Genomic DNA, 57671 nt, shown 5'->3' with positions numbered 1-57671 from the left:
CATCGCACGGTATTTTGCGTCCGATTGGGTGGAACGAAAGCTGGAAAAGTACAGTTTTATATCGGAATTCAACAAAAAGCTGGAGCGGAGCGGGTTTGTTTACATCGCGATCAGCCGAATCATTCCGGTGCTGCCTTCATTCGCGATCAATTTGGGCGCGGGAGTCATGAAGGTGTCGGCAAGAAACTTCATTTTGGGTACGATTGTCGGCAAGTTTCCGATGATTTTGCTGGAGTCTTACATCGGCCACGACCTGCTTCATTTTCGGCAAAACAAAGACCGTCTGCTCATTTTGCTTGCAGTTCTTATCGCGCTTGTCTACATCGGCAGCTTTTTCAAGAAAAAGTTATTCGGGAAAAAATAACCGCAGAAGGAGGCGGAAAATTTGAGGGATCCGCGATTGCAGCAGCTGGCCCGGGGGATCGTCGGCTACTCGCTCGACGTGCAGCCGGGGGAAAACGTGCTGATCGAAATGATCGGCTCGGAACGGGAGATCGTCCGTTGTTTGGTGGAGGAGGTTTACGCCCGCGGAGGACGTCCGTATGTGGAACTGGTCGACCGCACCGTGCTCGGCAGCATTTTGACATCCGCGACCGCCGAGCATATTCAGGAGTGGGCCGAGACGGATATGCAGCGGATGAAAAAGATGCACTGTTACGTCGCTATCCGTGCCGGCGAAAACGCCAGCGACATGTCCGACGTGCCGGAAGCCCAGATGAAGCTGTACAATAAATATTACCGCCAGCCGGTTCATTTGGAGCAAAGGGTGAAACATACGCGCTGGGTCGTTCTGCGTTATCCGAACGCTTCGATGGCGCAGCTGGCGAACATGAGCACGGACAAGTTCGAAAACTTTTACTTTGACGTATGCAATCTCGATTATGCGAAAATGTCCCGGGCGATGGACCCGCTGCAGCAGTTGATGAATCGGACGGACAAGGTGCGCATCGTCTCTCCCGGCACGGACCTTACGTTTTCGATCAAAGGGATCGGATCGGTCAAATGCTGCGGCCGCCGCAACATTCCGGACGGAGAGGTGTACTCGGCGCCGGTCCGCGACTCCGTGAACGGCACGATCACGTACAATACGCCTTCGATGCAGTCCGGGTTTACGTTCGAGAATATCAAGTTCCGCTTCGAGAACGGCAAAATCGTCGAGGCGACGAGCAACGATACGGCGCGACTCAACGAGGTGCTGGATGCCGACGAAGGGGCCCGTTATATCGGAGAATTCAGCATCGGGTTCAACCCGTATATTTTATACCCGATGAAGGACACGCTGTTCGACGAAAAAATCGACGGCAGCCTGCATTTTACGCCGGGGCAAGCTTATGAAGCGGCGGATAACGGCAACCGTTCGTCCGTGCATTGGGACCTTGTGCTCATCCAACGCCCGGAGTTCGGGGGCGGGGAAATTTACTTCGACGACGTGCTGATCCGTAAAGACGGCCGTTTCGTCATTCCGGAGCTGCTTGGGCTGAACCCGGAAAATTTAAAATAACCGCTCATTTTGCAAGAATCGGGGAAGTGGATCATTTTCTAAAATGTTATTGCATGTTAACGCTTTCCAAGGTATCATATTACCAAAAGGCATTTTTGCCTGATTGGAAAATGTTGGAGGGACGTATATGGCTAATGCTAATAATGCCGCAATCGTAGAGATTTCCCAAACCGCGAATAAGTTCAGATCTTCCATCGTACTTCAATACGATAACAAGTATATCGACGTGAAAAGCATCTTGGGCTTGTTCACGACGCTGCTGACGACAGGCCAATACGATCTGCATGTGCACGGTCCTGATGCCGAAGAGGCGAAGAAAGCGATGGCTGAAGTATTCGCCAAGCATAACCTGAAAATCAACAGCATTCAAGATTAATCGCGATTTGGCAAGCATCCTCGGATAATGGGGATGCTTTTCTCTTGTGAATTGAATGAATTTCGTCTAATATAGTGGGTAGAAGATAGACGATTCTTTTTTACATAGGGGGGAAGTTTGATGTCGTCATCCGATCTGATGCTCACGTTATCTCAAAAAGCGTTAAATCTTCTCCAGGAAGATGCCAATAAAATAGAAAAGCTGATCGAAGTGCAAATGGAAAACTTGACGACCCGCAAATGTCCTCTTTATGAGGAAGTGCTCGATACACAAATGTACGGATTGTCCAGGGAAATTGATTTTGCGATTCGGGCGGAGCTGATATCGGAACCGGCCGGCAAGCAAATATTGATGAAGCTGGAGCGTAATTTGGCCCAGCTGTATGAAGCTATGAATACAAAAAAAGAGTAACCTTTCTTCGCGAAGGTTACTCAGCCTGTTGAAAAACCCAACAGGCTACTTTTTCGTTCAATATCTTTAACAAATTACCGCGTTAATATGTTATAATGTAAATATACTCTTAAGGCGGTGGATCCTATGCTTCGCTCTAATCCGAATGTCCAAAATGAATATGAATTGGTGTGTATCGAGGAACTGGTTCATCCAGATCATCCTCTTCGTAAAGTACATAAGCATATCGACTTTTCCTTTATTCTCGACTTAGTCCGTCCTTATTACTGCGAGGATAATGGACGTCCCTCGGCAGATCCCATCATGCTTTTCAAGATGCTATTGATCGGGTATCTTGACGGCATTCGCTCCGAACGACGGTTGGAAAGAGAGGTTTTCTCTAATAATGCTTATCGATGGTTTCTGGGGCTTGGGCTCAAGGATCGCGTGCCGGATCATAGCACCCTTAGCTACTTTCGTGAACGTCTTCAAGAAGGCGATGTACTTCAACAAATCTTCGACCGGGTCGTTCTGCTTGCTATTCAACATCGTCTCGTTGCCGGTCGGGTACTTATCACCGACTCAACTCATCTTAAGGCCAATGCGAATAAACGAAAGTTTGTTCAAGAGGAAGTAACCAAGAGTACGAAGGCCTACATGGAAGAACTGGACGAAGCAATTCGTGCCGATCGCGAGGCTCATGGAAAAAAGCTTTAAAGCCACGAGAGGAGGTGGAAGAAACCAAACTAACGAAGGTAAGCACAACCGATCCGGAGAGCGGTTATATGGTGCGGGACGGTAAGCCGGAAGGCTTTTTCTATCTCGATCATCGGACCGTCGACCACAAATACAACATCATCATGGATGTCCACGTCACTGCCGGCAATGTTCACGATTCTGTCCCTTACATAGAGCGTTTGGAACATATCATCAAGAAGTTTAAATTCGAAAAAACACTGGAAGCCGTCGCACTGGATGCAGGTTACTTCACGTCGCACATTTGCAAAAAGCTTCAAGACAAGAAAATATACGCGGTCATCGGAGGTAGAGCCTTTACCCCAGTTAAAGGATTAATGGCTAAGTGGCGATTTAAGTATGATGCGGAGAACAATGTGTATATATGTCCACAAAAACACGAATTGAAATATACGACAACGGATCGCGAAGGCTACAGACAGTATAAGTCGGATCCGAATCATTGTGCGAACTGCCCCATGCTCAAAGAATGTACCCGGTCCCGGAATCACCAAAAAGTCATCACCAGGCATGTATGGCAGGATAGTAAAGAGTGGGTAAAACAAAACGGTAGAAGCAAGTCCGGCAAATATCTCTACCGCTTACGATACCAGACGATTGAGCGAAGCTTCGCGGATGCCAAAGAGCTCCATGGGCTTCGCTACTGCCGGTTCCGCGGCCGAAACAAAGTGCAGCAGCAAGCATTACTGACTGCACTATGTCAAAACATTAAAAAGATCGCCAATATCCTGGCTAAAAGGGCCGGATAAGAGGCGATCTTCTATTTTTAGGGCTAAATTCAAAAAATGATCCTACAAAAGCCCCGAAAAACCGGGGCTTTGTCAACAATCTGAGTAACCTTTCTTCGCGAAGGTTACTCTTTTTTTCCGATTCGGATGCGAGGTCAATTACACGACTACACCAAATAAAAAGCGACGCCTAAAATGACGTAGACCACAAGCAGCAAAAGACCTTCGTACCAGTTGGTCCGACCGTCCTGCGAGATCGATTTCGCGATCACGACCGCGACACCGATCGCCGCGACTTCGAAGGTCGAGAAGACGAGATTCATCGGGTTGCCGAACAGGAAGCTGACGAGGACGAGCACGGGTGCGACGAACAGCGAGATTTGCAGGCTGCTGCCGACCGCGATTTCGACGGCGGCACCGATACGGTTTTTCCGCGCCATCAGGATCGCGGCGCTGTGCTCGGCGGCGTTGCCGATGATCGCGATCAGGAAGGCGCCCATGAACAGCTCCGACAGCCCGAACTGATGGCTGAACGATTCCACGGTGCTGACGAGCCATTCGCTTTCGAAGGCGACCATCGCCGTAGCGAGCACCAGAAACAGCACGGATGTGCTTTTGGACCAGGCGGCTTCGCCATGCTCGATCACTTCGTCCGCCAGTTCGTTTTTGTGCGTGACCATGGAGAAATACAGCCACAGCAAATAAGCGGCGATCAGCAGGATGGAAACGACCATGCTGAAGTTGCCTTTTTCGCCTGTGGTCAGGCTGCCTGCGAAGATGGCGGGGACGAACAGGGCGATGCAGCCGAGCAGCATGAGCGACGCGTTGTAGCTGGCCAAGTTTTGATTAAACTTCTGTTCCTTGTATTTCAAGCCGCCAAGAAACAAGCTGAGTCCGAGCACAAGCAGCAGGTTGCCGATGATTGCGCCGGTCAAGCTGGCTTTGACGATCGTAAACAGCCCGTCCTTGACGAGAAATATCGCGATAATCAGCTCGGCGGCGTTGCCGAAGGTGGCGTTGAGAAATCCGCCCAAGCGTTCCCCTGCATAGTGGGCCACGCTTTCGGTCGCTTTGCCGAGGAAACCGGCAACGAAAACGATAGCTACGCAGGAAATGACGAATTGCAAAGTAGTCGAAAATACGGGACTCCCCACATAATGGGCAACCGCGCTCAAAATAAAGCTGGCGGCAAGTCCGATGGTAAAGCCGTTCAGTTTCAATGCAAACACCTCTTGTGATATAGTATATCTTACCATTTCCATTTGGCATGATAATAAACCCTTTTTAATATACAGGGAAATGCTGGCAAAGTAAACGAAAGGATGACGAGTATGGATTTAAAGCTGAAAGGAAAACATGCGGTCGTTACCGCATCAAGCAAAGGACTGGGCCGGGCTGTCGCCGAGCAGCTTGCGGAGGAGGGGGCAAACCTGCTCCTGTGCAGCAGAGAGCTGAGCCGCATCGAAGAAGTGGCCGAGCTCATCCGCAGCAAGCACCGCGTCGAAGTGATCGCCGTCGCCGCCGATGTGAGCGACAAAGATCATATTTCGCGTCTTGTGGATACGGCCTCCGAAGCTTTCGGCCGCGTAGATGCGCTCGTTTGCAACGCAGGGGGACCTCCGGCCGGCAGCTTCCTGTCGTTCGATGACGAGGCGTGGGAAAAGGCGTTCCAAACGACGCTGATGAGCGTCGTAAGGCTTGTGAGAGGGTTTTATCCGCTGATGAAGGAAAACGGAGGCAATGTCGTGACAATCGCCTCGACTTCGGTAAAAACGCCTCTTCCCGGGCTCGTCTTGTCCAACGTATTTCGAACCGGCGTTTTGGGTCTCATGAAGACGCTGGCCGGTGAACTTGCGGAAGACCGCATACTGCTGAACACGGTATGTCCGGGGCGAATCATGACGGATCGGCTGGACGAGCTCGATTCCGCACGCGCGGCCAGGGAAGGCATATCGGTCGAGCAGCTTCGCGAACATCTGCGCAAGGATATCCCGCTCGGCCGGTATGGAGAACCTGCGGAGCTTGCCGCAATATCGGCTTTTCTGCTTTCTCCGCTGAACAGCTATATGACCGGTTCCGTATTTTATGTCGACGGCGGCGCGGTGAAAGCTTTATAAGGAAGTAATCATGAGCGTCCTTGCGTTCCGTTTGCCAACACATTACAATAGGGGTATAACCCATGAAGGAGTTGATCCCATGTCCGAACAATTAGAACCAGGACTTATCCGCATTTCCGATGATGTCGTATCTACAATCGCTGGTCTGGCAGCGCTGGAGACTCCCGGGGTGGCTGCAATGTCGGGCGGTATTTCGGAAGGTCTTGCCAAACGACTGAGCGGCAAAAACGTGCAAAAAGGTGTTTCTGTCGAAGTGGGACAGGTGGAAGCGGCTATTGACCTGAGGGTCATTGTCAATTACGGAAGCAAGATACAGGAAGTTTGCCGTCATTTGCAGGAAAACGTCCGTGAAGCGGTGGAGAATATGACCGGATTGACGGTGGTGGAAGTAAACGTGAAGGTGGAAGGCGTGGCCTTTAAAGAAGAGGAGCTTGCACTGGAAGACCCGCAGCGCGTTAAATAATAGCTTCAATGAAAATGAAAGAGAGCCTTGATCGAAATCAGGCTCTTTTTGTTGTTTCTTTTTCAGGTTTGTTATGATCCCGTGAAATGCTCAGCAGGACGCCGAGGCTGACGAGCGTGATGATCATCGACGAGCCGCCATAGCTGATGAGCGGAAGTGTGACGCCTGTCAGCGGAATGCTGCCGGTAACCCCGCCGATATTGATGATCGCCTGGATGCCGATCATCCCTACGATACCTACGCCGGTCAGCGTGCCGAACGTTTCTTTGCAGCGCAGTGCAATGAGAAGCCCTCTCCACAGAAAAAGCAGGTAGACGAGGAGAAACAGGGAGCTTCCGATAAAGCCAAGCTCTTCCCCTATAATGGAAAAAATAAAATCGTTGTGCGCCGCGGGCAAGTAGTGCAGCTTTTGGATGCTTTGTCCGAACCCTGCTCCGGTAATGCCGCCGTGGCCGAAGGCATATAGAGATTGTATCAGATGATAACCTTTATCAAGCGGATCGGCCCACGGATCCAGAAACGACGTAAACCGGTCGACCCGGTAGCTGTGTTCTTTGGAAGTAAGCAGGTAAATGGTTACGAATAAGCTGAGAAAAGCGCCGCCGGCGGCGCTGAGCATGAAAATATGTTTCAAATTCGCTCCGCCGACGATAATAACGATTCCCGCCCCCATCAGCAAAATCATCGTCGATCCGAGGTCCGGCTGCATCATAATCAGCCCGGCGACAAATGCCAAAATTATCAGGGCCGGCATAAGGCCCTTTTGAAAGTCGCGGATTTTCTCTTCTTTTTTGCTGATGAGCGATGCGAGATAAACGATCACCGCCAGCTTGGCGAATTCGGACGGCTGGATGCCGAAGGAGCCAATGTAAAACCAGCTCTTCGCGCCGTTGACTTCCTTTCCGACGACCGGAACCGCCAGCAGCATGATGACGACGGCGACAAAAAAAGGGACAACCCATTTTTTAAACTTGGTATAATGGACATTCATGCAAAAAAACATGCCGACCGTGCCGATCGCGATGAACATGGCTTGTCTGACCGTAAGGTACCATGGATCGTTTTTTTCGTATGCCATGCTGGCGCTGAACACCATCGCGAGACCGAAACAAACCAACGTAAAGGCTAAAAACAACAGCAGGAAATCGGGTGTTCCTCTGCGCGGAGGGCTCATGCGAAATCCCCGTTTATTCGGTTAACGCTTTTTTCAGTTCAGCCAGCTTGTGCTGCGCCGTTTTCATGACTTGATCCGGAATAGGAGATGCGTAATCGAGTCCGTGCGGGAACGTAGCGCGTCCGATGTATACGTCTTCGACATAGAGAATGGCGTACGGCGACTCCAGTTTTCCCGATTCGACACGAACGTTTACTCTTAAAAAATAATCGTTGGAAGTCGTTTTATCTTCAATTTTCAAGTCGTAAGTAGCGCGGTAATATTCCCACTGCCAACGGACGAAGCCGAGTTTTTCGGTCGCTTTGTCCAGATGGGCCAGGTCGCTTTTGATTCCTTTTAAACCGCTATTTTCAATAATCACGGAAAGACCTCCTAATGTTTTCAGTCGTTATGTACCCCATATCTTTATTCATGATAGTATGTTTCCCTAACTTGTGCAACCCTCATGCAAAGCTTTGCGCCGCACGAAAATATGAAATATATGTGACACCGGGATGAAACGGTCAGCCCATTTTGCTAAAATAAGAGAAATTAGCATTCTTGATGTCAGGAAGGCTCCGGAGGTTGAAAGCGATGGACGAACTCGTTCAAGCGATACAAAAAAATTTTCCGCAAATGGTGGAATGGCGCCGGTATTTGCACGAGCATCCCGAGCTTTCGTTTCAGGAAGCGGAGACGGCCGGGTTTATCGCAGCCAGGCTTGGGCAATGGGGAATCGATGTGAAAACAGGGATAGGCGGCCACGGCGTCGTCGGCTTCCTTCAGGGGGGCAGGCCCGGTCCGACCGTAGCTTTGCGAGCCGACATTGACGCGCTGCCGATTCAGGATGAAAAGTCGTGCGAATACGCCTCGAAAAATCCGGGGGTTATGCATGCCTGCGGTCATGACGCGCATACGTCAACACTGCTCGGAGTAGCCCGGACATTGTCGCAGATCAGGGAGCAAATCCCGGGCAACGTGGTGTTTTTGTTCCAACCTGCCGAAGAGGTCAGTCCCGGAGGTGCGCTTCCGATGATTCGCGACGGGGCGCTGGACGGTGTCGACGCCGTTTACGGCGTTCATCTGTGGACCCCGTTTCCCGTCGGAACCGCAGCGACGAGGCCGGGACCGTTTATGGCCGCGGCGGATGAGTTCGTGATCGATATTAAAGGAAAGGGAGGCCACGGCGGTTTGCCGCATCAAACGATCGACAGCATCGTCATCGCCTCCCATCTTGTCGTAAACCTGCAGACGATCGTCAGCCGTACGGCAGATCCTACCGAGGCTTGCGTTGTATCGGTCGGATCGTTTCACGGGGGGACCAGCTTTAACGTCATCGCCGAAACGACAAGGCTGATCGGCACGGTCAGGACGTTTAACCCCGATCTTAGAGAAGCTGTCAAGGAACGGATGGAGCGGATCGTAGCGTCAACATGTTCGATGTTCGGCGCCTCTTATGAGCTCGACTATAAGTACGGGTATCCGCCGCTCATCAACCACGACGCGGAGGCGCGCCGCTTTTTCAAGGTCGGAACGCAGCTGCTCGGCAAGGACGCCATCTCGGAAAGCCCGCTGATTATGGCCGGAGAAGATTTTTCTTATTATTTGCAGCATAAACCCGGGTGCTTTATGTTCGTAGGTGCGGGGAACGCCGGCAAGCAAGCGGAATACCCGCATCACCATCCGCGCTTCGATATCGATGAGGAAGCGATGAGCCATGCGGCCAAGCTGCTGATCGGCATGGCGCTTGATTATATGAACGAATCCGATATGTGCTAAACGTATGTCCGCATGCGGCCGTCCTTCTCGGGGAAATCTAGAAGAAGCGCGGGGATAGCCTCTGCCGCTTTTTAAAACTCGAGAAGGAGGATTTCCAATGTCCAAAATGTTAAAGGAAATCATGACGACGGACTGCGCCACAGTAACGCTCAAGGATAACGTATACGAAATTGCCGTAAAGATGAAGCAGGAAGACACCGGCTTTATACCTGTCGTCGACGACAACAACAAATTGATCGGCTGTGTCACGGACCGTGACCTTGTACTGCGCGGTTACGCCGAGAAAAGGGAAGGTTCCGCTTCGGTAGAGCAGGTGATGAGCCACGAAACGGTTTGCGCCTCTCCGGAAACGACGGTGGACGAAGCCGCTAAAATGATGGCCCAGCACCAAATCCGTCGTCTGCCGGTTTGCGAAAACGGAAAACTCGTCGGCGTCGTGTCGATCGGCGATTTGGCCGTTCGCAACATTTTCGAAGACGAAGCCGGTGAAGCGCTCAGCAAAATTTCCGAGCAGGACAAAAGCGACAAGCAAGCCGTTACCATGAAATAATCCGGTTTCATCCAGTCAAGCCGTTCTCCACCTAGGGGGGCGGTTTTTTTGATGTGCTATGTTGCTTTCCGCTGGTAGCGAAGCGTATCCGGTACAATTTTGGCGACAGCCGAATACGTACCGGACAAACGCGGGCCTAAGGCACGTATGAACTTCCAACGTCTGCACTCCGAAAGATATGCGTGTCGGGGAGTAGGCGTTTTACCCGAAGGTAAAAAGCCTACTCCCCGACAAACGCGAATTAGAAGCGAGCAGTCACTCCCTGCGGGCGGGTCCAGGGTGGCCGAGCGCCTTGAGGGCTTTGCGGAGCAAAGCCAGCTTCGGAAGCCTGGGGTCCCCCCGGTGGGGGGATTTGATGGGAAAATAACGTTTAGCTCGAGGTCACTTCGAAGAGAAAATGGATTGAAATGAGGTCAAAAGCCGAAAAAAGGCAATAGGATGCCCGGTCCCCATAATGAATATTTTTTAAAAGAGCCTAACTGGTTGAGGGAAGTTCGTCTACTTTTTGTATCGAGTAACCTAATTTTTGTAGCCTACGAATCATTAGCTCTTCCTTGGAAATGCTTCGTCGTTTCTCTAAATAGTCCGCACCAAGTTCTTTGTACGGTTCGTTCTTCAATAGGATGTGGTACGCAATGACTAGAATCTTATGGGCGATCGCAATGACAGCCTTGTTTTTCCCGCGCCGACTTGTAATGGACCAGAACTTTGCACCTAAGTAGGATTTCGTGTTGCTGGCGGCCCAGGCTGCTTCTGTGAGAGCAGACTTAAGAATTTTATCGCCTTTGGTTATGGTAGTACTTTTTTTTTACCGGCACTCTCATTATTGCCCGGACTAAGCCCTGCCCAAGAAGATAGGTGCATCTCCGTGGGAAATACAGACATATCCGTTCCCAGTTCAGCCAAGATGATCTTGGCGGTATGCTCGCCAACACCAGGAATACTATCCAATAGCTCTAATTGCCGCTGATACGGTGCGAAGTATACTTCCATGTCGGCCTCTAACTCAGCGATGGATTGTTCGAGAAATTCGAGATGTTTGAGCGATCTAGCGATCATGGAACGATGGTGTTTGGTGACGCGACCATTGAGAGCAGAAACGAGTTGCGGAATCTTGGAGCGCAGAGAGGCTTTGGCAAGATCGGCGATTTGCGCGGGTTCAATAACTTCGCCATTCACAAGAGCTTGAAGCATGAGACGGCCGGAAACGCCAAAAACATCGCTCATAAAGGTGGAGAGCTTAATGTTAGCCATCTCGAGAACCTTCAAGATGCGGTTTCTTTCGGCGGTAGCGTGCCCAACGAGTTTTTTGCGGTATCTCGTCAAATCTCGCAATTCGCGGATTTCCACAGGAGGCACAAAGCTGCCGCGGATTAAATCGCACCGATGAAGTTCTGCGATCCATTGGGCATCTTTCATATCGGTTTTACGGCCTTTGATGGCTTTAATATGGGCAGCGTTGGCCAGAGTGATGGTGCAAGAAGCTTCAAGTACATTGTAAACAGGTTGCCAGAAGATGCCGGTGCTTTCCATGGCGATCTCTGTGCATCCTTCTTCAGTGAGCCAGTCGGCTAGTTCGAGCAGGCCGGAGAGTACCGTAGAAAACTCCCGAATCACTTTCGTCGGCTTTTGATGAAGAGGGCCTTTTAACAAGCAAACAACAACGTTGGCCTGATGAACATCGAGGCCGGCGCAGCAAGTACGAATCGCATCCAAATAGATCATCCTTTCTACACAGGCTACCAACACCCTCCCAGACCGAAATTTGATGGGTGTGCTCGTGGCGACAAAGATTTGTTCTCAGGGTGTGGTAAGTCAGTTTAGGGGGCGAGGTCGTACACTCAAAATCCCGGCGACTTACCTGCACTGTGTAGTAAAAAGAATTCACGGTTTAAACAGAGTTTAAACCGTGAACCGCTCGAACATTTTCATATCTTATTGTGACGCTCTGTCATCTTGTTTAGGGGGGCGCCGTATGGGGGATGACTTCACATCAAAATTCCTATATGATGATATGTAGAATGCCCGGTAAATTTAAAGGAGATGGATTCATGGAACTCGCAACGCTTCCGACCAATCCGTTTCATATGTCGTACAGCAACCGCAAACCGATTCAAGGCGTATTTCATTCTCATAACGTTTATGAGATTTATTATTTTCATGGCGGCAGATGCAACTATTTGATCGGTGATAAAATTTACGTTCTTTCACCGGGCGACTTGATCATCATGAACGGCATGACGCTGCATTGCGCGAATGTCGACACGGAAACCGAATATCACCGATCGATCATTCATTTTGATCCGGCTTACGTGCAGCCGTTTTTGGAAATGTCCCACACCGTAAACATTTTAAAACCTTTTCAGGATTTGCGGAATTACCGCATTCAGCTGAGGGGTGAAGATAAAACGGAGCTGGAAGAGATACTTGCGCGAATGGACCGGTGGAATCCGCCGAAGGAGACGATCGAATTTAATCGTTTTCGGCTCGCTTTCATCGATTTGCTTTATTTCATCTATCAATACTGCCAAAAGCCTTTGGAAGAACGGCCGGAATTTCCGTCCGACAAAGAAAAACACGTGCAAAATATCATTTCTTTTGTCGAAAGCCACTATAATGAAGATTTGCACATGGAGCAACTCGAGCGGCATATGCACTTAAGCAAATATTATTTGTCGAAAATTTTCAAGGATGTAACAGGCGTAACGATTTTCGATTACCTGTATCAGCTGCGGATCAACCAAGCGAAAATCTTGTTTTTAATGAACAAGGAGATGTCCGTAACGGAGGCGTGTTACCAGGTCGGATTCAAGCATTTGGCCCACTTCAGCCGTATGTTCAAAGCTCAGGTTGGGTGTACGCCCGAGCAGTTTCGCAAACAAATGAAAAAACAACAATGATAGTCAAATACGCGGACCGATTGGTTAATGAAAATAAAGAGCCGCGGTAATCGCTGTGATAAGATTAGATTGTCTTGAACACGTGTGCATCATATAATGGATTAGGAAGCGTTTTCTAAGGGACAAATTTGTTAGAATCCAGCTTTAGGGAGGATGGTACAAAACATGAGCCAGGTAAGAATCGGTATTATCGGTATCGGCAACATGGGCAAAGGCCATACGAAGTATTTGATGAACAATGAAGTTAAAGGCGGCGTGTTGACGGCGATTTGCGACACAGACGCTTCCCGTTTGGAGTGGGTTAAGGAAAATTACGGCGATCAAATTCAGCTTTTCGATAATCTGGAAAAGTTTTGGGCGTCGCGCGCGTTTGATGCCGTTCTTATCGCAACTCCGCACTACGATCATCCTCCGCTTGCGATCGAAGGTTTCCAGCATGGCTATCATGTGCTTGTGGAAAAACCGGCCGGGGTTTACACGAAGCAGGTGCGCGAAATGAACGAAGCGGCCGCCAAGTCGGATAAAGTGTTCGGCATCATGTATAACCAGCGCACAAATCCGCTGTATCAGAAGCTGCGCGATCTGATTTCCTCCGGCGAGCTCGGGGAAATTCGCCGCACGAACTGGATCATTACGAACTGGTATCGCTCGCAAAGCTACTACGATTCCGGCGGCTGGCGCGCAACGTGGGCTGGAGAAGGCGGCGGCGTGCTGATCAACCAGGACCCGCATCAGCTCGACTTGTGGCAGTGGACGACCGGTCTTATGCCGAAGCGTGTCCGGGCGTTCTGCCATTTCGGCAAATGGCGCAACATCGAGGTGGAAGACGACGTGACCGCTTATGTCGAATACGAAAACGGCGCCACGGGCGTGTTCATCACGACAACCGGCGAAGCTCCGGGAACGAACCGCTTCGAGGTGTCGGGAGACCGCGGCAAAATTACGATCGAAGAAGGCCAAATGACGTTTTACCGTCTGCGCGTGCCGGAATCCGAGTTCAACGCGACTTACAAAGGCGGCTTCGGATCTCCGGAATGCTGGAAATGTGAAATTCCGATTGCCAAATCGGAAGGGTCCCAGCATCTCGGCATTACGCAAAACTTCGTCGACGCGATCCTGAAAGGCGCCAAGCTGCTCGCTCCGGGAGAAGAAGGCATCAAGGGGCTGACGATCTCCAACGCAATTCATCTGTCCACATGGATTGACAACTGGGTCGACCTGCCGATCAACGAAGACCTGTACTACGAAAAGCTGCAGGAGCGCATCAAAAATTCGACCTTCCAAAAAGAAGTGAAAAAAGTAGACATGGATGTCGCAGGTACTCACTAAACGATTCAAAAAAGCCTTGGTTCCCAAAGGGATCCAAGGCTTTTGACCGTATTAGGGAAATTGTCGATAGGAGAACCGACCACCCGTCGTATGCGTGTCGGGCACAAATTCGGCGTCAGCCGAAACTTGCCGGACAAACGCGGGCAAGAGGCACGTACCGACTCCTGCATCCGCTCAAAAGTACAGCGTGTCAGGCAGAGGATGTTTATCCGAAAGGTAAAAAAATCCTTGTCAGATATACACCATTCGGGCAGTCCAGGGCCAGTTAACGCATTCCGCACGGATCGTGAGCCCAAACCTGACATACCTAACGACATAGGAACTTTTATCTCGCTATTCGCTAAATAATAGCGGAACTTACGTTCGCTATTTTCGGATAAATGGGCACATTGAAAAAATAGAGGAACTGAGATGCGCTAAATCGGTGAAAAATGACTTGAGTAGTGGGGAAACAGATAAATAGAGCATCTGAGTTCCGCTAATTCTCGAAAATATCCAAAATTGACACACTTAGCGAACCACAGGTCCGCTATGGCCCGGCTTGACCTGACAACATTGTGCCCGAGCGCCTTAAGGGCTTTGCGGAGCAAAGCCGGCTACGGAAGTCCGGAGTCCCCCTCCGTTGGTGGGATTGCCGACGCTCGTATGTTTCATCCCCCCATTGGGACGCTTTATCATCCTGTTAAGGGGCAATGATTCTACGGTGTAGCCCCCCAAAGCCCTTTTTTGCCGCTTCGCGCCTCGCGCTCGAGCTTGACGAATTTGTCCTGAAACATCACGTTCGGCGGAACGGACATCGTATTCGCGTAGCCTTCCCTGACCAGCACTTCGTTAAACATCGTCGTTTCTCCTTGGAGGAACACGTAACGCAGCAATCTGCCGTATTTATCCGTATCGCCCGTATCCTTGAACATATAGACGGTTTTGCCGGTCAACTGCTTCTTGGTGAAGTCACTCGCTTCTTTGCCGAATTTTTCGACAGGGCTGTTCGGCTTTACCGTTTCCGGTGTGTTCACTCCGATCAACCTCACCTTTTCCCCGTTTTTGGTCTCAAACGTATCACCGTCCACCACTCGCTTGACTTCCGCAGTCGTATACTTGTGGTTTTTTAACTCGGGGTAAACCTTAAGTATTTCCGAGACGAAAGCGTCTCCCGCCGCGCCCGAACCGGCCGAACAACCGACGAGCCATAACAGCGCCAAGCAAAAAATCCATTTTTTCATGCCAAATCCTCCATGCGCTTATCATTCCTTTACCATTGTAGGATCCGCCCGCCTTGAAGTAAAGAAGATGTTTAAAGATGCGCCGTTCCTTTCATACTAGTAAATAACTGTTATTGTGGAGGATGCGATCATGTCTTACAACCCGGAGAAGCCGCTGATTGTGCAGAGCGATTTTTCGATATTGCTGGAAACGCGGCATCCCAAGTTTGATGAAACCCGCGGCATGCTGGCCCGGTTCGCCGATCTGGTCAAGTCGCCGGAGCATTTGCACACGTACCGGATGTCATCGATCTCGCTGTGGAATGCCGCGGCGTCGGGGATGATCTGCGAAGAAATTCTCGAATTTCTCGATGCGAACGCGAAGTTCGGTGTGCCCGCCCACATCCGGGAAGAGATCCGGCGATTTGTCGACCGTTACGGAGTGGTGCGCATGGAAAGCGTCGGCGAAGATTTGGTGCTCGTATCCGACGATCTAGACGTCATCAAGGAGATGGTTCGCTACAAATCGTTAAAATCTTACGGATTGTGCCAGGTGGACGACAAAACGCTGCGGTTCTCACCCGTTTATCGGGGTATTCTCAAGCAGGAGCTGATCAAGCTCGGGCTTCCGGTGGAGGATGTGGCCGGATACCATCCGGGCGAGCAGCTGCCGATCAACCTGAAGGAGGAGACCGATGCTGGCAAGCCTTTCCGGCTTCGAGATTACCAACGTTCGGCGGTCGAATCGTTTTACAAGGAAGGCAGCTATCACGGGGGCAGCGGCGTGCTTGTATTGCCCTGCGGCGCAGGGAAAACGGTTATCGGCATAGCCGCGATGGGCAAGCTGAACTGTGCGACGCTCATTTTGACAACCAATATGACAAGCGTACGGCAGTGGAAAAAAGAGATTTTGGAAAAAACCGACGTCACGGAGGATATGGTCGGGGAATACTGCGGCGACAAGCGGGAGGTCCGGCCGATCACGATCGCCACGTATCAAATTTTGACGTATCGCAAATCTTCGGATGACGAATTTGTTCATATGGATCTGTTCCGCAAAAGGGATTGGGGGCTTATCGTATACGACGAGGTGCATTTGCTTCCCGCCCCCGTATTTCGCGTTACCGCAGGCATTCAGGCGACACGCCGGCTCGGGCTCACGGCGACGCTCGTCCGCGAAGACGGGCGCGAGGAGGATGTCTTTTCACTCGTCGGGCCCAAACGTTACGAAATGCCGTGGAAGGAGCTGGAGACGAAAGGCTGGATCGCGGCGGTCGAATGCGTGGAAATCCGCGTGCCGATGGATGAAACGCTGCGCAAAGCTTATGTCCATGCCGAGGCAAAACAGAAGATGCGCATCGCCTCGGAAAACCCGGCCAAGTTGGAGATCGTGAAAAAGCTGCTGAACAAGCATCCGCAGGAGCAAACGATCATCATCGGCCAATATTTGGATCAGCTTAAGCTCATTTCGGCCGAGATCGGCGCTCCGCTCATTTGCGGTGAAATCCCGCATGAGGAGCGGGAGCAGCTGTACGCCCGCTACCGCAGCGGAGAACTGCAAACCTTGGTCGTATCCAAGGTCGCGAATTTTGCCGTCGACCTGCCGGACGCGAGCCTGGCCATCCAGGTATCGGGCAGCTACGGTTCGCGCCAGGAGGAGGCGCAGCGGCTCGGCAGAATATTGCGGCCGAAGGCCGATCGCAATGAAGCTTTCTTCTATACGGTCGTTTCCGGCGATACGAAGGAGGAGCAGTTTGCAATGAACCGGCAGCTGTTCCTGGTCGAGCAGGGGTACAAGTACCGGGTGGAAAAGGTCGAATTGAACCTTGGGAAGGAGGAGCTTTCGGTATGAATGCAAGCGACATGCTGGAGCAGATGCCCGATTCGCTGCGCCGCGCCATAGAGGCGAACGAAGCGCTGTCCGTATGGCTGAAGCGGGGCCATACGCTGGAGGAAATATATACGTCGCCCGACTTGCTGGAGGCCGTCTATCACGCGATGTCACGATTCGAACGGCGGGTGCTGGAAGCCATCGTCAAACGAATCGGCAGCGACCCTTTCACTTGGAGCGAGCTGGAAAAATGCTGCGCTCCCGCGCTGACCGGAGCGCAGGCGAAGGTCGGTTTTGTGCTGCTGCTGCGCAAAGGGCTCGTAGCCGGCATGCTCAAATCATGGGGGGAGCACGTCTACGCGCTGCCGGAAGATACGATGGGGTTATGTCAGCAGCTGCTGCTCGGCCCGTCCGAATCATCAGGCGGTGCGCTCGCGCAGGCGGCCGCTCCGCGTCCGGGGATCGGCCATGCGCTCTTTTCGCTGCTCGTTTATATAGCCAAACACGAAGTGACATTAACTCAAAAAGGTATGATCCATAAGAAGCATCTGCAAAAGCTCGGCGAGCGGCTTCGATTGTCGGATGACGGATTGGGCGAGGCCGGTTTTGCTTATACGTTTGCGGACCAGTATGCCCCGTCGCTCGCTCTCGTACTGGACGCCGCTCTGCGTTTCGGATTGATAGAAGCTGTGGATGGCCGTTACAGCCTATGCCCGGATCAGGTCAAGAGGTGGATCGGCTTATCCGCGGCTGAGCAAAACGGGCGGCTTTACCGGTGGTGGAAACCGGTAACGTCGAGGGGGACCGTGTTGTTCAGCCATTTTATTTTTGCCTTGGAGCAAAAAAAGGAACGGGAGAAGCTGTCGCTGGATGAAATCAAACGGTGGATGGTGCATCGCGATATTGAAAAAGATGAAGGCAAGGTGGCGGACGCCTGGAATGAATGGATGCGCGTTTGGGTCCGCCCGTGTGTCAGCTTAGGCTTTCTCGAAGTAACGGATGAGGGCGAAGTATATTGGCCGACTAAGCCGATAGCGGGTGATGACAAACATCCGGGGAGCGTCGGTCGCTATGGTTTGCCGGAGTTTTCCGATACCGGTAAGCCGTCCGCTCATAATCCGACGCTGTACGTGCAGCCCGATTTCGAAATCGTCGCCCCGCCGGCGGAAACATATGCGGTACGTTGGGAGCTCGAATGCATCGGGGAGCTGCAGACGGACGACCATGCCGCGGTGTATAAACTAACGAAAGAAAGCATCATTTACGCCCTGGAACAAGGGCGGACGGCTCGGGACATCATCGAATTTTTAACTGCCGAAGCGATGTATGGCGTACCCGATAACGTTCGCCTCGCGCTCGAAGAGTGGGGAAGCGAATACGGCAAGGTGCGGCTGGAGCAGGTCACTTTGCTGCGCTGCCGGGACGAGGCGACGGCCGGCGAACTGGAAACGCATCCGCATTCGGCGCGTTTTGTGCTGGAGAAAATTTCTCCTCGTGATTTTCTGGTATCGGCGGACAATCCGGACGGGCTGCACAAATGGCTGAAGGATGCAGGTTACTTGCCGGCCAAGACGGTGAAAGGACCGGGGCAGCCCGAGCGCCGCGAGGAAGCGGCGAACGAGGGAAGCGGCCGATCCGACGCCCCCCGGGACAGCCGCGGCCGTCAAGGCTTGCTGCTGCACAGCGATCCGGCCGCATATTTCAAGCCGGCCCCCCAGCTTCCGGACATCCGCGATTTGTACCCGAGCTTCCAGGACATTCCGGTCATGTGGTGGAAAGATTACCGCTCGTATCATCCGACGACCAGAAAGGAGCTCGTCCAGAAAGCGATAGAGTGGAAAACGGCGCTGCAGCTGCGAAGGGAAAACGGCGACACGCTGCTGATCCCGCGCCATATCCAGGAAACGAGAGGCACGTGGTTGTTGTACGGGACCGTCGGCGGCGACGGAAGCGATGCGCCGGAAGGCCGGGAGCTGACGCTTGCACCAGAGCAGTGGGACGAGATGAAACTGATCGTCCCTGGCATAAATGATAAATAATAATACGCCATCGCCCGGAAGAATGTGATATAGTAGAAGAGTAACACTTGTAAAGGAAGGGCGGTGTGCTTACCGTGGCAGTGATGGAAGCAGCCACTTTGGACATGTCTGCCGTATTGCTGCAGGCCTACGAAGTGGCGGATATGATCAATCGTTCCGCCGAAGTTGCGGATTATTTATACTGGAAGCAAAAGGTCGAAAGCGATCCGGAAGTGCAATCTCTGGTCAAGCTGTTCGCCAAAAAGAAAGAGCTGTTCGAAGAAACGCAGCGGTTCGGGCATTACCACCCGAATTACCACGAGGCGCTGGAACAGGTAAAAGCCGTCCAGGATGAGCTTGACCGCATTGAGGCGGTAAACCGTTTCAAGCAAGCGGAGGAAGCTTTGGACGATCTGCTTTATACGATATCCGGCATGATCGCCGGTTCCGTATCCGATTCGATCAAGGTGCCGAGCAACAAGCTGATCACCGGCGGCGGCTGCAGCAGCGGAGGAAGCTGCAGCGGCAATTGCGGTTAATTGCCGGCCGCCGGCGGTCGCCGGGCATTACTCCTGCCGGTGAAGCTGAAACACCGGCAGCAGCCCGCCGACCTGCATCCCTTGCCAATTTGTGTTGGCCGGGGTACGAAACGATTGTAAGCGTTTTTGTTCCGCTTCGTCCAACAGACCGAGTTGAAAGAGCGTTTCCACGACGGTCGGGTACAGCGCCCGTTCGGCTCCGTCTTCGATTTTGACAGCCACACCGATGCCAAGGTCCGGGACGGTCAGCGCGAAGACGCCTTCGGCCCCCATCTTGCCGACGATGCGGCCGCGAGTCGCTTCGATCAGCTGCGTATCGAAGCGGCCGGTTCCGGCAATATAGCGTGGGTACGCGCGAATCGCAGCCACAATCGCGGCAGCCGCCTCGGCCCTTGTCGGGCCAAGGCTATCAGGCCGGCCGAGCCGCGCGAACGCATAAGCAAGACGCCATAGCGGCATGCCGAATACGGGAACGCCGCAGCCGTCGATGCCGACGGCGAGCTCTTCGGAAGAGAGGCCGCACATATCGGCCACTGTCTCGCGCATGCGCCGCTGGACGGGGTGCTCGGGCCGGATATAACCGGCGACCGAGTCCCCGCGGCAGGCGGCCAACGCAAGCATTCCGGCATGCTTGCCGGAGCAGTTGTTGTGCAGCGCCGTCGGCTTCTCGCCGCGCAGCCGCATCGCTTCGGCCGTGGGGCGGTGCCACGGCTCATGAACCCCGCAGCTCAGGCTGTCCGGGGTGAGCCCCGATTTGGCCAAGATCGAGCGGGCCGCTTCCGTATGATCCGGCTCGCCGCTGTGCGACGCGCACATCAGGGCGATTTCCGGCTGCGTCATGCCGGTCCGGGCCGCCGCTCCCGATTCGACAACAGGAATCGACTGCAGCGGTTTGGCTGTCGAACGGGCGAAAGTAAGGTGGGTATATTGGCCCAGATGAGCCAGCAGCCGGCCTTGCCAGTCGACAACGGCGATATGCCCGTTGTGTTTGCTCTCCACGACGGGACCTCTCAAAACATGGACGACAGCGTTCGAAACGTTCAATGACGATCCCTCCGCACATATAAGTTTCTAGAATTAATTTCTCGAAGGAAGGTAAGACGATGTTGACACAACGGTCCGGGTTTATCGTATGGGTAAACGATTTGAAAGCGGCTGCCAAACAACTGGAACGGTTCGGCAGCATTCATTATATATCCAAAAAGCTGCATTACGTGGTTATGTATACGTACGCGGATCGCGTGGAAGAAACGATGAAGCAGGTTTCCCGCCTTCATTTTGTTAAAAAGGTAGAACGCTCATACCGCAATGAAATCAAAACCGAATACAACAGTAATATGCCTGACAAAACCCGTTTCTACTCACTATAAAGGTTGATCCGTACAGAGGCAAGCTCCATCTTCGGATGGGGCCTTTTTTTTGCTGCTTTAATTTCGAAATATTTGCTAAATTCGGAATTTTGCGTTTACAGACTCAATATATTGAATTATAAAGAATTTTTAATTTGGAAAAGCTGCAGAAATCAAGTAGAATTGAACGTGATTACATACGTGGGCATTTTGGCCTAATTTTATCTCGAGAGGAGAATGAGATGATGAGAGACAAGATCATGAACAGATGGAGCAACTACGAGCCGTTTCACGTTTCTCTTGGAGATAAAAAAATCGCCGACATCGTCATCACGAACCATGCCCGCCAGCGCTGGGCCGACCGCGTGGAAACCGCCAAAACCGGCTTCGAGGACATCTGCGAATTTCTTTGGAGCAAGCTGAAAACAGGTCATATCCGGCCTTACTATAGAAACGAAAAAGACGTTTACCTGATCGACGAAGACCTGGTTATGGTCGCCGAATTTTCCGTGCTGGAGAAGGAAACCGACATTGCCGGCAATCCGCTTCACAAAATGATTGTTGTCACTTTTTTGGGAAGAATGTCGGAAACGATCGAGCTTCGCGATTTGAAATCGTATTACTCCTGGCTTCGCCACTCCAGGCGAATGACGCTGATCAAGAACAGCCGCAAACGAAGATAATGCATTGTATGATGGAACGTCCAGCCGGGTTCGGCGGACGTTCTTTTTTTGTCATACAAGCCGCGCGGATGGTATAATCAGGAGAAAGAAAGGCGGTTGACGCCATATGGCACTCAATTTTCACCAGCTGCATATTTTTTACACGGTTGCGGAAAAAGGCAGCTTTTCCCATGCGGCACAAGCGCTGCATATGACTCAGCCCGCCGTGACGATGCAGGTGCAGTCGCTGGAAGATTATTTCGGTACGAAACTGTTTCACCGCTCCACGAAAAAAATCGAGCTGTCGGAAGCCGGACGTACGCTTCTGCCTTATGCCAAGCGCAGCATCGAGCTGATGAAAGAAACCGATATGAGCATGTCGCGTTTTACCCATATGCTGGAAGGGCGCCTTCACCTGGGGGCGAGTCTGACGATCGGGGAGTATATACTTCCGCGGCTGCTCGGTCCGTTCAGCAAGGAATATCCGAATATTTCGGTGAGCATGAAGGTGATCAACACGACGCAAATTTTGGATGAGGTGCTTAATCATCAGCTCAACTTCGGACTCGTCGAAGCGGAGGTGCGTCATCCGGATGTCCATACCGAAGCGCTGCTCAGCGACGAGCTTGCGCTTATCGTGCCTAAGCAGCATCCGCTTGCGGAAAAAGAAATCGTCACGCTCGAAGAAATGCTTGAGTATCCCTTTGTCCTTCGGGAAAAAGGCTCCGGAACGCGCAAAGTGATGGAAGAGGAGCTGAAAAAGGCGGGTATCGATGCGTCGGATATGAAGATCGTGATGGAGCTCGGCAGCACCGGAGCGGTCAAATCGGCCGTCGAAGCGGGACTCGGGCTGTCCGTCATTTCGCAGTCTTCGGTGAAGCATGAAGTGACGCTTGGGGTCATCCAAATCAAAAAGGTGGAAAACGTCAGATTCGCCCGCAGCTTTTATGCGATTTATCTCAATTCCACGCTGCTGCCGATATCGGCGGTCACCTTCATGTCGTTTCTGCGTGAGCGCGAGCTCAGCCAGTGGCTGTAGCCGCGTATTTTTATATTGGCAATAACAAATATTTCGCTCATGCTAAACAACCCGCAACTTTTTTTACAGATCCGGAGCATTCCGTTAACACCGGTTTAACGGTTATGTTTTACACTTTCCTAAGAAAGAAGGCCACCTGCATGACGAATCATTCTGAAGGTTTCGCCGATTTGCACTCGCACACGACCGCTTCGGACGGCACCGTGCCGCCGCGGGAGAACGTGCGGATGGCCCGGGAAGCCGGGCTTGCCGCAATCGCGATCACCGACCACGATACGGTGGCGGGCGTCGACGAAGCGATGCGCGAAGGAGAGAGGCTTGGCGTCATCGTCGTTCCCGGCGTCGAAATCAGCACCTTTGCCGCCGGCCAGGACATTCACGTTCTCGGTCTCTTTATCGACCACACCGATCCGAAGCTGCTTGCCCGTCTCGCCGAGCTGCGAAGCGTGCGTGAGAACCGCAACGAAATGCTGCTGCGGCGTCTGGCGGAGCTCGGGCTGCCCGTGACGATGGAAGAAATCGAGGCTGGGCGCGGGCTCTCGGACAAAGACGGCGAAACGATCGGCAGGCCTCACATCGCAGCCGTCATGGTCGCTAAAGGGTATGTTCGCACGATCAGTGAAGCATTCGAAAAATATTTGGGGAAAGGCGGGACTGCCTATGTCAATCCGCCGCGCATTCATCCGCGGACGGCGGTAGAGTGGATATTGGAGGCCGGGGGAACGCCGGTTTTGGCGCACCCGGGCTTATATGATGCCGATGAGCTTATTCCGGAGCTAGCCCGCGGCGGCCTGAAAGGGCTTGAAGTTTACCACAGCGACCATATCCCCGAGCAGGAAGCTCACTATGCCGAATTGGCGAAGCAGCTGCAGCTCATCGCCACGGCCGGTTCGGATTTCCATGGCGAGCGCAGCGGTGAAATGTTCCACGCACCGATCGGCGCCCGGAAAATTTCCGCCCAAGTGCTGGAAAAGTTACGAAGAAAAAGCTTCTGAGGCGAAGCATTTTCTATTTAGGATACATTGTGCCTATGCGTAGCTTTCTTGCAAAAAAGCAGATTTCCAACGCCTTCGGGTTTACACATTCCGATTCCAAAGCAAAGGGGAAAACATCCGTGAAAATAACTAAAGCCATTATTCCTGCCGCCGGCCTCGGCACCCGCTTTCTTCCGGCCACGAAAGCTCAGCCCAAGGAAATGCTGCCGATCGTCGATAAGCCGGCCATTCAATATATCGTGGAGGAAGCGATCGCTTCCGGCATCGAAGATATCATGATTGTGACGGGACGCAACAAGCGGGCGATCGAAGATCATTTTGACAAATCGGTCGAGCTCGAGGCGAATTTGGAGGAAAAAGGGAATGAAGAGCTTCTGCGCATCGTGCAGGAAGTATCCAATTTGGCCGATGTCCATTACATTCGGCAAAAGCAGCCGCTCGGCCTCGGCCATGCGGTGCTGACAGCCCGCAAATTCATCGGTGACGAGCCTTTTGCCGTTCTGCTCGGCGACGATATTATGGTGTCGGACCCGCCTGCATTGAAGCGAATGATCGATATTCACGAGGCTACGGGCACGTCCGTCATCGCTGTCCAGGAGGTGCCGTGGGACGAGGTGCACAAATACGGTATCGTTTCGCCGGCAGTACGTAAGGAACCGTATCCGTACATTCAGGATCTGATCGAAAAGCCGGACCGTGCCGCCGCACCGTCCAACCTGGCCGTCATCGGGCGGTACGTCATCACTCCGGACATCTTCGATATTTTGGAAAAATGCGCGCCCGGACGGGGCGGGGAAATCCAGCTTACCGACGCGCTCCGCATTTTGAACGGCAGGCAGCAGATGGTTGCTTATATGCTCGAGGGCAAGCGTTACGACGTAGGGGATAAACTCGGTTTTATCGAGGCGACGATCGAATTTGCGTTGGAGCGCCCGGAGCTGCAAAATGACCTGAAACTGTATTTGCAGGAGCTTGTCAAACGATGGCCGTCTGAGTAAAAAAAAACGCTTTCGTCAAATGGGCGCTGCGGCGCCGGGAGGTGCTCATGGGAGAGAAAATAGCCGTTATCGGTACCGGTTACGTAGGTCTCGTGTCAGGAGCATGTTTTGCGGAAATAGGGCATCGCGTCGTTTGCGCCGATGTGGATGAAGGCAAAATCGAGCGGCTTCGGGCCGCCGACATTCCGATTTATGAGCCCGGGCTGGACCATCTGGTTCGCAGAAATCTGGGAAGCGGAAGGCTGCGTTTCACTGCAGACATCGACACTGCCGTCCGCGACGCCGACATCGTCTATGTCGCTGTAGGAACGCCCGGCTTGGATAGCGGAGCAGTCGATCTTTCGCAGGTGAGCCAGGCGGTGCGGCAAATAGCCGCCCATTTGAACGGATACAAAATCATCGTAATCAAAAGCACGGTTCCCGTCGGCACATTTCGCTTCGTGGAGCAGACGGTCAAAGAAGCTGCGGGGGAAAACGCGCGGTTCGATGTAGTGTCGAACCCCGAGTTTTTGCGGGAAGGATCGGCGATCCGCGATTCGTTTCATCCGGACCGGATCGTGATCGGCGCGACGAGCGACACCGCTGCGCGGCGGATCGCCCGAGTGCACGAGAGCATGGGAACGGAAGTGCTTTTCGTGGACCCGGAAAGTGCGGAGCTGATCAAATATGCGTCCAATGCGTTTTTGGCGGCAAAAATATCGTTTATTAACGAAATGGCAAACGTGTGCGAAAAAACAGGAGCCGACATCGCTCTTGTCGCCCGAGGGATGGGCATGGACCGGCGGATCGGACCGTATTTCTTGCAGGCTGGCATCGGCTACGGAGGCTCCTGCTTTCCGAAGGATACGAAAGCCCAACTGCACGTGGCGAAAAAACTTGGATGCGATATGAAAATATTGCAGGCCGCCATCGAGGTCAACGAGCGGCAGCGCCTTCTGTTCGCGGACAAAGTGGCGCGTGCCCTGGACGGGAGCGTCAAGGACCGCATCGTGGCGGTGATGGGGCTGGCCTTCAAGCCGAACACCGACGACGTGAGAGAAGCGCCGGCTCTCGACATCATCAGGGTGCTCCGGCAAAGCGGCGCGCAAATGCGGGCCTACGACCCGGTCGCAACGGAAAAAGCCGGGCTGCATCTCCCGGGGGTTTGTCTATATTCCGATCCGTACGAAGCGATCTCCGGCGCGGACGCAATGGTCGTCTGCACCGAGTGGGACCAGGTGAAAAACATGGACTTGCATGAAGTGAAGCGGCGCCTTCGCACCCCGGTCGTCGTTGACGGCCGCAATGTGTTCGAACCGAAGCTTATGGTGCAGCTCGGTTTCCGTTACCATTCCGTCGGACGCAAAAACGTGCAGGAAGAGTATGCAGGCATCGTTTAAAAACCAAGCAGCCTTCCCCTTGGGGAGGCTGCTTGGTTTTTTGTTGTGTTTTATTGCTGAGACGCAGCTGGCTCAGTTTAAGTCCGAACAGCTCGCTGAGCTTGCCACCGGACCATAAAGGAACTACAGTGCGCTATAATGGCCATTTCGAGTGATTCGCCAAAAATAAAGGAACTGTAATTCGTTATTTTCCTATTTTGCGACGCAAATCCGGCCTCGGAAACCTGGGCCCCCCCCTTGCAGGAGGGGGGAATTAGGGTGTGGTCCCGGGGCTAGGGGGTGCCCTTCAGCCCTTTGACAAACCCTTCATCCGGCGTTACATAGAGCGTCTTCTGATTATCGTAAATGACGAACCCCGGCTTGGAGCCGTTGGGCTTGCGGACGTGGCGAATCAAGGTGTAGTCGACGGGCACCTGGCTGGAAGAGCGGGCTTGACTGAAATAGGCAGCCAGCTGCGCGGCCTCCCGGAGCGTGGCATCGCCGAACTCCGCGGCGCGGATGACGACGTGCGAACCAGGGATATCCTTCGTATGCAGCCACGTGTCGTTCGGATGCGCCAGACGGTTGGTTAAGTACTCGTTTTGCGTATTATTTTTTCCGACATAAATCGGCACACCTTCGCTGGAAGAGTAGCAGGCCAGCACGGGCTTGTCGTTTTTCTTTTTCCTGCGCGCTTTCTTTTGGCGGTCGCGGATGTATCCTTGTCCGACAAGCTCGTCGCGAATCTCCTCGATATCGCTTAAATTGGCGCTGTCCAGCTGCTGAAGCAGGCTTTCGAGATAGCGGATTTCTTCCTGCGTGCTGTCGATTTGCTCGCGGACGGCGACGACGCTGTTTTTCGTTTTCGTATATTTCTTAAAATACCGCTGGGCGTTTTCGGACGGAGTGAGCAGCGGATCGAGCTCAATCGAGATCGTTCGCTGTTCTTCGTCATAATAGTTGATGACCTCAACCTGCTTGTCGCCCTTCTGAAACAGGTGCATCGAAGCGGTCAAAAGCTCGCCCAAAATCCGGTATTTATCGGCGTCATGGGCTTCTTCGAGCGTTTCCCGCAGCTTTTCAAGCTTTTTGACATTTTTGCTTTTTTCGTTTTGCAGCAGGCGAATCAGATCGGAAACACGCTGCTTGATCGTATCCCGCTCCGCTTTATCCCCGTAAAACGCCTCCAGACATTCGCTTACGGCAGGAAATGCTGTTCCTTCGGCGGCCACATGAGTCAAGGCAATGACGGAAAAATACGTTTTTCCGGAAGCAGGCTGCTCCCTGATATTCGGCTCGTAACGGTGTGCGGACCATTCGCTTACCAGTTCCGAGTAAGGCGCCCACAGCCGTTCGGCTGCTTCTTGCACATCCGTATCCCGCCCGATGCCGCTGCGAAAAACGATTTCTTTGGCGACGAGAGGGCTGATTCCGCTAAGCTGGCGGACGAGCTTTTGCTCAAGCGATTCTTCCGGCCGGTCGGGCGGCGAATCCTGCAGCAGCTCTTTCCACTGTTCCTTCGATGTGTCCAGCGGGTTCAGCTTATGCTGTTCGGGAGGGGCGACATATTTGCTGCCGGGCATCACGATGCGATAGCTGCTGATCGCCGGCGTCACATGATGAATGCCGTCCAAAATCGTTTCCGATGCCGGATCGATAAGGATGATGTTGCTGTGCCGGCCCATAATTTCCACGACGATCGTTTTGATGCTGATGTCGCCGAGCTCGTCGCGCTGCCGCACCTGAAAACGAACGATCCGTTCCATACCGACCTGTTCGATCGCTTCGATGATGCCTCCTTCGCTGTGCTTGCGCAGCAGCATGCAGAACATCGGGGCTTCCAGCGGGTTTTGATAGGACGCCTGGGTCAGATGAATGCGCGGATAGGTAGGATTAGCCGATAAAAGCAGCTTCATATTTTGGCCTTGTGCGCGTATTTGCAGCACAATGTCCTGGTCGGTCGGTTGGTGCACTTTCGTGATTCTGCCGCCGACACAAGCTTGAAGCTCGTGTACGAGGGCGCGGACTACAATGCCGTCGAAAGACATGATGGACACTCCATTCTGCAATAAAACTGTGCTTGAGGTATATTGAACTGCCGGATCGTTATTGGCGAAACGGCGGATTATAGCGCTGATGACTTCGGCACGACTTTTTCCGTCCATGCCGCTACCAATCTTTTATAATGAAGAAATTTCGAATGTATCTTCATCGAAAAGGCTTCGATCGGAAGCTTTTCTTAACGATAAAGAATTTATAAGTTATCAGCGGAGCTGATGAAATTCTTTATCACAAGAAAAGTTTCTGCTAAGACACGAATGTATCTTCATCGAAAGGCTTCGATCGGAAGCTTTTCTTATCATGCCATATTTTGAGCGAAAACTTAAGAGGCAGCTTGATTTTAATCATTGTTGCCGTATTTGATGTACGGTCTTTGGGGATTGCATAACAGGTCCGGCGGTTTCGGCAACGGTTTAATACTTTACGGAATCGGGCCATTTCCGGCAGGGAGGGATATTTCACCGCAGATTGTGATATTTTGCGGCTTGTCTGAATACATTTACCCTAGTACAACCCTAGTGAACGCTTACGATGCCAGTTGGTTTCGGGGGCTCCCCCAAAAGTATAGGCCGCGAGAGGTTCACTTTACTTTTAGGGGACTGTTGCTGGCGCAAAAACTCTCAGGAGGGAATCGCGAATGAGTCAGAAAAAGTGGTATCAGATGTCGGCACAGGAGGTTTCGCAGGCATGGCAGACGGACCCGGTCCAGGGCTTATCTTCGGATGAAGGGCGAAAACGGCAGGGGGAGCACGGGCTCAACGAACTGTCGGAAGGGGATAAAGTATCGCCGATTACGCTGTTCCTCAATCAGTTTAAAGATTTTATGGTGCTTGTGCTGATGGGAGCCACGCTCATTTCCGGCCTGCTCGGCGAATATTTGGACGCGATTACGATCGTCGCCATCATCATCATGAACGGCATTCTCGGCTTCGTTCAGGAGTTCCGCGCGGAACGCTCGCTGCGCGCTCTTAAGGAATTATCCGCGCCGCATGCGAAGGTACTTCGGGACGGAACGGTCTGTCAAATTCCGGCACGAGAGCTGGTGCCGGGAGACGTGGTGCTGCTGGAAAGCGGCGACCGGGTGCCGGCGGACGTCCGTTTTATCGAGACGAACGGCGTATATATCGAAGAGTCCGCATTAACGGGCGAATCCGTGCCGGTAGCCAAACAGACGGAACTGCTCGGAGCGGACGAAATTCCGCTCGGCGACCAGCGTAACCTCGGTTTTATGGGGACGATGATGACGCGCGGAACCGCACGGGGAATCGTCGTTCGCACAGGCATGGAAACCGAGATGGGGAAAATCGCCGATCTCATCCAAAATACCGAATCGATGGAAACGCCGCTGCAGCACCGGCTCGAGCAGCTCGGCAAAATTTTGATCATGGTCGCCCTCGGTCTGACTGTGATGGTTGTCGTCGCGGGCATTATGCACGGACAGCCGCCGTACGGCATGTTCCTTGCGGGAGTGAGCCTTGCCGTTGCGGCGATTCCCGAAGGGCTGCCGGCGATCGTGACGATTGCGCTCGCACTCGGCGTGCAGCGGATGATCCAGCGCAAGGCGATCGTGCGCAAGCTTCCATCCGTTGAAACGCTCGGCTGCGCGTCCGTCATCTGCTCTGACAAGACGGGGACGCTCACGCAAAACAAAATGACGGTGACCCATCTGTGGCTTGGCGGCAATCTGATGGAAGTATCCGGCGACGGATACGATCCGCAAGGCGATATCGTTTATCGCGGCGAAAGCGTCGATATCCGTAAAAACCAGATGCTGCGGCGGATGCTGCAGGTGTCGGTGCTTTGCAACAATGCGAGTCTTTTCGAAGAGGAAAGCGAAGGCAAGAAGAAAAAAGGGAAAGAAGAAGCCGCTCCGGTATGGAGCATTAAGGGGGATCCGACGGAGGGAGCGCTCGTCGTGCTCGGCGCGAAGGCGGGGATTACGGCGGAATCGCTGGACGGCTTGTACCGCCGCGTTGCGGAAATGCCTTTCGACTCCGAGCGCAAGCGGATGTCCGTCATCGTCGAGCATCAGGGCGGGCAAATGGTTTGCACCAAGGGAGCGCCGGACGTGCTGCTGGCGCACTGCAGCTACGTGCTGTGGGACGACAAGGTGATTCCGTTTACGCCGACGCTGAAGCAAAAGGTAATGGCTGCAAACGAAGGCATGGCGAAAAACGCGCTGCGCGTCCTCGGCCTCGCATACCGCGACATGAAGCAGGGCGAAAGAAGCGATTCCACCCTCGAGGTGGAAAACAACCTCGTGTTTGTCGGGCTGACCGGAATGATCGATCCGCCGCGCCGCGAGGTGCGCGATGCGATCGTCAAGTGCAAGCGGGCCGGCATCAAGACGGTCATGATTACCGGCGATCACCAGACGACGGCGGAAGCGATCGCCAAACAGCTCGGCATCATCCCTCCGGACGGACTTGTGCTGAACGGCGGACAGCTGAGCCAACTGACCGACGAAGAGCTCGACGACAAGGCGGACAATATCTATGTCTATGCGCGTGTCTCGCCCGAGCATAAGCTGCGGATCGTCAAGTCGCTGCAGCGCAAAGGCCATGTCGTGGCAATGACCGGCGACGGCGTGAACGACGCGCCGGCCATCAAGGCGGCCGATATCGGCATCGCGATGGGCATCAGCGGCACGGACGTATCGAAGGAAGCGTCGGCGCTCGTGCTGAGCGACGACAATTTCGCGACGATCGTCGCAGCGATCGAGGAAGGCCGCGGCATTTACGAAAACATCCGCAAGTTCATCCGGTATCTGCTCGCTTCCAACGTCGGGGAGATTTTGACGATGTTTCTGGCCATGATGGCGGGTCTGCCGCTTCCGCTCGTGCCGATCCAAATTTTGTGGGTGAACCTGGTGACCGACGGTTTGCCGGCCATGGCGCTCGGCGTAGACCAGGCCGAAAAAGATTTGATGCAGCAAAAGCCGCGCGGGGCGAAGGAAAACATTTTCGCGCGCCGTCTCGGCTGGAAGATCATCAGCCGCGGCGTATTGATCGGCATATGCACGCTGGCGGCATTCTGGCTTGCGCTGCAGGAAAATCCGGACAGCGCTTCGCACCTCGTCAAGGCGCAGACGGTCGCTTTCGCTACACTGGTGATGGCGCAGCTCATCCACGTATTCGACTGCCGCAGCTCGCGGTCGATTTTTCACCGCAACCCGCTGCAAAACCGCTACCTGGTGCTGGCTGTCATTTCCTCGCTGCTGCTTGTGCTCGCCGTGCTGTATACACCTCAGCTCCAGCCGATTTTCAAAACGGTTCCGCTGAACCTGCGCGACTGGATCGTCGTACTGGTGTTCGCCGGCATTCCGACGTTCCTGATGGGAATCGGCAGCGTGCTGCAAAATCCGTCGAAGCGCAAATCGGTCAAATACGGCGGCGGCAGCGCGAAGCCGGCCGTAAGATAAGCTGTACCCGGACTGCCGGAGCCTCCTGTCTCCGGGCAGTCCATTTTTTTTAGCATCGGATATATATCTATACGGATGGCGGTCCACCTGCATATAATTCGAACGTATATTCTTGTTTTTCTCCTGATTATGACTAGGCATCCTGTTCATTTTGCGTTATGATAGGCTAAACGAAAAATGAAAATGAACTATGGAGAGCGAAAAACGATGAAATTTACAAAAATGCACGGGCTCGGCAACGATTTTATCGTCATAGCGGGAGAAGAGGCGCTTCCGGCGGATGCCGGCACGCTTGCCGCGAAGCTGTGCAGCCGTTTTTTCGGGATCGGAGCCGACGGTCTCGTTTACATTTTGCCTTCGGACAAAGCCGACTTTATGATGCGCATCATCAACTCCGACGGCTCGGAGGCGGAGCAGTGCGGCAATGCGATCCGCTGCGCGGCCAAGTATATATACGACAACGGCCTTGTCGATACCGGCAAGAAGGAGATCGCGATCGAGACGATCGGAGCCGGTGCGCAGCGGGTGCAGCTGCATGTAAAGGACGGCAAGGCGGAAACGGTTCGCGTCGATATGGGAGAACCTGTGCTTGAAGGCTTGAAGGTGCCGACGACGGTGGACCGAAATCCGGTCGTGGAGCATCCGGTTTCCGCCGACGGCCGCGATTTTCGCTTTACGGCTGTATCGATGGGGAATCCTCACTGCGTTATTTTTGTCGAGGACGCGGTACATTTCGATTTGCACACGTGGGGGCCGAAGCTTGAGGTCCATCCTTTGTTTCCGAAAAAAATTAACGTCGAATTTGCAACCGTTCGTTCGCGGGACCGTATCGATATGAGAGTGTGGGAGCGCGGAGCCGGACCGACGCTGGCCTGCGGCACCGGCGCGTGCGCGACGCTGGTCGCATCCGTGCTGAACGGCTATGCGGACCGCAGCGCCGTCGTATCGCTCAAGGGCGGCGATCTGCACATCGAGTGGAGTGAAGCCGACAATCACGTATATATGACCGGACCCGCCGAAGAGGTGTTTCAGGGAACCGTCAATATTTCATAAAAGGGTGTGGTACCATGAAGCCCGACTTAAGGGAAGCGCTCAAGCAGAACATCATCATCGGCGACGGGGCTATGGGCACTTATTTGTATCAAATGGGATTTCCCGTCGGAATTTCTTATGAAGAGCTGAATTTGCTGAGGCCTGACGTCGTCGAGGGTGTACACCGCAAATATTACGAGGCGGGAGCCCGGCTGATCGAAACGAATACATTTTCGGCAAACCGGGAAAAGCTGTCCAAATACGGGCTGGAAAACGAAGTCGAGGCGATCAATCGGGCCGGCGTGGAGCTTGCGCGCAAGGCGGTCGGCGAAGACGCCTATGTGATCGGAGCGATCGGCTCGATTCGTGCGGGCAAGCGGAAAAACATCCGCACCGCGAAGGTGCGGGATGATTTCAAGCAGCAGATCGACATTTTGCTCGGTGCGAAGGTGGACGGGCTGCTGTTCGAATCGTTTTACGATTTGGAGGAGCTGCTGATCGCGCTTAAAATCGTGCGGAAGGTAAGCATGCTGCCGGTCATTTGCCAGTTTGCGACCGAGGGGACGGGCACGACCCAGGACGGGTTTACGCTGCAGGAAGCGTTCCTCAAGCTTCAGCAGGCCGGGGCCGACGTGATCGGGTTCAACTGCCGAAGCGGTCCGAACGGACTTATGCGATCGCTCGAAAAAGTGAGCGGGCTGCACGATATCCCGTTTTCGGTGTTCCCGAACGCGGGTATCCCCGATTATGTCGACGGGAAATATACGTATGCGGCGACGCCGGAATATTTCGGCGAAACGGCCCGCAAATTCGCCGATCTGGGCGCCCGCCTGATCGGCGGCTGCTGCGGCACGACGCCGGAGCATATCGCCGCCATCGCGAAGTCGCTGGACGGCTACGTGCCGCAGCCGGCTGCGATCGACGCGGCGCCGCAGGCGGCGGTGCGCCCGCTGCTGCAGGTGATCGAAAGCGCAGCCCGTCCGGCGGGGCCTTCCGCAGGGGCGCCGAAGGAGCCGACGATCGTCGATTTGGTGCGCGAGCGCCACACGGTTATCGTCGAGCTGGACCCGCCGCGCGATCTCGATATCGAGAGGTTCATGGAGGGGGCCAAGGCGCTGAAGGAAGCTCACGTCGACGCGCTTACGATGGCGGACAACTCGCTTGCCGTCACGCGGATGAGCAATCTGGCGCTCGGCCATCTCGTCAAGCAGCAGCACGGCGTCCGCCCGCTCATTCATATCGCCTGCCGCGACCGCAACTCGATCGGAACGCAGTCGCACCTGATGGGGCTTCATGCGCTCGGCATCGACCACGTGCTTGCGGTGACCGGGGATCCGGCCCGCTTCGGCGATTTGCCGGGATCGAGCTCCGTATACGATTTGACGTCGTTTGAAATCATCCGGATGATCAAGCAGCTCAACGAGGGGATCGCTTTTTCCGGGAAACCGCTGAAGAAAAAAGCGAACTTTATCGTCGGGGCGGCTTTTAACCCGAACGTAAAATATTTGGACAAAGCGGTGCAAAGACTCGAACGCAAAGTCGAAGCCGGGGCCGATTACATCATGACGCAGCCGGTGTACGATCCGGAGCTGATCGTCAAAATTTACGAAGCGACGAAGCATCTCGGCGTACCGATTTTTATCGGGTTTATGCCGCTGGCGAGCGGCAACAATGCAAACTACCTGCACAACGAGGTGCCCGGCATTCAATTGTCGGACGAAGTGCTCGGCCGCATGGCCGGTCTGAAAGGCGAAGAGGGGCGCGCGATGGGCGTGCAGATCACGAAGGAACTGCTCGACGTGGCGATGAACTATTTCAACGGAATATACTTAATGACGCCGTTCCTTGCGTACGATATGACCGTCCAATTGACGAGTTATGTGTGGGAAAAGGCGAAACGCCGCGATTTCCACTTGTCCCCACATGTAAAATGAATTAGAATATATCAATGATGAAATCAATGGATGTGAGCAGGGCATGATTCGAAGCATGACCGGGTTCGGACAAGCGAACCGCTTGATCGCCGGCTACCGGGTACAGATCGATGCCAAATCGGTTAACCATCGCTATTGCGAAGCGGTGATCCGGCTCCCGAGAGAATGGCTGGCGCTTGAGGACCCGCTCAAGAAAACGGTTCAGCTGGCGGTCAAACGGGGACGCATCGATCTGTTCGTCTCCATCGAACGGGAGAATGCGCCGGGCAAGGCCGTCAGTATCGATTGGAGCCTTGCGGAAGGGATACGGCAAGCGGCGGGGCAGCTCAAGGAACGGTTCGGCTTGACGGATGCGATCGGCTTAAAGGAGCTGCTGCAATTTCCCGACGTCGTTAAAATAACGGACAAACTGCTGGAAGCGGACGATACGATCGTAGCGGAGTTTCAGAAGTGTGCCGAAGCTGCGCTGGAGCGTTTAACGGCGATGAGAGAAGCCGAAGGGCGCCACCTTAGAGCCGATCTTCTGCAGCGGCTCGATGATCTGGAGGAGAAACGCCGGGAAATGCGGCGGTTTGCTCCGCTTGTCGTCCAGGAATATGCGCAAAAGCTGCGGCAGCGGATTCAGGAGCTGCTCTCCGCACAGACGGCGGTCATCGACGAGCAGCGGCTGGCCATGGAAGTGGCGATTTTCGCGGACAGGGCGAATGTCGACGAAGAGCTGACGAGGCTGGAGAGCCATTTTCTTCAGTTCCGCAGCCTGCTGGACAGCGGCGAACCTGCGGGACGTCAGCTGGACTTTCTGGTACAGGAGATGAACCGCGAGGTCAACACGATCGGATCGAAGGCCGGCCATGTGGAATTGACCGGACGGGTCGTGAGCATGAAGGCCGAGCTTGAAAAGATTCGGGAGCAAGTGCAAAATATAGAATAAATCGATTATACTATAAGCTAAAAAGTGGAATAGTGAATTAATATCCGAGAAAGATCGACCATGTTTACGATGCAAGCTTTCCTTACGGAAAGCCTGGCTTATGCTTACGATGCAAGCTTTCCTTCGGAAAGCTCTTAGGAGGAAACCAGATGGCTATCAAGTTAATCAATATCGGTTTCGGGAACATTGTGTCCGCTAACCGGATCATTTCGATCGTCAGCCCCGAATCCGCGCCGATCAAAAGGATCATTCAGGAGGCGCGCGACCGGCACATGCTGATCGATGCGACTTACGGACGCCGTACCCGGGCCGTTATTATTACCGACAGCGACCATGTCATATTGTCGGCGGTTCAACCGGAGACGGTAGCACATCGACTTTCCAACAAGGACGATGATCATGACGAGTAGTAAAAACGGAAATCCCGCTTCGTGTGAAAGAGGGGTTCTGACCGTTTTATCCGGTCCTTCCGGCGTCGGCAAAGGAACGGTATGCAGTGCGCTTCGCAAGATGTCGGCCGGCCTTGTGTACTCCGTGTCCGCAACGACGCGGGCGCCGCGTCCGGACGAGGTCGAAGGCGTGAATTATTTTTTCAAGTCCAGGGAACAATTTCAGCAGCTCATAGACCGGGACGAGCTGCTCGAATGGGCCGAGTATGCCGGCAATTACTACGGCACCCCGCGCAGGTTTGTCGAGGAGACGCTGAACTCCGGAAAAGATATTATTCTGGAGCTCGAAGTTCAAGGTGCGCTGAAGGTGAAGAGGAAGTTTCCCGAAGGCGTGTTCATATTTCTGCTGCCTCCGTCGCTGGACGAGCTGCGAAATCGGAGCCGCGGTACGGAAACGGAGGAGGTCATCCGCAGCGGCATAACGGAAGCCGTCAACGAGCTGAAGCTCATTGAGCATTTCGATTATGCTGTCGTGGGCGACCGGGTGGAGCTTGCCTGCTCGCGCATTCAATCGATCATTACTGCGGAGCATTGCCGCAAGGAAAAGGTTTTTCCAAAAATCAGACCATGGCTGGATGAGGTGAGATCATAATGTTGTATCCTTCTATCGATAAATTGCTTGAAAAAGTGGACAGCAAATATTCGCTCGTCGTTGCCGCTGCACGCAGAGCGCGTCTGCTCCGCGACGGCGCCAAAACGGAAGTGCGCGACCGGAAATCGAACAAATACGTAGGCCTCGCGCTGGAGGAAATTTACGAAGAGCACATCAATTACGAAAAGCTGCAAAACAAAGAAGCATTAAAGTAACGTTTCGCCAAAACAACCCTTCGAGGTTGTTATTTTTTTCGTTCGCGGATTTTGTATTTGCTCGGGAATATGCGAAGCACACTTATTCAAAATAACTGGGGACTTTGTTCAGGGAGGGATTGAGATGCTTCAAGGAAAGACGGTGCTGCTCGGCGTATGCGGGGGAATAGCGGCGTATAAGGCGGCGGCGTTGTGCAGCAAGCTGGCACAGGCAGGGGCTCAGGTAAGAGTGATTATGACCAAGTCCGCGACCGAATTTATCGCACCGCTGACGTTCCAAACATTGTCCCGCCACGACGTGATGATCGATACTTTTGACGAGAAGGACGCTTCGGTCGTCTCGCATATCCATTTGGCCGACAGCGCCGACGTGGCGGTCGTCGCCCCGGCTACGGCGAATATGATCGGCAAAATGGCGCTCGGTCTGGCCGACGACATGCTCAGCACAACGCTGCTCGCGACGACGGCGCCCGTTTTTGTCGCTCCCGCCATGAACGTGCACATGTACGCCCATCCGGCCGTGCAGCAAAACATGCGGACGCTTGCGGAGCGCGGCGTTCGTTTTATCGAGCCGGGCACCGGACAGCTTGCCTGCGGTTACGTCGGCAAAGGGCGGCTTGCCGAGCCGGAGGAGATTTTCGCGGAAATCTCGCGGTTTTTTCAGCAGGACAAGCCGCTGCAAGGAAAAAAAGTGATCGTCACCGCCGGGGGGACCGTCGAACGGATCGATCCCGTCCGTTATTTGACCAACGACTCGTCGGGCAAAATGGGCTTTGCCATTGCGGAGGAAGCGAGGAGAATGGGCGCGGAGGTCGTGCTCGTCAGCGGCAAAGCGACCGCTCCCGTACCTGCAGGCGTGAACTATGTCGGGGTGGAGTCTGCACGAGATATGCTGCAGGCGGTGCTTGACCGGTTTGAGGATGCCGATATCGTGATCAAGGCTGCTGCGGTGGCCGACTACCGTCCGGCGGAGCAGGCCCCGCAAAAAATCAAGAAAAACGAAGAGACGATGACGATTACGCTCGTCAAAAATCAGGATATTTTGCAAACGATCGGGGAGCGCAAGACAAAGCAGTTTATCGTCGGTTTCGCCGCGGAAACGGAAAAGATCGACGAGTATGCGATGGCCAAGCTTCGCAAAAAGCGGTGCGATCTCGTCGTCGCCAACGACGTGAGCGCCGAAGGCGCCGGTTTTGGCGTCGATACGAATGTCGTACGGATTTACGACAAGGACGGGCTTGTGGAGGCTTTGCCGATGATGGGCAAAAACGAGGTGGCAGCGAGGCTGCTTAAGCTGGTCGCCTCCCGGCTGCCGGACCGCAAAGGAGCGGACTGATATGTACGCGAAAGTGATTGTCGACGTCCCGGCGAAGCAGACGGACCGCCCGTTCGATTATGCCGTGCCTGAAGCGCTGCGGGAATGGATTGCCGTCGGCTCGCGGGTTGGCGTACCTTTCGGCCCGCGTGTGCTTCAAGGGTTTGTGGTCGGTCTGCAGCAGCATACGGAAATGGATCCGTCCAAGCTGAAGGCGATCGAACAGGTGCTCGATTTGTATCCGCCGCTTACTCCGGAACTTGTCGATCTTGCCCGCTGGCTAAGCGAAAAATACATATGCCCGCGCATCGTTGCATTGCAGGCCATGATCCCGGGAGCGCTGAAATCGAAATACGAAAGGCACGTTCGCGCCGCGGACACTTTGGATGAAGCGGACGGGCTGATCGGCGTTCCCGGGCAGGAAGAGATTTTGGCTTATGTAAGAGGAAAGCAATCGGTTCAGCTGGAAGCGCTGCTTGAAAGATTTCAAGCGGAAGGCGCGCTTGTCAAGGAACTGATCCGCTCCGGCAAACTCATCGAATTTCCTTATATGAAAGACCGCATGTCGGCCAAAAAAGTATTGACCGTATTCCCCCCCGATCATCCGGAACAATACATCGATCAAATCCCGGCCCGCTCCGCCAAGCAAAAGGAAGTGCTTCAGTTTTTCACCCGTTCGCCCGGCCCCGTCAAATTGACGGAATTGATCTCGGAGCTCCAGATCAGCGCAAGCACCGTCAAAGGACTCGCCGACAAAGGCATCGTCACGATCCGCGAGGTCGAAGTATTCCGCGACCCTTATGCGAATCGAAGCTTCCGCAAAACGGAGCCGCTGCCGTTAACCGAAGAGCAGATGGGCGTATTTGCGGAAATTCGCGAAAGCGTGCGCACGCGGACGCATGAGGTTTTTTTGCTGCAGGGCGTCACGGGCAGCGGAAAAACGGAGGTATACCTGCAATCGATCCAGGAATGTCTCGACCGGGAACTCGAGGCGATCGTGCTCGTGCCGGAAATTTCGCTCACTCCGCAAATGGTCGAGCGGTTTAAAGGCCGGTTCGGCGATGAGGTGGCGGTGCTTCACAGCCGCTTGTCCCAGGGCGAGCGGTACGACGAATGGCGCAAAATTATGCTGAAGAAGGTCAAGGTGGTCATCGGCGCCAGATCGGCGGTGTTCGCTCCTTTTGCCAATATCGGACTCATTATTATCGATGAAGAGCATGAGACTTCATACAAGCAGGAGGAAAGCCCGAAATATCACGCGCGGGACGTTGCGATCGCGAGGGCTCGCCGCCATGGGGCTGCAGTCGTATTAGGCTCGGCGACGCCGTCGCTGGAAAGCGTCTATAATGCGACGGTCGCCATCCGTCCGAATGACGAGATGAAACATGCGTACCGATTGCTGACGATGGCGTCGAGAGTGGAAAACCGGCCGCTGCCGAAGGTGCATATCGTCGATATGCGGGAGCAGCTGAAGGCGGGCAACCGCTCGATGTTCAGCCGCCCCCTGTATAAAGCGATCGAAGAACGGTTACACAAGAAAGAACAGATCGTTTTGCTGCTCAACCGCAGAGGCTATTCGACGTTTGTCATGTGCCGCACTTGCGGATATGTGGCAAGCTGCCCGCACTGCGACATTTCGCTGACGTATCATCAAAACGCGCGCTCCGTGCGCTGCCATTACTGCGGGTACGCCGAGCGGGAGCCGGTGGAATGTCCGAGCTGCGCCGGCGAGCATATCCGCCACTTCGGCACCGGCACGCAGCGGGTCGAAGAGGAGCTCGGCAAGCTGTTTCCGGGCATCCGGGTCATCCGCATGGACATGGACACGACGACGGAAAAAGGCTCGCACGAAAAATGGCTGACCTTGTTCAGAAACCGTCAGGCGGACGTGCTGCTAGGCACGCAGATGGTCGCCAAGGGGCTCGACTTCCCTTATGTGACGCTGGTCGGCGCGTTGGCGGCGGACTCGGTGCTGAACTTGCCCGATTTCCGTTCCGCCGAGCGCACGTTTCAGCTGCTGACGCAGGTGGCCGGAAGGGCCGGCCGCCACGAGCTGCCGGGGGAAGTATACGTACAAACGTATACGCCCGAGCATTACAGCATCGTAAGCGCCAGCAGGCACGATTACTCCGGCTTTATGCGCGAGGAGCTCGGCATGCGCAAAGCGGGGAAATACCCGCCGTACCGGCGTCTGATTCTCATCACGATGTCGCACGAGCAGGTGCAGCTGCTCGTCCGTTTTGCCGAATCGCTCGTGCAAAGGCTTAAGGAGCTGGCGGAGAACGCACCCGGCATGGACGTGCTGGGGCCCGTCGCATCGCCGATCTCCCGAATCAAAGATAGATATCGGTTCCAATGCATGATAAAATATCGGGGAGGGAGCGACGTCGCCTCCCTTGTCCGGCAAGCGGTGCAATCGCTTGAAGAGACGATCGCAAAGCATAAGCTGCAGATCAGCATCGACGTGGACCCGCAGCTGTTGATGTAAATATATATATTGATGGTTATTGGAGGATGAGCAGGTATGGCGATTCGCATCATCGTGAAAGATCCTGACCCGGTGCTCAGGGAAAAAGCAAAGCCGGTTACGAAAATTAACGCCAGCATTCACAAGCTGCTCAAAGATATGGCCGATACGATGTACGACGCGCAGGGCGTTGGGCTCGCCGCGCCGCAGATCGGCATTTTGAAGCGGGTTATCGTGATGGACGTGGGAGACGAGCACGGGCTCATCGAACTGATCAACCCGGAAATCATCTCGATGGAAGGAGAGCAGTTCGGCACGGAAGGCTGCCTCAGCATACCGGGCTTCACCGGTGACGTCAGGCGCGCGATGAAAGTGGCCGTCAAAGGGCTTGACCGGGACGGCAATGAGATCGTGATTGAAGGGACGGAGCTGCTCGCCCGCTGCATTCAGCATGAGGTCGATCATTTGAACGGGGTGCTCTATACGGATTTGGCGGAAAAAATGTACCGGAGCGAGCCGCAAGGACCTGAGGAAGCATGAGTAAAAACGACGTCAATATCGTGTTTATGGGAACGCCGGAATTTGCCGTCAGCTCGCTGCGCGCGCTCGTCGAGGAAGGTTACCGCGTCGTCGGCGTCGTCACACAGCCGGACCGGCCGACCGGCCGCAAGCGGGTGCTGACGCCGCCGCCGGTCAAGCTCGAGGCGGAGCGGCACGGCATTCCGGTGCTGCAGCCGGAGCGGATTCGCCGCCCCGAAGCGATTGCCGGGCTGCGCGAGCTGCAGCCGGATTTGATCGTGACGGCGGCTTACGGGCAAATCCTGCCGAAGGCGGTTCTCGAAATGCCGCAGCACGGCTGCATCAACATTCACGCTTCGCTGCTCCCGAAATACCGCGGCGGTGCCCCGATTCATTACGCCGTCATGAACGGCGATCCGGTGACCGGCGTCACGATCATGTACATGGCGGAAGGCATGGATACGGGCGACATGATCAGCAAGGTCGAAGTGCCGATAGCGGACGACGACACGACCGGCATCCTGTTCGAGAGGTTGGCTGCGGAAGGCGCCGAACTGCTGAAGCGAACCTTGCCCGATCTGCTCGCCGGCCGCATTGTGCCGCAGCCGCAAAATGAAGAGGAAGCGGTCTATTCGCCGACGATCAAACGGGAGGACGAGCAGATCGATTGGACCCAGCCCGCCGAACGGGTGTACAACCTGGTGCGGGCGCTTCATCCGCGCCCGGGCGCTTACACGTGGTGGAACGGAGAAGTGCTGAAACTGTGGGGCTGCGTCCACCCGGTGAGACCGAAGCCGGGGCAGCCGGCAAGCCGGCCGCGTGCCGATGCGGCGCCGGGAACGGTGCTGCAGGCGACCGATCAAGGCATCGAGGTGATGACCGGAAGCGGTACGCTGTGGGTGACCGAGCTTCAGCCTGCAGGCAAGAAGGCGATGGATGCCGCGCAGTTTTTGCGGGGCAGCTCGATGGCGCCGGGGACGGTTCTCGGCAGTGGTTGAAACAACATGAACGGAGGAATGCCGGCAGTGAAATCACGTACCGCAGACAAAGGGAAGAAACCGGCGAGCGCGCGGCAATTGGCGCTGGATGTGCTGGTGCGAGTCGAGCAGGATCAGTCGTACAGCAACTTGCTGCTCCATCAGGCACTCTCGCGCAGCGAACTGAATAAGCCGGACGCGGCGCTGGCGACGGAGCTTGTTTACGGCACGATTCAGCGGCTCGGCACGATCGATTATTTTTTGGCCCGCTTCGTAAAGGGAGGCCTCGCGAAGCTGGAGCCGTGGGTGCGAAGCCTGCTGAGGCTCAGCTTTTACCAGCTGTATTATTTGCAGCGGATTCCCGATCATGCGGCGGTGAACGAAGCGGTGGACATTGCGAAGCGCAAAGGCCATCAGGGCATTTCCGGCATGGTCAACGGCGTGCTGAGAAATGTAATCCGGCAAAAAGCCGATCTCGTCGTGCCGGATTCGCTGGAGCCCGCTGTCCGCATTGCGATTCGCCACTCGCATCCGGAATGGCTCGTTCGCCGCTGGATTGCGCAGTATGGAGAAGAGCTGACCGAACGCATTTGCGAAGCGAACAACACGCCGCCGCATGTCAGCATCCGTGTTAATCTGATGCGGCGGACGCGGGACGAGCTGCTGGCGGAGCTTCGCCGCGAAGGCGTGCAGGCGGAACCGTCGCCGCTTGCTCCGGCAGGCATCGTCGTGGAGCATGCAGGCAACATGGCGCTGCATCCTCTGTTTCGGAGCGGCGAATTCTCGATCCAGGACGAAAGCTCGATGCTGGTCGCCGAATTCGTCGATCCGAAGCCGGGAATGGCCGTGCTCGACTGCTGCGCCGCTCCCGGGGGCAAAACGGCCCACCTCGCGGAGAAGATGGAGGATACGGGCAGCATTGTCGCAAGCGACATCCACGAGCATAAAAAGAAGCTGATCGACGAGCAGGCCGGCCGTCTCGGCCTTACCTGCATCCGCACGCTTGTGGCGGACGCCAACGAGCTGGCGGACCGCTTCCCGCCGGCGTCTTTCGACCGCGTTCTGCTTGATGCGCCGTGCTCCGGATTCGGCGTAATCCGGCGCAAGCCGGAAATCAAATGGACTAAGCGCGAGCGGGATATCGCGGATATCGCCGCGGTGCAGAAGGAAATCCTGCACCGGGTGTGCCGGCTTGTGAAGCCGGGAGGCGTACTCGTGTACAGCACATGCACGATCGAGCGGAGCGAAAACGATGAGATGATCCGCGCGTTTTTGCAGGATCATCCTGAGTTTGCGCTGGAGCGGGACGATGTGCCTGCGTTACCGGTTTCGGCGAATACGCCGCCTGCGCGGAACGCACCGGACGCAGGAGCTGCGCCGGAAATCGCGTCTGCGCCCAAGGCAGCGCCGACTCCGCCTGTAACGGCCGTCACAATGGCCGAAGCCTACCGGAGCGAACCCGGAATGGTGCAAATTTTTCCGCACGAGTTCGGCACGGACGGTTTTTTTATCGCGAAGCTGCGCAGGCTGCAAAACGGAAGTTTTTCCAGTTAGTACTATAGAATAAATCGGGTTCGTGCAAACTAAAGCATGGCAAGCAAACCCATCATCGGGAGTGCCGCTGAAGCTGAGTCGGCTCTTCTCCGGGAAAGATGATGGCCGGAATGCCAAACCGCCGATACGGGTTCCCGAACCGGATGATGACAGGCCGCCAAGCTGATGATGCGGGATTCGGCAAAGGGCCGCGGCTGTCCGTCAGGCGCAAAAGCGTCAAGGCAGGATCAGCTCTCCGGCGGCCCCTTTCCACCCCGAGTGGGCTTGCATGAACCTTAAGGACAGGTAGTGATAAAAGATGGATACAAAGGAAATCAAGGGGACGACGGCAGCGGCATCCGAGGAACCGGAAGCTGCCGCAGCAGAGAGGTCCGCTGCGAGCGGGACTGCGGCCAAAGTGAAGGAAGCGGCGCCGCAAAAGCCGTTCGCTTACGATTACTCTTTGGAGGAATGGCAGGAGTGGGTCAAGGCGAATGGCGAATCCGCCTTTCGCGGCGGGCAAATTTTCGATTGGCTGTATGTGAAAAGGGTAGGCAGCTTCGAGGAGATGACCAACCTGCCGAAGGCGCTGCGTGAAAAGCTGGCAGCGCAGTTCAATTTCGTCACGCTGAAGGAAATTGCCAGACAGCAGTCCAAGGACGGCACGGTCAAGTTTCTGTTCGAGCTGGAGGACAAAAACGCGATCGAAACCGTCGTCATGAAGCATAATTACGGCAACAGCATCTGCGTCACGACGCAGGTCGGCTGCCGCATCGGCTGCACGTTTTGCGCGTCGACGCTCGGCGGGCTGAAGCGCAATCTGGCGCCCGGCGAAATTATCGCCCAGGTCGTCAAGGCGCAAAAGCAGCTCGACGAAACGAACGAGCGCATCAGCAGCATCGTCATTATGGGCATCGGGGAGCCGTTCGAGAACTACGACGCGGTCATGAAGTTTTTGCGGGTCATGATTCATCCGAAAGGGCTCAACATCGGCCAGCGCCACATTACCGTATCGACCAGCGGCATCGTGCCGAACATTTACCGGTTTGCCGAAGAGGACACGCAGATCAATTTGGCGATTTCGATCCACGCTCCGAACGACAAGCTGCGCTCCAAGCTGATGCCTGTGAACCGGCGGTTTCCTTTTGCCGACCTGATCGAGGCTTGCAAATTTTACGTGGCCAAAACCGGCCGGCGCATTACGTTCGAATACGCCCTGATGGGCGGCGTCAACGACCAGCCCGAACATGCCGAGGAACTCGCCAAGGTGCTGAAAGAAATTCCGCTAAGCCACGTCAACCTGATTCCCGTCAACTTTGTCATGGAGCGGGATTTCGTCAGGACGTCGAGGGACGACATCTTTGAGTTCCAGCGGGTGCTCGAGCGCCACAAAATCAACGCCACCATACGGCGCGAGCAGGGCAGCGACATCGCGGCGGCTTGCGGTCAATTGAGAGCGAAGCATATGGAGGCAAGTGCGAGGTGATTAAGCCATGAAAATGGCTGTAAAAACGGACATCGGCCGCGTGCGGATGGTGAACGAGGACCGCGCCGTCGTCCTGGAGGACGTCGGCGGGTTTACCCTCGCCATCGTGGCGGACGGGATGGGCGGCCACCAAGCTGGAGATATTGCCAGCCAAATGGCGATCGAGCAGATTCAGCTCCATCTGCAATCGATTCATACCGGGATGAGCCGTGAAGAATGCAAGGATGCCGTTAAATACGCAATCGAGACGGCCAACGAAAACATTTACGAATTTGCCTCCCAGCGCGAAAATTATCACGGCATGGGAACGACGGTCGTCGTCGCGGCGGCCGCTCTCGATCATATCGTCATCGGACATATCGGGGACAGCCGGGCTTACCGGATCAATCCGGGGCTTATCGAACAGCTGACGGAAGACCATTCGCTTGTGAATGAACTGGTAAAAAGCGGGCAAATTAGCCGTGAGGAAGCAAGCCATCATCCTCGCCGCAATGTGCTGACCCGGGCGCTTGGCACGGAGCCGACGATCGAGGTCGACGTTCAGGAAATCGAATGGGTGGAAGGGGAGTTTCTGCTGATTTGCAGCGACGGGCTGAGCAGTCTCGTCAGCAAAGACGATCTTATCGATACGGTATTGTCGGAAGGGACGCTGGACGAGAAGGCGGACCGGCTCGTTCAGCGGGCGCTTGACGCCGGCGGAGACGACAATGTGACCGTTATTTTGGTAAAAAACGAATCAGAGCCTTCCATTCACGGTGAAAAGGGGTGAGGGATGAATGATCGGTTCGCAGTTAGGCGGCAGATACGAGATTTTGGAGCGGATCGGCGGCGGCGGCATGGCGCTTGTTTATAAGGGACTCGATATTTTATTACATCGTAACGTCGCCGTGAAAGTACTCCGCCAGCAGTACGTTCACGACGAGGAATTCATCCGCCGGTTTCGCCGGGAAGCCCAGTCGGCCGCTTCGCTCTCCCACCCGAATGTAGTCAGCATTTATGATGTCGGGCAGGAAGACGATACGCATTACATCGTGATGGAATATATCGAAGGCACGACGCTCAACGAGCTGATTAAAGAAAGGGCGCCGTTGCAGGTGGAGGAAGCGGTTCATATCGCGAGCCAAATTTGCGATGCGCTCGACCATGCCCACCAAAATCAGATCATCCACCGCGACATCAAGCCGCATAACATTTTGATCGGCAAAAACGGACGCGTCAAAGTAACCGACTTCGGGATCGCCCGCGCGGTCACCTCGTCGACGATTACGCAGACGGGTTCGGTTGTCGGCTCTGTGCATTATTTTTCGCCCGAGCATGCGAAGGGGACTTCGACGGGGGAGCAATCGGACCTGTATTCGCTCGGCATCGTGCTTTATCAGATGCTGACGGGCAGGCTGCCTTTTCTCGGGGAAAGTCCGATCAGCGTGGCGCTTAAGCATCTGCAGGAGGATGTGGAGGAACCGCGAAAAGTGAATCCGCTCATTCCGCAAAGCGTGGAAAATATCATTCTGAAGGCGATGCGCAAAAACCCGGGGGAGCGGTACCAGTCGGCGAAGCAAATGCTGGACGATCTTGATACGTGCCTTCGTTCGGACCGGCGCAACGAGCCGAAGCTCGCCTTTATGGACGATGACGAGCTGGATGAGGAGAAAACGCGCGTTATTCCGGCGATCCGCCCGGATCAGTACATGGAGACGCCGAGCCGCATCAAGGATGCGGAGGAATCGGACGAGCCGCCGGTCAGGAAAAACCGCTGGATTAAGTGGGCGGTTTGGACGATTATTTTGCTCGCTCTGATGGGCGGCGCCTGGTATTTGGTCGGCTGGGCCAAAAGCCTGAACGTGATGCCGCCCGACGTGGACGTGCCGCTGGTCGAGGGACGTACGCTGCAGGAAGCCCGGGCGATGCTGAAGGAAAAATCTCTCGAGGCTTCCCCCATCGATTACGATTTCAGCGACAAGGTGCCCAAAGATGTTGTCATCAGCCAGTCGATCAAAAATATGAAGACCAAGCCGAACAATAAGATCGCCCTGCGTGTCAGCAAAGGCGTGGAGATGCAGAAGATGCCTACTGTGACCGGATCCAAGTTAAGTGAAGCGAAGGCGAAGCTAAGCGGCATGGGCATCAGCGACGACCGGATTAAAGTCGATACCAAATTTTTAAATGACCCGCCGGATACGGTCGTTCAGCAGAGCCCGCCGCCGGACGAAGAAATCGATGCGGCGACGGCAAAGGTTACACTTACGGTCAGCAAAGGTCCCGAGACGATCAAAATGCCGAACCTTGTCGGCATGACCGAAGCGGAGGCAAGAAACAAAATCGAGGTCAGCAAGCTGAAGGTAGCCCCGAACGGCATCAGCCGCGAGCCGAGCTACAAGCAGCCGAAGGACCGGGTGATCGTGCAGTTCCCTTACGAGTATAACCAAGACGTGCCTGTGGGCTCCGAAATCAGTCTCGTGCTCAGCTCCGGGCTGCCCGACGAAGCCGGACCGATGACGGTGAATGTGACGGTCAAGCCGGAGCAGGAAGGGAAAACGTCCGAGGTCAGGCTGATTTTGAGCGACGCGGTGTACGACAATCTCGAGTACGGCAAACCGCTCAATATCAGCAAGCCGCAAAACGTCGAGGTGAAGCTGGTCGTATCTCCGGATAAAAATGCCAGCTTGCAGATCAAACGCGACGGCAAAAACGTCGAAATTTATACGTACACGTACCAGGACTATCTGGCGCTCAAAAACGGCAAGCCGGGCACTACGACCGGGTCGCAGCCGGGAGGAACGACGACTCCCGGGCAGGGCACGCAAGGCACGCAGCCGGGTGGCACGACCGCTCCGATCGGACCGGGAAGCGGAAAGCAAGGAGGAGCGGCAACACCTCCTCCTTCCGGCGGCACGGCGCCGTCCGGAGGCACGGGAACGACACCGACCACAGGAGGCAGAAGTTAATGCCAGAAGGTTTGATCGTCAAGGCATTAAGCGGATATTACTATGTCCTGCCCGAAGGCCAGGATTGTGCTCAAACGATTCAATGCCGGGCCCGCGGCATTTTTAAGAAAAAGGGCATTTCCCCGCTCGTCGGGGACCGGGTGCTGTTCGAGCTGACCGAAAACGGGGAAGGCACCGTGGACGAAATTTTACCCCGCTCCACGGAGCTGGTCAGACCCCCGGTCGCCAACGTGGAGCTCGTCATTCTCGTGTTTTCCATCGACGAACCGGCGCTTAATTTGCAGCTGCTCGATAAATTTCTCGTGCACGCGGAGAAGGCGGGAGTCGATACCCTGATCTGCCTCAGCAAGTTCGACCTGCTGCAGGATGCCGAGCTTGCGTCGCTCGAAGCGATTCCGCCGGGAACGGATATGCCGCTGCAGGCCGTCGTTGCGCTTTACGAGCGGATCGGCTACCGCGTGGTCGTGACGAGCTCCAAGTACCGCGAAGGGGTCGAGCCGATTCTGGAGAGGCTGGCCGGCCGCATCAGCGTGGTCGCCGGCCAATCGGGCGTCGGCAAATCGTCGCTGCTTAACGCGATGATCCCCGGCCTTTCGCTCGAAACGAACGAAATCAGCATGAAGCTCGGCCGCGGCAAGCATACGACGCGCCACGTCGAGCTGATCCGGCTGCACAACGGCGGATTTGTAGCCGATACGCCGGGCTTCAGTTCGCTCGATTTCGCCGATATGGAGACCGAAGAGCTCGGCTCCTGCTTCAAGGAGTTTTCCGGCTTTGCCGCCGGCTGCAAGTTCAGAGGCTGTCTTCATCAGCATGAGCCCGGCTGCAAGGTGATCGAAGCGAAGGAGCGGGGGGACATTGCACCGTCCCGTTACGAGCATTATTTACAATTTTTAGGGGAGATGAAAGACCGGAAGAGGAGGTATTGACATGCTGCGAATTGCACCGTCGATTTTATCAGCGGATTTTTCCCGTTTGGGAGACGAAATAGCGGATGTTGAGCGGGGGGGAGCGGACTGGATTCACGTCGATGTGATGGACGGTCATTTCGTGCCGAACATCACGATCGGACCGCCGGTCGTCGAATCGATCCGCCCGCGCACCGCGCTGCCGCTCGACGTTCATTTGATGATTCAAAACCCGGACCCGTATATTCCGGCTTTCGCCAATGCGGGGGCCGATCTCATATCCGTTCACGTGGAAGCGTGCGTTCATCTTCATCGGACGTTATCGCTGATCAAGGAACAGGGTAAAAAAGCCGGCGTCGTGCTGAATCCGGCTACACCGCTGGAAACGCTCGATTATGTACCGGACGAAGCGCTCGATCTGGTGCTTATCATGACGGTTAATCCCGGCTTCGGCGGGCAAAAATTTATCGACGCGATGCTGCCGAAAATTTCGCGGCTGCGTCAAAAGCTGGACGCGCGCGGTCTTACGCATGTGGACATCGAGGTGGACGGCGGCATCAACGAGACGACCGCCCGTCAGGTGGTGGCGGCCGGAGCGAACGTGCTGGTTGCAGGCAACGCCATATTCGGCGAAGCCAACCGTGCGGAAGCGATCCGGCATATCCGCCAGGGGGCGGCGCTGACGCCATGAGGACGCTCGGGATTATCGGCTACAGCATCGTTTGCGCGCTGCTGCTCACGTTGTTTTCGCAAATCCAGGACATGCTCAAATACTTGTTTTCCCTGGGGGCTCTTTATACGGGCATCCAGTTTTTCCGGCGTTACGATACGAAGGGGCCGCGTATCGCTTTCGTAATTGTAAGCGTCGTGCTTTTTTTCGTATTTTCCATCGCTTACGCCATGTATTTGTACATAAAAACGGGGGAAATCCCTAATCCCGTATAACCATTCATAATTTCGGCGCATCGTGCATACGTATGGTTACAAGAGTCGCTTCTCTTGTAGCCTTTTTTTGTTGTTTAGAAATTTCGGGGATTTGTTCTTGTGCGGGAAACGGGATGACGGTCAGGTGCGGGGCGCCTGCGGGCGGGCATTTTGAGTGGAACGTTTTCGGCCTATGGGAATATAATGGAGTATCATAATGGAAGATGGTCCTCGCGGGGCGGGCGCGCTAAGGGAAAGGGCATCTTCGTCAGTTAAGGAGGGGTAGGCATGAAATTTTACACGATCAAGCTGCCTAAGTTTTTGGGTGGGTTTGTCAAAGCCGTACTTAACACGTTCAGCAAAAACTGAAGAGCAGGTCAAAATACTTAATAGCCGATGTCCCCCAATAGCCGGCTTGCCGCGGCGGCGCCGTTTGATGGTTGCCGGTTTTTTTGGGGGCCCGGCTTATGTATGGCGAATCTCCGTCAACAATAACTTATACACAAAAAAAGCACCTGAGCGTCAGGTGCTTTTTGTCTATGCGGCTGAATTACACGCGGGTCACTTTGCCGGATTTCAAAGCTTTCGTGCTGACATAAACGCGCTTCGGTTTGCCGTCAACGAGAATGCGAACCTTCTGGACGTTAACACCCCAAGAGCGCTTCGCCTTGTTGTTGGCGTGGGACACGTGATTGCCGGTTCCCGGTTTTTTGCCGGTAATATAACATTTGCGGGACATTGAGCTACACCTCCTTATAAAAACCGAACAAGCATGAACGGAGTGATATTGTGGCAAACTTGTACTAATTGCCCGTGCAGGCTTACCGTTTCCAGTCCTGTAAAACACACTATAATATAATAGCACAGCGGAACTTCAGGCGTCAACGCAGGTTCTCTTATTTATTTCTTGAAACGGTTATAGTAAAATGTAACACAAGTCCGTACGGCTGTGATAAAGGAGATGTGAAGCAATGCTTACCCAACTTCAAACGGAACTTGGCAACGTGTTTATCACAGAAGAAGTGATTTCCACTTTGGCCGGGGCGGCCGCCATGGAATGTTACGGCCTGGTCGGCATGGCCTCGCGCAAGCAGCTCAAAGACGGCATTGCCGAACTACTCGGCAAAGGCAACTTGAGCCGCGGGGTGGAAGTGAGGCACAGTGGCGGATCCACTGCGATTGATTTATATATTATTGTCAGCTACGGCACGAAAATCTCCGAGGTGGCGCATAACGTGCAGTCGCGTGTCAAATATGTGCTGAACGACGTGGTCGGGTTGAAAGTCGATCAGGTGAACGTGCTGATCCAGGATGTCCGCGTTTCCAAATAAGCCGGATTTAAAGGAAGCCTTACAAGCAATTGTTTTCAGGAAGGGGTATCGACTTGAGTAAGCGCTTAAATCGAATTGACGGCCACGTATTTTACCGCATGGTGATGTCGGGTGCACAGTTTTTGCAGGATCGGGCGGAAAACGTTAACGCGCTCAACGTATTCCCGGTTCCGGACGGCGATACGGGCACCAATATGGGCATGAGCGTCGCATCGGGCGCGGAGGAGCTGAAGAAGCGCCCTTCCGGGCATATCGGCCAAGCGGCCGAAGCGTTTGCCAAAGGGCTGCTCATGGGCGCTCGCGGCAATTCCGGGGTGATTTTGTCCCAGCTTTTCCGCGGTTTTGCCAAAGCCGTTCAGGATCAGGCGGACATCGATGCGCAGCAGTTTGCGGCCGCCCTGCAAACCGGCGTGGACACCGCATATAAGGCGGTGGTAAAGCCGGTGGAAGGCACCATCCTTACGGTATCCCGCGAAGCGGCGAAGATGGCCGTCGCCTTCTCGAAGCGTACTCCCGATGTGGCGGAACTGCTGCGGGAGACGGTCAAGAAAGGGTACGAAGCGCTGGAGAAAACGCCGGATTATTTGCCGGTGCTGAAACAGGTCGGCGTCGTCGACGCGGGGGGACAAGGTCTGCTGTACATCTACGACGGGTTTCTTGCCGCTTTGGTTGGGGATGCGGCCGGGATAGCGCCGGAAGCCGCCGGTTATACCGCCGTTCAGGCACAACCTTTGGCCGGGCCCGCTGCTAATGCCGGCCTGCGCGGCAAAGAGCCGAAGCGGGCGCAGGCGAAACTTGCGACGGAAGATATCGAGCATGGATACTGCACCGAGTTTATGATCAAGCTTGCGCCCGGCCCCAATCAAGGGCAAACCTTCGATGAGGCGCAGTTCCGCAAGCAGCTGGCAAAGCACGGGGATTCGCTGCTCGTCGCCTGTACCGATGAGCTGGTCAAAATCCATATTCATGCGGAACAGCCGGGCGACGTGATGAATTTGGCGATGCGTTACGGGGAGCTGACTCGCATCAAGATCGAAAATATGCGCGAACAGCATACGCATATTCTCGAGCAGGAAGAACATGAAACGTACGGGGACGGGATTGAAGTCGCTCCGGAGCTTACGCTTCAGCATGCGGGCCTGCCGGCCGCCGCGCTCAAGCGTTACGGCCTCGTTGCGGTTTCCGCCGGCTCCGGCATTTCCGATATTTTTCGCAGCCTCGGCGTCGACGAGGTGCTGTTCGGAGGCCAATCGATGAATCCGAGCACCGAGCAAATCGTGCAGGCGGCCGAACGGATTCAGGCGGAGACGGTGTTCGTGCTTCCGAACAATTCGAATATTGTGATGGCGGCCCGTCAAGCTGCGGATATGACGGAAGGCAAGACCGTCATCGTCATTCCGTCCAAATCGATTCCGCAAGGCATTGCTGCGGCGCTCGCTTTTCAGGAGCAGTCGGATGCTTCGGCCAACGAGGAGCAGATGACCCAGGCGACGAAGCAGGTGAAATCAGCTCAGGTCACGGTCGCCGTGCGCGATACGGAGATGGACGGCATCGACGTCAAGGAAGGCGACTATATCGGCCTCGTTGACGGTAAAATCGTCGCTTCCCATCCGGAACTTCTTCGCACATGCGGACTGCTGCTTGAAAGCTTGCTCGCGGACGGAGCCGAGGTCATTACGGTATATGCCGGGGAGGATGCTCGTCAGGAGCAGACGGAACGGCTTGCCGCTTTGATCGGCGAGCATTATCCGGACTCCGAATTGGAAATTCATGACGGCGGGCAGCCGCTGTATCATTATATTTTATCGGCAGAGTAATTTGCAGGGAGAGGTGTGTCTATTTGGCTCGCATCAAGCTTGTGACGGACAGCACGTCGGATATTCCGGCAGACGTAAGGGCGGAGCTCGGGATTGAAATGGTGCCTCTGAAGGTGCATTTCGGCAGCGAATCTTACCGGGATGCCGTGGATATGTCGTCCGAAGCTTTTTTTGAGAAGTTGGCGGCATTTCCCGGCCTGCCTACCACTTCGCAGCCATCGCCCGTAGAGTTCATGGATACGTACAGACGGCTGATCGAGGAGGACCCTGAGGTTCAAATCATCTCGGTTCATCTTTCTTCGGCGTTCAGCGGGACGTATCAATCCGCGGTAATGGCAAAATCGACGCTGGACGGCAGTTCGAACATTACCGTAGTCGATTCGAAATCGGCTTCCTACGGGATCGGCATGCTCGTGGTGGCTGCCGCGCAAGCCGCCAAGGAGGGCAAAACCAAAGAGGAGATCCTTCAGCTGATCGAGCGTCTGCGAAATGAAACGGCGCTGTATTTCCTCGTCGACACGCTGGAATATTTGCAAAAAGGCGGGCGAATCGGAAGAGCGGCGGCGCTGGTCGGCTCGCTGCTGAATATTAAGCCGATATTATCGATCGCTCCTGAAGGAGTCGTTTATTCGGTCGATAAGGTGAGGGGACATAAAAAGGCGATGGCCCGGATTGTCGAGCTGTTCGACAAGGATGTAGCCGGCCGTTCGATCCGCCTTACCGTCGCCCACGCAAACGCGCCGGAGTACGCCGCGGAGCTGCACAACCAACTGCAGCAGCATTTCCGCATCGAAAGCGTGCAGTATACGAGCATCGGCCCTGTTGTCGGCACGCACACAGGACCCGGAACAGTGGCGGCGTTTGTCGTTCCGCTGTCATGACGATGCTGGATTTGCATGCCGTTGCGCTCACCGACATCCGTGGCGTCAGCGGCAAAAAAATGGAGGAGCTGGGGGCCCTCGGCCTCCGCACTGTCGGACAGCTTATCGAATATTATCCGTTCCGGTACGAGGATTATACGATTCGCGATTTAAGTCTGGTCAAGGACGGGGAAAAAGTAACGGTTCAGGGCAAGCTCGCCGGGGACGCACAGGTGCAAATGTACGGCCGCACCAAATCGCGGATGATCTGCAAGGTGATCGTCGACCGGTTTTTCATTACGGCGGTATGGTTCAACCGGCATTTTCTGAAGGACAAGCTGAAGGCCGGTACGGACATTGTACTGACCGGCAAATGGGATCAGAAACGGCAGCATCTGACCGTATCGGAATCGGAATTTCCCGGCGAAGGGGCGAGCCAGATCGGCACGCTGCAGCCCGTTTACTCCGTGGCCGGCCCGATCACGCAAAAATGGATGCGCAAGACGGTCAGGCAGGCGCTGGTCCAATTCGGCGGCCTCATTCAGGAGGTGCTGCCGCGCGAGCTGGTGAACAAGCATGGACTGATGCCGCGGAAAGCCGCGATCACTGCGATTCATTCGCCGGAGAACACGGATCAGGGCCAGCAGGCGCGCAAGCGGATGGTGTACGAGGAGCTGTTTTTGTTCCAGCTCAAAATGCAGGCGTACCGCGCAATCACGCATAACCGTGCGGACGGTGTGGCGCATCCGGTCGATTTGCCGGATGTGCGCGCCTTCGTGCGGGCGCTACCGTTTACGCTGACGGACTCGCAAAAGAAAGTCGTCGCCGAGATTTTGCAGGATTTGCAGGCGCCGTACTGCATGAACCGGCTGCTCCAGGGCGACGTCGGGGCCGGCAAAACCGTCGTCGCGGCCATCGCGCTGTACGCCGTCGTGAAGGCCGGCTATCAGGGCGCGCTGATGGTGCCGACGGAAATACTCGCCGAGCAGCACAAGCGGTCTTTGGACAAGCTGTTTGCGCCGTACGGCATTCAGGTGGCGCTGCTCACCGGCAGCCTGACCGACCGGCAGCGCCGCGATGTGCTCGCCTCGCTGCAGATGGGCATGATCGACATCGTTGTCGGCACCCATGCGCTCATTCAGGAGGATGTGTTTTTCCGCCAGCTCGGCCTTGTCGTCACCGACGAGCAGCACCGGTTCGGCGTCCAGCAGCGCAGCATTTTGCGGCGCAAGGGAATGAACCCCGACGTGCTGACGATGACGGCGACGCCGATTCCGCGCACGCTCGCCATCACCGCTTTCGGCGATATGGACGTGTCGACACTGCGCGAGCTGCCTAAGGGACGCAAGCCGATCAAGACGTATGCCGTCACGCACGACATGCTGCCGCGGGTGCTCGGCTTTATCGAGAAGGAAGTTGCGCAGGGGCGGCAGGCGTACGTCATCTGCCCGCTGATCGAAGAATCGGAGAAGCTGGATGTGCAAAACGCGATCGATGTGCACGCGCAGCTTCAGCATCATTTTTCTGCGCTCGGATATAAGGCGGGATTGCTGCACGGTCGCATGTCCACCCAGGAAAAAGATGAGGTCATGCGGCAGTTTACCGCAGGCGAGCTGCATATTCTCGTTTCCACGACCGTCATCGAGGTGGGGGTCGACGTGCCGAACGCGACGATCATGGTCATCTACGACGCCCACCGGTTCGGGCTTTCCCAGCTTCATCAGCTGCGCGGCCGGGTCGGCCGGGGCGAGCATCAATCGTTTTGCGTGCTCATCGCCGATCCGAAAAACGAGGTCGGCAAAGAGCGGATGAAAGCGATGACCGAGACGAACGACGGCTTCGAAATCGCCCGGCGCGACCTTGAGCTGCGCGGTCCCGGCGATTTCTTCGGCACGAAGCAAAGCGGGCTGCCCGATTTTCGCGTGGCGGACATGCTGAAGGATTTCGAAATCATGGAGCAAGCCCGCGACGATGCGGCCGATCTGGTGCGCGAGCCGGAGTTTTGGACGGCGGCCGCCTACCTTCCGCTCCGCCAATATTTGCAAAGAGAAGGCATTTTTGATAGCGATTTGATGGATTGACCGGGACAAACGACGAAACATGTTCAAGCCCTCCGACATACACTTAGGAGGAGTGCGAACGGAGGTGTTTGTCGATGAGCTACCAAAAATACGGGATTGATCCTGCTTTTGTAGAACGCGTCAAGCTGAAAATGAAAAACCCCGAAACTAAAGAACGGGTGAAGATGATTCTCAAGGACGTCACCAAGTACGATCTGCAAGACCGGGTTAAAGTCAAACGTTTTGTCGATATGCTCGCCAAAGTGCTGGGAGAGCGATTAAGCCCCCAGCAAACGGAAAATATGGTCTCCTATGTCATCTCGCAAAAAATCGATCCAAGCAACACGTTTCACCTGATCAAGCTTTGGAGCATGTTCCGCTAGTTCATCCAGCAATTATTTAAACCGATTCCTCCGAAGGATCGGTTTTTTTTATGTGCTTTTCTGATGCGCGCTTAGCCCAAAATAGGAAAATATCATGATTTTTTTTCCATTTTTAAAACGAATTAATCAATTACAATTAATAATGTTTGGAGAACTCGAAGAAGACAACATTTTTCAATCTATAATGGACTTAAGGAATGATGATAAGTCAGGAGAGATCAGTATGATCGAAAAATTGCCGGAAGTTGTTGATACGACTATGCGTAAACTATGCGAAAGTTTGCAAAATCTGCTGCCGAATACGATAGAGTCCGTTTATGTTTATGGCTCAACGGCGCTGAACGCTTATATTGAGGGCTCAAGTGATATCGATTTTCTCGCAATTGTCAATCGAACGCTCCTGCAATCTGACATCGAATTGATTACGAAAGCGCATGAGGAAGTTGAACAAGCGCTGCCGGATTCGGACATTATGGGGGCCTATATCAGACGAGAAGACCTTGGGAGGTCAGTCGGTGAAATCCCCCCAGTTCCAACCTATCACGACAAAAAACTGCAATCCGATGGAAACGGCGATCTAAATCCTGTTACATGGTGGGTGATGCGGGAACACGGCATTTGTGTCTATGGGCAGCGCACCCCTTTTAATTTTGAGCTTTCATCTGACAAACTGATAGATTACGTTATTGAAAATATGAACACGTATTGGTCGGATTGGATTGCACGATTGGAACAAAAACTCAATTGGGAGAACTTGTCGGAACACGCTGTACCATCTGAAAAACTCGATTTTGCAGTCGAATGGTGCGTTCTTGGTATGTTGCGACAATATTATTCGATACGGGAGTGTAATGTGACCAGCAAGATTGGTGCTGGAGAGTATGGGCTTAAAGTTTTACCCGAGCGTTGGCACGGACTTATCCGGGAGGCAATTGCCATCAAGCGCCGAGAGTCTGGTAGTGTATACACTTCTCAAAAGAGTCGACTGGATGACCTTATCAAATTGCTTCGTTTTATTCATAGTGAGTCTAATCACTTTGTTGGAAAAAAATCGTGACTGTTTTGACATATTGGTTCACGGTCCGGTTCAATAATTGACTAATCTGGGCCAGCAGGATGTAGAGCGTGTCCGCCCTACGTTTTGCACGAGCAAAACCATGGCAGACAACCGCGAGCCCGAGGCACGTAACCTCTCATTGAGCCTCGCGCCAAAAGTAAAGCGTGTCCGGAATAGGATTTTTGCAAACAGCAAAAATCCATGCAGGACAGACGCGAATTAGAAGCGAGCAGTCCTGCGTTGCTGGCGGGTCCAGGGCGCCCAAGCGCCTGGGATCCCCCCGGTGGGGAGACTTAGGAGGCTCACCCAAGGAGACTTTCCGAGAGACGGTAAAATCGGCTCTCGGGCGCGGAAGCGCGCGTTGCAATGTCCAGAGAGCGGAAAAAGCCGCTCTCAGGCCTGCAGAAGTAGCGGAAGAGGC

At 54.7% G+C, this 57671-nt stretch carries 53 protein-coding genes (1 of these 53 only partly in view); 45 read left to right on the top strand and 8 right to left on the bottom strand.

Annotated elements, in window-relative coordinates:
* The 5 genes from MYS68_RS14245 to MYS68_RS14225 all read left to right on the top strand — a co-directional run.
* Nucleotides 1-364, top strand: the 3' portion of a protein-coding gene (locus tag MYS68_RS14245; RefSeq protein ID WP_248926480.1) for a TVP38/TMEM64 family protein. The gene continues 326 nt to the left of window position 1, outside the view; 364 of the gene's 690 nt are visible here — the last part of the coding sequence; its start codon lies beyond the left edge, outside the window; it ends in the stop codon at nt 362-364.
* 21 nt (nt 365-385) lie between these two features.
* Nucleotides 386-1501: an aminopeptidase gene (locus tag MYS68_RS14240; protein WP_248926479.1), complete on the top strand. Its 1116-nt coding sequence runs from the start codon at nt 386-388 to the stop codon at nt 1499-1501.
* A gap of 127 nt (nt 1502-1628) precedes the next feature.
* Entirely contained in the window at nt 1629-1877 is a 249-nt protein-coding gene (locus MYS68_RS14235) for an HPr family phosphocarrier protein (RefSeq protein WP_248926478.1), read from the top strand.
* Nucleotides 1878-1997: 120 nt separating this feature from the next.
* Nucleotides 1998-2288 (top strand): Fpa/YlaN family protein, encoded by a 291-nt coding sequence (locus tag MYS68_RS14230; RefSeq protein WP_248926477.1) that lies wholly within the window; start codon nt 1998-2000, stop codon nt 2286-2288.
* Nucleotides 2289-2414: 126 nt separating this feature from the next.
* A protein-coding gene (locus MYS68_RS14225) for an IS1182 family transposase (RefSeq protein WP_248924449.1) occupies nt 2415-3772 on the top strand; the annotation gives its coding sequence in 2 pieces (ribosomal slippage) (nt 2415-2979 and nt 2979-3772; 1359 coding nt in all).
* A 146-nt stretch (nt 3773-3918) separates the two neighbouring features.
* Here MYS68_RS14225 and cax read toward each other — a convergent pair.
* A complete protein-coding gene (gene cax / locus MYS68_RS14220) occupies nt 3919-5007 on the bottom strand; it encodes a calcium/proton exchanger (RefSeq protein ID WP_420852222.1) in 1089 nt (362 codons plus the stop codon).
* A gap of 75 nt (nt 5008-5082) precedes the next feature.
* On the opposite strand from cax, the gene MYS68_RS14215 reads away from it, so the two are divergent.
* Nucleotides 5083-5868, top strand: a complete 786-nt coding sequence (locus tag MYS68_RS14215; protein ID WP_248926475.1) for an SDR family oxidoreductase — start codon at nt 5083-5085, stop codon at nt 5866-5868.
* A 79-nt stretch (nt 5869-5947) separates the two neighbouring features.
* Nucleotides 5948-6331 (top strand): Asp23/Gls24 family envelope stress response protein, encoded by a 384-nt coding sequence (locus MYS68_RS14210; protein ID WP_248926474.1) that lies wholly within the window; start codon nt 5948-5950, stop codon nt 6329-6331.
* Between the two features lie 37 nt (nt 6332-6368).
* Here MYS68_RS14210 and ftsW read toward each other — a convergent pair whose 3' ends face one another.
* Nucleotides 6369-7505, bottom strand: a complete 1137-nt coding sequence (gene ftsW / locus MYS68_RS14205) for a putative lipid II flippase FtsW (RefSeq protein ID WP_248926473.1) — start codon at nt 7503-7505, stop codon at nt 6369-6371.
* A 13-nt stretch (nt 7506-7518) separates the two neighbouring features.
* Nucleotides 7519-7866, bottom strand: coding sequence for a YugN family protein (locus MYS68_RS14200; RefSeq protein WP_248926472.1), 348 nt, complete (start codon nt 7864-7866; stop codon nt 7519-7521).
* Between the two features lie 212 nt (nt 7867-8078).
* Here MYS68_RS14200 and MYS68_RS14195 point away from each other — a divergent pair, with 212 nt between their 5' ends.
* Together MYS68_RS14195 and MYS68_RS14190 are read left to right on the top strand one after the other, a co-directional pair.
* Nucleotides 8079-9263 (top strand): M20 metallopeptidase family protein, encoded by a 1185-nt coding sequence (locus MYS68_RS14195; protein ID WP_248926471.1) that lies wholly within the window; start codon nt 8079-8081, stop codon nt 9261-9263.
* A gap of 97 nt (nt 9264-9360) precedes the next feature.
* On the top strand, nt 9361-9813 hold the full coding sequence (locus MYS68_RS14190) for a CBS domain-containing protein (RefSeq protein ID WP_248926470.1): 453 nt from the start codon (nt 9361-9363) through the stop codon (nt 9811-9813).
* Between the two features lie 789 nt (nt 9814-10602).
* Here MYS68_RS14190 and MYS68_RS14185 read toward each other — a convergent pair.
* On the bottom strand, nt 10603-11529 hold the full coding sequence (locus MYS68_RS14185) for an IS110 family RNA-guided transposase (protein WP_248925012.1): 927 nt from the start codon (nt 11527-11529) through the stop codon (nt 10603-10605).
* A 335-nt stretch (nt 11530-11864) separates the two neighbouring features.
* Here MYS68_RS14185 and MYS68_RS14180 point away from each other — a divergent pair, with 335 nt between their 5' ends.
* Together MYS68_RS14180 and MYS68_RS14175 are read left to right on the top strand one after the other, a co-directional pair.
* Nucleotides 11865-12713 (top strand): AraC family transcriptional regulator, encoded by an 849-nt coding sequence (locus MYS68_RS14180; protein ID WP_248926469.1) that lies wholly within the window; start codon nt 11865-11867, stop codon nt 12711-12713.
* A gap of 165 nt (nt 12714-12878) precedes the next feature.
* Nucleotides 12879-14042 carry a Gfo/Idh/MocA family protein gene (locus tag MYS68_RS14175; RefSeq protein WP_248926468.1) on the top strand — a complete coding sequence of 388 codons (1164 nt, stop codon included), beginning with the start codon at nt 12879-12881 and terminating at the stop codon, nt 14040-14042.
* A 698-nt stretch (nt 14043-14740) separates the two neighbouring features.
* Here the strand turns inward: MYS68_RS14175 and MYS68_RS14170 are convergent.
* Nucleotides 14741-15265, bottom strand: coding sequence for a thermonuclease family protein (locus tag MYS68_RS14170; protein ID WP_248926467.1), 525 nt, complete (start codon nt 15263-15265; stop codon nt 14741-14743).
* 130 nt (nt 15266-15395) lie between these two features.
* Between MYS68_RS14170 and MYS68_RS14165 the strand changes: the two genes are divergently transcribed.
* From MYS68_RS14165 to MYS68_RS14155, 3 genes are all read left to right on the top strand, one after another.
* Nucleotides 15396-17096: a DNA repair helicase XPB gene (locus MYS68_RS14165; protein ID WP_248926466.1), complete on the top strand. Its 1701-nt coding sequence runs from the start codon at nt 15396-15398 to the stop codon at nt 17094-17096.
* On the top strand, nt 17093-19114 hold the full coding sequence (locus MYS68_RS14160) for a helicase-associated domain-containing protein (RefSeq protein WP_248926465.1): 2022 nt from the start codon (nt 17093-17095) through the stop codon (nt 19112-19114). Before MYS68_RS14165 ends, MYS68_RS14160 begins: the two co-directional genes overlap by 4 nt.
* A 74-nt stretch (nt 19115-19188) precedes the next feature.
* Entirely contained in the window at nt 19189-19632 is a 444-nt protein-coding gene (locus MYS68_RS14155; protein WP_248930909.1) for a YlbF/YmcA family competence regulator, read from the top strand.
* Nucleotides 19633-19659: 27 nt separating this feature from the next.
* On the opposite strand, the gene MYS68_RS14150 is transcribed toward MYS68_RS14155, so the two are convergent.
* On the bottom strand, nt 19660-20676 hold the full coding sequence (locus MYS68_RS14150; protein WP_248926464.1) for an asparaginase: 1017 nt from the start codon (nt 20674-20676) through the stop codon (nt 19660-19662).
* A gap of 59 nt (nt 20677-20735) precedes the next feature.
* Here MYS68_RS14150 and MYS68_RS14145 point away from each other — a divergent pair, with 59 nt between their 5' ends.
* From MYS68_RS14145 to MYS68_RS14120, 6 genes are all read left to right on the top strand, one after another.
* A complete protein-coding gene (locus tag MYS68_RS14145) occupies nt 20736-21002 on the top strand; it encodes a YlbG family protein (protein WP_248926463.1) in 267 nt (88 codons plus the stop codon).
* Between the two features lie 224 nt (nt 21003-21226).
* On the top strand, nt 21227-21664 hold the full coding sequence (locus MYS68_RS14140) for a hypothetical protein (RefSeq protein ID WP_248930908.1): 438 nt from the start codon (nt 21227-21229) through the stop codon (nt 21662-21664).
* A 106-nt stretch (nt 21665-21770) separates the two neighbouring features.
* Nucleotides 21771-22682, top strand: a complete 912-nt coding sequence (locus MYS68_RS14135; protein WP_248926462.1) for a selenium metabolism-associated LysR family transcriptional regulator — start codon at nt 21771-21773, stop codon at nt 22680-22682.
* A gap of 140 nt (nt 22683-22822) precedes the next feature.
* On the top strand, nt 22823-23677 hold the full coding sequence (locus MYS68_RS14130) for a PHP domain-containing protein (RefSeq protein ID WP_248926461.1): 855 nt from the start codon (nt 22823-22825) through the stop codon (nt 23675-23677).
* 119 nt (nt 23678-23796) lie between these two features.
* The gene (gene galU, locus MYS68_RS14125) at nt 23797-24675 is read left to right on the top strand and encodes a UTP--glucose-1-phosphate uridylyltransferase GalU (RefSeq protein WP_248926460.1); all 879 of its coding nucleotides are present in this window, start codon (nt 23797-23799) and stop codon (nt 24673-24675) included.
* Nucleotides 24676-24722: 47 nt separating this feature from the next.
* The gene (locus MYS68_RS14120; RefSeq protein ID WP_248926459.1) at nt 24723-26054 is read left to right on the top strand and encodes a UDP-glucose dehydrogenase family protein; all 1332 of its coding nucleotides are present in this window, start codon (nt 24723-24725) and stop codon (nt 26052-26054) included.
* A gap of 272 nt (nt 26055-26326) precedes the next feature.
* On the opposite strand, the gene MYS68_RS14115 is transcribed toward MYS68_RS14120, so the two are convergent.
* Complete coding sequence (locus tag MYS68_RS14115) at nt 26327-28081, bottom strand: Rqc2 family fibronectin-binding protein (RefSeq protein ID WP_248926458.1); 1755 nt, start codon at nt 28079-28081, stop codon at nt 26327-26329.
* 650 nt (nt 28082-28731) lie between these two features.
* Here MYS68_RS14115 and MYS68_RS14110 point away from each other — a divergent pair.
* The 19 genes from MYS68_RS14110 to spoVM all read left to right on the top strand — a co-directional run bounded on the left by MYS68_RS14110 (nt 28732) and on the right by spoVM (nt 50111).
* Nucleotides 28732-31515, top strand: a complete 2784-nt coding sequence (locus MYS68_RS14110; RefSeq protein WP_248926457.1) for a calcium-translocating P-type ATPase, SERCA-type — start codon at nt 28732-28734, stop codon at nt 31513-31515.
* Nucleotides 31516-31722: 207 nt separating this feature from the next.
* A complete protein-coding gene (gene dapF, locus MYS68_RS14105; RefSeq protein WP_248926456.1) occupies nt 31723-32568 on the top strand; it encodes a diaminopimelate epimerase in 846 nt (281 codons plus the stop codon).
* Between the two features lie 14 nt (nt 32569-32582).
* Entirely contained in the window at nt 32583-34481 is a 1899-nt protein-coding gene (locus MYS68_RS14100) for a bifunctional homocysteine S-methyltransferase/methylenetetrahydrofolate reductase (protein WP_248926455.1), read from the top strand.
* A gap of 43 nt (nt 34482-34524) precedes the next feature.
* The gene (locus tag MYS68_RS14095; RefSeq protein ID WP_248926454.1) at nt 34525-35412 is read left to right on the top strand and encodes a YicC/YloC family endoribonuclease; all 888 of its coding nucleotides are present in this window, start codon (nt 34525-34527) and stop codon (nt 35410-35412) included.
* Between the two features lie 149 nt (nt 35413-35561).
* Nucleotides 35562-35822 carry an extracellular matrix/biofilm regulator RemA gene (gene remA / locus MYS68_RS14090; protein ID WP_009672664.1) on the top strand — a complete coding sequence of 87 codons (261 nt, stop codon included), beginning with the start codon at nt 35562-35564 and terminating at the stop codon, nt 35820-35822.
* Nucleotides 35812-36453 carry a guanylate kinase gene (gene gmk, locus MYS68_RS14085; protein WP_248926453.1) on the top strand — a complete coding sequence of 214 codons (642 nt, stop codon included), beginning with the start codon at nt 35812-35814 and terminating at the stop codon, nt 36451-36453. Before remA ends, gmk begins: the two co-directional genes overlap by 11 nt.
* The gene (gene rpoZ / locus MYS68_RS14080) at nt 36453-36668 is read left to right on the top strand and encodes a DNA-directed RNA polymerase subunit omega (RefSeq protein ID WP_248926452.1); all 216 of its coding nucleotides are present in this window, start codon (nt 36453-36455) and stop codon (nt 36666-36668) included. The genes gmk and rpoZ overlap by 1 nt, the downstream gene beginning before the upstream one ends.
* A 124-nt stretch (nt 36669-36792) precedes the next feature.
* Complete coding sequence (gene coaBC, locus MYS68_RS14075; protein ID WP_248926451.1) at nt 36793-38004, top strand: bifunctional phosphopantothenoylcysteine decarboxylase/phosphopantothenate--cysteine ligase CoaBC; 1212 nt, start codon at nt 36793-36795, stop codon at nt 38002-38004.
* A gap of 1 nt (nt 38005) precedes the next feature.
* Nucleotides 38006-40471 carry a primosomal protein N' gene (priA, locus tag MYS68_RS14070; RefSeq protein ID WP_248926450.1) on the top strand — a complete coding sequence of 822 codons (2466 nt, stop codon included), beginning with the start codon at nt 38006-38008 and terminating at the stop codon, nt 40469-40471.
* 36 nt (nt 40472-40507) lie between these two features.
* Entirely contained in the window at nt 40508-40990 is a 483-nt protein-coding gene (gene def / locus MYS68_RS14065) for a peptide deformylase (RefSeq protein WP_248926449.1), read from the top strand.
* A complete protein-coding gene (gene fmt, locus MYS68_RS14060) occupies nt 40987-41967 on the top strand; it encodes a methionyl-tRNA formyltransferase (RefSeq protein ID WP_248926448.1) in 981 nt (326 codons plus the stop codon). Before def ends, fmt begins: the two co-directional genes overlap by 4 nt.
* A gap of 18 nt (nt 41968-41985) precedes the next feature.
* Nucleotides 41986-43500 carry a 16S rRNA (cytosine(967)-C(5))-methyltransferase RsmB gene (gene rsmB / locus MYS68_RS14055; protein ID WP_420852221.1) on the top strand — a complete coding sequence of 505 codons (1515 nt, stop codon included), beginning with the start codon at nt 41986-41988 and terminating at the stop codon, nt 43498-43500.
* Nucleotides 43501-43798: 298 nt separating this feature from the next.
* Complete coding sequence (rlmN, locus tag MYS68_RS14050) at nt 43799-44965, top strand: dual-specificity RNA methyltransferase RlmN (RefSeq protein ID WP_248926446.1); 1167 nt, start codon at nt 43799-43801, stop codon at nt 44963-44965.
* A 7-nt stretch (nt 44966-44972) separates the two neighbouring features.
* On the top strand, nt 44973-45734 hold the full coding sequence (locus MYS68_RS14045) for a Stp1/IreP family PP2C-type Ser/Thr phosphatase (RefSeq protein ID WP_248926445.1): 762 nt from the start codon (nt 44973-44975) through the stop codon (nt 45732-45734).
* A 7-nt stretch (nt 45735-45741) separates the two neighbouring features.
* On the top strand, nt 45742-47910 hold the full coding sequence (gene pknB, locus MYS68_RS14040; RefSeq protein WP_248926444.1) for a Stk1 family PASTA domain-containing Ser/Thr kinase: 2169 nt from the start codon (nt 45742-45744) through the stop codon (nt 47908-47910).
* Nucleotides 47910-48839, top strand: a complete 930-nt coding sequence (gene rsgA, locus MYS68_RS14035) for a ribosome small subunit-dependent GTPase A (RefSeq protein ID WP_248926443.1) — start codon at nt 47910-47912, stop codon at nt 48837-48839. The genes pknB and rsgA overlap by 1 nt, the downstream gene beginning before the upstream one ends.
* A gap of 1 nt (nt 48840) precedes the next feature.
* Nucleotides 48841-49509 carry a ribulose-phosphate 3-epimerase gene (gene rpe / locus MYS68_RS14030; protein WP_248926442.1) on the top strand — a complete coding sequence of 223 codons (669 nt, stop codon included), beginning with the start codon at nt 48841-48843 and terminating at the stop codon, nt 49507-49509.
* Nucleotides 49506-49763: a hypothetical protein gene (locus MYS68_RS14025; RefSeq protein ID WP_248926441.1), complete on the top strand. Its 258-nt coding sequence runs from the start codon at nt 49506-49508 to the stop codon at nt 49761-49763. The genes rpe and MYS68_RS14025 overlap by 4 nt, the downstream gene beginning before the upstream one ends.
* 267 nt (nt 49764-50030) lie before the next feature.
* Nucleotides 50031-50111, top strand: coding sequence for a stage V sporulation protein SpoVM (gene spoVM / locus MYS68_RS14020; protein WP_014652194.1), 81 nt, complete (start codon nt 50031-50033; stop codon nt 50109-50111).
* Between the two features lie 181 nt (nt 50112-50292).
* Here the strand turns inward: spoVM and rpmB are convergent, their stop codons facing one another.
* A complete protein-coding gene (gene rpmB / locus MYS68_RS14015; RefSeq protein WP_248926440.1) occupies nt 50293-50481 on the bottom strand; it encodes a 50S ribosomal protein L28 in 189 nt (62 codons plus the stop codon).
* A 232-nt stretch (nt 50482-50713) separates the two neighbouring features.
* Here rpmB and MYS68_RS14010 point away from each other — a divergent pair, with 232 nt between their 5' ends.
* From MYS68_RS14010 to MYS68_RS13985, 6 genes are all read left to right on the top strand, one after another.
* Nucleotides 50714-51073, top strand: coding sequence for an Asp23/Gls24 family envelope stress response protein (locus MYS68_RS14010; protein ID WP_248926439.1), 360 nt, complete (start codon nt 50714-50716; stop codon nt 51071-51073).
* A 53-nt stretch (nt 51074-51126) separates the two neighbouring features.
* Entirely contained in the window at nt 51127-52890 is a 1764-nt protein-coding gene (locus MYS68_RS14005) for a DAK2 domain-containing protein (RefSeq protein WP_248926438.1), read from the top strand.
* 23 nt (nt 52891-52913) lie between these two features.
* Complete coding sequence (locus MYS68_RS14000; protein WP_248926437.1) at nt 52914-53771, top strand: DegV family protein; 858 nt, start codon at nt 52914-52916, stop codon at nt 53769-53771.
* Nucleotides 53768-55831, top strand: a complete 2064-nt coding sequence (gene recG / locus MYS68_RS13995; RefSeq protein WP_420852120.1) for an ATP-dependent DNA helicase RecG — start codon at nt 53768-53770, stop codon at nt 55829-55831. The genes MYS68_RS14000 and recG overlap by 4 nt, the downstream gene beginning before the upstream one ends.
* Before the next feature lie 74 nt (nt 55832-55905).
* Complete coding sequence (locus MYS68_RS13990; protein WP_248926435.1) at nt 55906-56193, top strand: stage VI sporulation protein F; 288 nt, start codon at nt 55906-55908, stop codon at nt 56191-56193.
* A 223-nt stretch (nt 56194-56416) separates the two neighbouring features.
* On the top strand, nt 56417-57250 hold the full coding sequence (locus tag MYS68_RS13985) for a nucleotidyltransferase domain-containing protein (protein WP_248926434.1): 834 nt from the start codon (nt 56417-56419) through the stop codon (nt 57248-57250).
* Nucleotides 57251-57671 lie beyond the last annotated feature (421 nt).

The sequence above is a fragment of the Paenibacillus hamazuiensis genome (genome assembly GCF_023276405.1).
In the GTDB taxonomy this organism is placed as follows: domain Bacteria; phylum Bacillota; class Bacilli; order Paenibacillales; family NBRC-103111; genus Paenibacillus_AF; species Paenibacillus_AF hamazuiensis.
This window is presented reverse-complemented; position numbering and strand designations above follow the sequence as displayed.

Coding starts and splice junctions, on each gene's coding strand:
- MYS68_RS14235 (WP_248926478.1), top strand. CDS start 1,629: ATGGCTAATGCTAATAATGCCGCAATCGTAGAGATTTCCCAAACCGCG.
- MYS68_RS14230 (WP_248926477.1), top strand. CDS start 1,998: ATGTCGTCATCCGATCTGATGCTCACGTTATCTCAAAAAGCGTTAAAT.
- cax (WP_420852222.1), bottom strand. CDS start 5,007: ATGGTAAGATATACTATATCACAAGAGGTGTTTGCATTGAAACTGAAC.
- MYS68_RS14215 (WP_248926475.1), top strand. CDS start 5,083: ATGGATTTAAAGCTGAAAGGAAAACATGCGGTCGTTACCGCATCAAGC.
- MYS68_RS14210 (WP_248926474.1), top strand. CDS start 5,948: ATGTCCGAACAATTAGAACCAGGACTTATCCGCATTTCCGATGATGTC.
- ftsW (WP_248926473.1), bottom strand. CDS start 7,505: ATGAGCCCTCCGCGCAGAGGAACACCCGATTTCCTGCTGTTGTTTTTA.
- MYS68_RS14195 (WP_248926471.1), top strand. CDS start 8,079: ATGGACGAACTCGTTCAAGCGATACAAAAAAATTTTCCGCAAATGGTG.
- MYS68_RS14190 (WP_248926470.1), top strand. CDS start 9,361: ATGTCCAAAATGTTAAAGGAAATCATGACGACGGACTGCGCCACAGTA.
- MYS68_RS14180 (WP_248926469.1), top strand. CDS start 11,865: ATGGAACTCGCAACGCTTCCGACCAATCCGTTTCATATGTCGTACAGC.
- MYS68_RS14175 (WP_248926468.1), top strand. CDS start 12,879: ATGAGCCAGGTAAGAATCGGTATTATCGGTATCGGCAACATGGGCAAA.
- MYS68_RS14170 (WP_248926467.1), bottom strand. CDS start 15,265: ATGAAAAAATGGATTTTTTGCTTGGCGCTGTTATGGCTCGTCGGTTGT.
- MYS68_RS14165 (WP_248926466.1), top strand. CDS start 15,396: ATGTCTTACAACCCGGAGAAGCCGCTGATTGTGCAGAGCGATTTTTCG.
- MYS68_RS14160 (WP_248926465.1), top strand. CDS start 17,093: ATGAATGCAAGCGACATGCTGGAGCAGATGCCCGATTCGCTGCGCCGC.
- MYS68_RS14145 (WP_248926463.1), top strand. CDS start 20,736: ATGTTGACACAACGGTCCGGGTTTATCGTATGGGTAAACGATTTGAAA.
- MYS68_RS14140 (WP_248930908.1), top strand. CDS start 21,227: ATGAGAGACAAGATCATGAACAGATGGAGCAACTACGAGCCGTTTCAC.
- MYS68_RS14135 (WP_248926462.1), top strand. CDS start 21,771: ATGGCACTCAATTTTCACCAGCTGCATATTTTTTACACGGTTGCGGAA.
- MYS68_RS14130 (WP_248926461.1), top strand. CDS start 22,823: ATGACGAATCATTCTGAAGGTTTCGCCGATTTGCACTCGCACACGACC.
- MYS68_RS14120 (WP_248926459.1), top strand. CDS start 24,723: ATGGGAGAGAAAATAGCCGTTATCGGTACCGGTTACGTAGGTCTCGTG.
- MYS68_RS14115 (WP_248926458.1), bottom strand. CDS start 28,081: ATGTCTTTCGACGGCATTGTAGTCCGCGCCCTCGTACACGAGCTTCAA.
- MYS68_RS14110 (WP_248926457.1), top strand. CDS start 28,732: ATGAGTCAGAAAAAGTGGTATCAGATGTCGGCACAGGAGGTTTCGCAG.
- dapF (WP_248926456.1), top strand. CDS start 31,723: ATGAAATTTACAAAAATGCACGGGCTCGGCAACGATTTTATCGTCATA.
- MYS68_RS14100 (WP_248926455.1), top strand. CDS start 32,583: ATGAAGCCCGACTTAAGGGAAGCGCTCAAGCAGAACATCATCATCGGC.
- MYS68_RS14095 (WP_248926454.1), top strand. CDS start 34,525: ATGATTCGAAGCATGACCGGGTTCGGACAAGCGAACCGCTTGATCGCC.
- remA (WP_009672664.1), top strand. CDS start 35,562: ATGGCTATCAAGTTAATCAATATCGGTTTCGGGAACATTGTGTCCGCT.
- gmk (WP_248926453.1), top strand. CDS start 35,812: ATGACGAGTAGTAAAAACGGAAATCCCGCTTCGTGTGAAAGAGGGGTT.
- rpoZ (WP_248926452.1), top strand. CDS start 36,453: ATGTTGTATCCTTCTATCGATAAATTGCTTGAAAAAGTGGACAGCAAA.
- coaBC (WP_248926451.1), top strand. CDS start 36,793: ATGCTTCAAGGAAAGACGGTGCTGCTCGGCGTATGCGGGGGAATAGCG.
- priA (WP_248926450.1), top strand. CDS start 38,006: ATGTACGCGAAAGTGATTGTCGACGTCCCGGCGAAGCAGACGGACCGC.
- def (WP_248926449.1), top strand. CDS start 40,508: ATGGCGATTCGCATCATCGTGAAAGATCCTGACCCGGTGCTCAGGGAA.
- fmt (WP_248926448.1), top strand. CDS start 40,987: ATGAGTAAAAACGACGTCAATATCGTGTTTATGGGAACGCCGGAATTT.
- rsmB (WP_420852221.1), top strand. CDS start 41,986: ATGCCGGCAGTGAAATCACGTACCGCAGACAAAGGGAAGAAACCGGCG.
- rlmN (WP_248926446.1), top strand. CDS start 43,799: ATGGATACAAAGGAAATCAAGGGGACGACGGCAGCGGCATCCGAGGAA.
- MYS68_RS14045 (WP_248926445.1), top strand. CDS start 44,973: ATGAAAATGGCTGTAAAAACGGACATCGGCCGCGTGCGGATGGTGAAC.
- pknB (WP_248926444.1), top strand. CDS start 45,742: ATGATCGGTTCGCAGTTAGGCGGCAGATACGAGATTTTGGAGCGGATC.
- rsgA (WP_248926443.1), top strand. CDS start 47,910: ATGCCAGAAGGTTTGATCGTCAAGGCATTAAGCGGATATTACTATGTC.
- rpe (WP_248926442.1), top strand. CDS start 48,841: ATGCTGCGAATTGCACCGTCGATTTTATCAGCGGATTTTTCCCGTTTG.
- MYS68_RS14025 (WP_248926441.1), top strand. CDS start 49,506: ATGAGGACGCTCGGGATTATCGGCTACAGCATCGTTTGCGCGCTGCTG.
- spoVM (WP_014652194.1), top strand. CDS start 50,031: ATGAAATTTTACACGATCAAGCTGCCTAAGTTTTTGGGTGGGTTTGTC.
- rpmB (WP_248926440.1), bottom strand. CDS start 50,481: ATGTCCCGCAAATGTTATATTACCGGCAAAAAACCGGGAACCGGCAAT.
- MYS68_RS14010 (WP_248926439.1), top strand. CDS start 50,714: ATGCTTACCCAACTTCAAACGGAACTTGGCAACGTGTTTATCACAGAA.
- recG (WP_420852120.1), top strand. CDS start 53,768: ATGACGATGCTGGATTTGCATGCCGTTGCGCTCACCGACATCCGTGGC.
- MYS68_RS13990 (WP_248926435.1), top strand. CDS start 55,906: ATGAGCTACCAAAAATACGGGATTGATCCTGCTTTTGTAGAACGCGTC.
- MYS68_RS13985 (WP_248926434.1), top strand. CDS start 56,417: ATGATCGAAAAATTGCCGGAAGTTGTTGATACGACTATGCGTAAACTA.